The organism is Streptomyces sp. LUP30 (assembly GCF_001746365.1).
Classification (GTDB): domain Bacteria; phylum Actinomycetota; class Actinomycetes; order Streptomycetales; family Streptomycetaceae; genus Streptomyces.
The window spans coordinates 1-57,671 of sequence record NZ_MJAJ01000013.1; the positions used below are offsets into that span (position 1 = coordinate 1).

A 57,671-nucleotide genomic window follows, 5' to 3' on the forward strand; every position below is an offset into this window, starting at 1 on the left:
CCCCGGGGGGCGGCACCCCGCTGCCGCCCGAAGCCGCCGTCGGACAGCCGCGCGCCGCGCAGCCGTTGCCCGCCGAGGCCGCGGCCACGCCTGCCATGGACCCCAACTCCACTCAGGGGCGGGCGATCAGCGTGCGGACCCTGGGCCAGGGCGTGCCGTTCACCCGGCAGGCCGCGCAGGTGCAGCAGGCACACCAGTCTTTCCAGGCTCAGCAAGTACTTCAGGCGTCGTCCCCGTCGGCTTCGGCCACCCCCGCTCCGCACTCCCCCGGCGGATCCGGGCGGCGACGCAAGCTCGGAACGCCGCCCGATCCGGCGGCCCGCCCGGAGCAGGCGGCCCGCCCGGAGCAGGCGGCCCGGCCGGAGCAGGCGGCCCGGCCGCACCCGTCGGCCGAGCAGCCCCTTCCACCCCAGGCCGGGCAGACTCCTGCGGGCCCGGCGGCTCCGCAGGCTGCCGCGGCGGCCGGCCCCGCCCCCATGGCGTCGCCGCAGGCGCACCCCTCGCTCGCGGGGCAGGCGCGGCTCGCGCCCGGCGGCTCGGGCACCGAGGGCGCCGGACGGTCGTATGCCATAGGAGCACCGGACGAGAACGCCGCCGAGGGGCCCGAGCCGCTGGACGGTCCCGGTGGGGCCGTCGAGGTGGCGGATCCGCCGCGACCGCAGCCACTGGACGACGAGCTGCCGCCGGAGCCGCTGGACAACCCGCGTCGGCTGCTGGTGTGGCCCGCGCCGGACGTGCACACGCAGCAGGCGCTCAGCGACCGCGGCTACCGTCCGGTGATCGTGCACTCGCGCGAGGAGGTCGACGCCCAGATCGCCGCGTTCCCGGCCGCGCTGTTCGTGGACCCGCTGACCGGGCCGATCACCCGCACCGCGCTGCAGTCGCTGCGCGCGGCCGCCGTCGCCGCCGAGGTCCCGGTGCTGGTCACGGCCGGGCTCGGGCAGGCCACGCGCGAGGCGGCCTACGGCGCCGACCCCGCCGTCCTGCTGAAGGCGCTCGCACCGCGTGACAGCGAGCAGCATCCGCCGCGGGTGCTGCTCATCGAGGAGCACGCCGAGATCGCCCTCGCGCTGACCTCGACGCTGGAGCGGCGCGGGATGCAGGTGGCCCGGGCGGCCAGCGACGCGGACGCGGTCACCCTCGCCGGGCAGCTGCGGCCGAACCTGGTGGTGATGGACCTGATGCAGGTGCATCGGCGGCAGTCCGGGATCCTGGACTGGCTGCGGGCCAACGGGCAGCTCAACCGCACCCCGCTGGTCGTCTACACGGCGGCCGTGGACCAGGCGGACCTGCCGCGGCTCGCGTCGGGGGAGACGGTCCTCTTCCTCGCCGAGCGGTCGACGAGCCCCGAGGTGCAGGGCAGGATCGTGGACCTGCTGGCCCGGATCGGCACCAACTAGCCGCCCGGGGTCTCCGCGGGGCGAAGGCCGTCCGTGCCCGCCCGCCCCCGGAGTCGTCGCGGGGCGAAGGCCGTCCGTGCCCGCCCGCCCCCGGAGTCGTCGCGGGGCGAAGGCCGTCCGTGCCTTCCTTCCGCGCCGCGGGCCCCGGGCCGCCCGGAGTCTCCGGCGGGCGGGGGCCGTCCGCGGGCGTTCCCCTGCCCAGCCGCTCAGTTGGCGATGATCCTGCGGGCCGCCTCCTTGATGGAGGTGCGCAGGCGGTCGCGGTCGGTGTCCTCGCCGCCCGCCAGGATGCGGCTCATCTGGGGGACGACGGTGGTCCAGTTGGCGATCGCGATCAGCAGGAAGAGCAGGTCGCGTGCCGGGATCGCGTCGGTGATCACGCCCCGGTCCTGGCCGTCCTGCATCGCACCGACCTTGAGCGCGTAGTGCTGCCGGCGTTCCGCCTCGTCGGGCAGCTCGGCGGTGCCGTACTCGATGCCCTCCCAGTAGAGCAGGCGCAGCAGCTCGGGGTGGGCGGCGTGGTAGTCCATCAGCCGGTCGAGCCAGCCCTCGATGTCGTCCGGGTCGACGGGGACGGCCGCCGCGAGGCTGACCATGCTGTGGCCGAGGACCAGGGAGAACAGCTGGGACTTGTTGCCGAAGTAGGCGTAGATCAGCTGCTTGTTCGCCTTGGCCTCGGCGGCGATGCGGTCGATGCGCGCGCCCGCGATGCCGTGACGGGCGAACTCCGCGACGGCGGCGTCGAAGATCCGGGCTCGGGTGGCCTCGGGATCCCTGGTGGTTGCCATGGGGCCATCGTAGCGAGACACGTAACCAACTAGTTGGTTGACAGGGAATCGACGTCCGCCTCAGACTGTTGCCCTGTCGTTCCAACCAACTGGTTGGTTGCCTGAGCCGCCTCGAAGGAGCGTCTCCGTCATGTCGTCCGCAGACACCCGCACACCGGCCGCCGCCACGAACCGGCGGATGCCGGCTTCGAATTCGGCTCCGGTTCCGGCTCCGGCCACGGGCCGGGGCCGGGGCCGGGGCCGGGACCTCCTCCTGGTCCTCATCGCCCTGTGCACCGCTGCCACGGCCGCCAACATCTACGTCGCGGCCCCGTTGCTCCCGCTCATCGCCCACGACTTCGGTTCGACGCCCTCGGCGGTGGCCTGGATCGCCTCGGTCGCCCAGTTCGGCTACGCGGCCGGTCTGCTGTTCTTCGCCCCGCTCGGTGACCGTGTGAACCGGCGCCGACTGGTCGCCGTCCTCTCCCTGGTCACGGCCGTGGCGCTGATCGCCGGTGCGGCGGCCACCGGAGCCGCGACCCTCGCGGCGGCCGTGCTCGTCGCCTCCGCCGCCACGGTGGTCCCGCAGCTCCTCGTTCCGCTGGTCGCGGCACGGGCCCCGGCCGACCGGCGCGCCCGGCACGTGGCCGCCGTCATCGCCGGACTGTTCACCGGCATCGTCGCGGCCCGCGTGCTCGGCGGACTCGCCGGGCAGGCCTTCGGCTGGCGGACGGTGTTCGTCGGCGCGGCCGTCCTCACCACGGCCCTGGGGCTGCTGACCGCGGCCGCGCTCCCGGCCGAAGACAGGCCTACCCGGGAGGGTCACCTCTTCGCCGGTCTGACCGCGATGCCGGGTCTGGTGCGGCGCTCGCCCGACCTGTGGCGTGCCTGCGTGCGGCAGGCCGGCATGTACGGCGCCTGGAGCGCCCTGTGGACCTCGCTCGCGCTGCTGCTGACGGGCGGCGCGCACGGTCTGTCGACGGCGACCGCCGGTCTCTTCGGCCTCTTCGGGCTGTCCGCCAGCGTCGTCGCGCCGCTGGCCGGCGGTCTGGTCGACCGCTTCGGCGCGGCGAGGACGGTGCGTGGCGCGTATCTGCTCGCGGCCGTCTCGGTCCCGCTGTTCTGGCTGGGCGGGCACGTCATGGCGGCGCTGTTCGTGGCGGCGATCGTGATCCACGCGGCTCTCGTCGCGTCCCACGTCGCCAACCAGACCCTGGCCCTGACGACCACCTCCGCGCCGGCGACCGCCAACAGCGCTTATGTGGTCGCGGGTTTCGCGGGCGGCGCCACCGCCTCGGCCCTGGCCGCCCTCGCTTTCGCCCGTTTCGGCTGGGGCGGGGTCGTCGCGGTGGCGGGCGCGTGGCTGGTCCTGGGCTGGAGCACGACGGCCGGACGCTCCCGGCCCACCGAGCAGAGGGCGAGGTGAGAGCCGCCGAGCGGTCCACCGGACCGCAGCCGCCGCGCACCGGACCGCAGCCGCCGCGCACCGGACGGACGCCGTCGTACACCGGACGGCCCCCGCGCCCTGCTCCGCCCCTGACCTGATCAGGGCGGGGCGGTGGAGATCAAAGGCAGGGCGGGGCGGTGGAGGGCAGGGGCGGTCAGACGGTCCGGCGTGCCGACGAATGCGGTGCTCAGAGGCGGGTGATGTCCAGTTCGCCGTCGGCGTACCGCCTGCGCAGCACCTTCTTGTCGAACTTGCCGACGCTCGTCTTCGGGACGGCCTCGACGATCGTCCAGCGCTCGGGGAGCTGCCACCTGGCGATCCCGCCCTCGGCGGCGAGGAAAGCGCGCAGGGACGCGAAGTCGGCGGTGGAGCCCTCCTTGAGGACGACCGTGGCCAGCGGGCGCTCGCCCCACTTCTCGTCCGGGACGGCGACGACCGCTGCCTCCATGACGTCGGGGTGGGCCATCAGCGCGTTCTCCAGCTCGACCGACGAGATCCACTCGCCGCCGGACTTGATGACGTCCTTCGCGCGGTCGGTGAGCGTGAGGAAGCCGTCGGGGGAGATGGTGCCGACGTCGCCCGTCTTCAGCCACCCGTCCTCGCTGAACTTGTCGGCGGGGCGCAGGGGTTCGGCGTCGGGGCCGTTGTAGTAGGCGCCCGCGATCCACATGCCGCGCACCTCCAGCTCGCCGGCGGACTCCCCGTCCCAGGGCAGGCGTTCGCCGCCGCTGCCGGTGAGGCGGGCCTCGACGCCGGCCGGGAAGCGGCCCTGGGTGATGCGGTAGGCGAACTCCTCGTCGGTGCCGATCGCGTGGGCCGGCGGACGGGCGACCGTGCCGAGCGGGGAGGTCTCCGTCATGCCCCAGGCGTGGCACACGTGCATGCCCAGCGCGTCGAAGGCGGTCATCAGGGAGGGCGGACAGGCCGCGCCGCCGATGGTGACCTGGGTGAGGGTGGAGACGTCCCGCGGCTTGGCGGTGAGCTCGGCGAGCAGGCCCTGCCAGATGGTGGGGACGGCCGCCGCGTGAGTCGGCCGTTCGCTCTCGATCATCTCGGCGAGCGGCGCGGGCTGCAGGAACCGGTCCGGCATCAGCATGTTGACACCGGTCATGAAGGTGGCGTGCGGCAGGCCCCAGGCGTTGACGTGGAACTGCGGGACGACGACGAGCGAGGTGTCCTGGTCGGTGAGCCCCATCGACTGGGTCATGTTCACCTGCATCGAGTGCAGGTAGATCGACCGGTGGCTGTAGACCACGCCCTTGGGGTCGCCCGTGGTGCCCGAGGTGTAGCACATGGCGGCCGCCGAGCGTTCGTCCAGCTCGGGCCAGTCGTACGTCACGGGCCGCCCCGCGAGGAGGTCCTCGTACTCGTGCACGCGCGCGTGAGCGCCGTCGAGGAGGGAGCGGTCCCCGGGGCCGGCCACCACGACGTGCTCGACCGTCCGCAGGTGCGGGAGCAGCGGTGCGAGCAGGGGCAGCAGGGATCCGTTGACCACGACGACCTTGTCAGCGGCATGGTTGACGATCCACGTGAGCTGTTCCGCCGGCAGGCGCAGGTTGAGGGTGTGCAGCACGGCGCCCATGGAGGGGATCGCGAAGTAGGCCTCGACGTGCTCGGCGTTGTTCCACATGAGGGTGGCGACCCGGTCGTCGCCGCTCACTCCGAGTTCGTCGCGCAGGGCGTGCGCCAGCTGGGCCGCACGGTCGCCGATCTCGGCGAAGGAGCGGCGCTGCGGCTCGCCCTCGCCCGTCCAGGTGGTCACCTGCGACGTCCCGTGGATCTTCGCTCCGTGAGTCAGGATCCTGGAGATGAGCAGCGGTACGTCCTGCATGGTGCTCAGCACGGGGTCCTCCCAGAGCGGCGTCATCGCCTACGCGGTGGTGATTGTTGCGCTGATTCTGCGCACATACCACGCGGTATGTCACTAGCTGACGATGATCGATCACGTCACGACAAAACCCAGGTCAGCACACCAGGTCGGCGCGCTATCGAACAAGTCCCAGCTCAGGGTCCTCACGGAGCTTGCCCAGGGCCCGCGACACCGCCGACTTCACCGTGCCCACGGAGACGTCGAGCACTTCGGCCGTCTGCGCCTCGCTGAGATCCTCGTAGTACCTGAGGACGACCATCGCCCGCTGCCGCGCGGGCAGCTTCATGATCGCCCGCCACATGGCGTCGTGCAGCGCCTGGCGCTCGGCCGGATCGTCACTGCCGCCGACCGGATCCGGCTCCGGCAGCTCGTCGCACATGAACTCGTCGACCTTGCGCTTGCGCCACTGCGACGTGCGCGTGTTCAGCAGCGCCCGGCGGACGTAGCCGTCCAGCGCCCGGTGGTCCTCGATCCGCTCCCACGCGACGTACGTCTTCGCGAGCGCGGACTGCAACAGATCCTCCGCGTCGCACGGGTTCGCGGTCAGCGACCTGGCGGTGCGCAGCAGCACCGGCTGCCGGGCCCTGACGTACGACGCGAACGACGGGTACGGTGCAGGCCGCGTCATACCGTTCGAAGCGCTGGTGCACACGGGTGTGGTCATGGCTCCACGCTAGGTTCGGCCCCCGGCCGCGCGGATCGCCCGCAGGTCCCTAAGCCGAGTCCGTCTCAGGTTGTAGGGGTGGTGCAAGCTCCACCTCCTGAAGGTGGACGAGAAGCCCCCCACTCCTGCGGGATGACCCTGGTACCGCGGGATGATCCGTGGTGCTGCGGAGCGCCCCCTTGAAACCAGCTGAAGTCAGCAGGACGACCCCGGACGGACGCCAGAGCGGCAGGAAGGCGCCGCAGCCGGACAGAGGCACACCGTCGGGACGGTGACGAGGGCGCAGGAGGCAGGAGGCAGGACGCAGGAGGCAGGACGCAGCGGACGGGGATGCACGCCGTCGCGAAAGTGACGCCGGACGCAGTCGGACGGATGCCCTCGGACCCTCATCCGTCCGACGTGAGGACCAGGCCCGATGTGGGCACTCCGGTCCCCGCCGTCACCAGGACCCGGGCGGCCCCCGGCAGCTGGTTCACCGAGGTGCCGCGCAGCTGTCGTACCGCCTCTGCGATGCCGTTCATCCCGTGGAGGTACGCCTCTCCGAGCTGACCGCCGTGGGTGTTGAGTGGCAGCCTGCCCTCCGCCACGAAGGCCGCCCCCTCGCCCGGAGCACAGAAGCCGAACTCCTCCAGCTGCATCAGCACGAACGGCGTGAAGTGGTCGTACAGGATGCCCACGTCGATGTCGGCCGGCGCCAGCCCGGAACCGCGCCACAGCCGGCGGGCGACCACGGACGTCTCCGGCAGCCCCGTCAGGTCGTCCCGGTAGAAGCTGGTCATCTGCTCCTGGGCCCGTCCCGCGCCCTGCGCCGCCGCCGCGACCACGGCGGGCGGCCGCGGCAGGTCGCGGGCCCGCTCCAGCGAGGTGACGACCAGCGCCTGACCGCCGTCCGTCTCCTGACAGCAGTCCAGCAGCCTGAGCGGCTCGGCGATCCAGCGCGAGGCCGCGTGGTCGGCGAGGGTGATCGGGCGGCCGTGGAAGTACGCCGCCGGATTGGTCGCCGCATGCCGCCGGGCGGTGACGGCGACGGGCCCGAAGGCCTCCTCCGCACTGAGCCCGTAGGCATACAGGTACCGCTGCGCCGCCATAGCCACCCATGAAGCGGGCGTGAGCAGACCGAACGGCAGCGACCAGCCGAGCGCCGCGCCCTCCGCAGACGGCTCCCGGTGGCGCACCCCCGACCCGAAACGGCGCCCGGAGCGCTCGTTGAAGGCGCGGTAGCAGACGACGACCTCGGCCACGCCCGTCGCCACGGCGAGGGCCGCCTGCTGCACCGTCGCGCAGGCCGCCCCGCCGCCGTAGTGGACCCGGGAGAAGAAGGACAGCTCGCCCATGCCGCAGGCCTGGGCCACGGTGATCTCCGGGCTGGTGTCCATCGTGAAGGTCACCAGCCCGTCCACGTCGGCGGGCGTGAGGCCCGCGTCGGCCAGGGCGGCCCGCACCGCCTCCGCCGCCAGCCGCAGCTCGCTGCGCCCCGAGTCCTTGGAGAACTCCGTGGCCCCGATGCCGACGATCGCGGCCCGGCCGCCGAGGGAGTCCCGGCCGCCGAAGGAGCCCCGGTCGCCGACGGACTCCCGTGTGCGCCCGCTCACGCGCCGGCCTCCTCGGGGAGGGTGAGCGTGACCGTCCCCGTGACATGCCGGCCCACGCCGTTGTCCCCGGTGACCCGCACCACGGCGGTGTCGCCGTCGACCTCCTCGATCCGGCCTCTCAACACCATGCTGTCCCCCGGGTAGTTGGGCGCGCCCAGCCGGATGGCGACCTTGCGGAGGACCGCCGTGGGGCCGAAGCAGTCGGTGAGGTAGCGGCCGACCAGGCCGTTGGTGGTGAGGATGTTCATGAAGATGTCGGGGGACCCCTTGCGCCGGGCCAGCTCGGGATCGTGGTGCACGTCCTGGTAGTCGCGCGAGGCGAGGGCACCGGCGACGATCAGGGTCCGGGTGACGGCGATCTCCAGCGGCGGCAGCTCGTCGCCGGCCTTCACGCGGCCCCCTCCCGCGCGCGGAACACGGGCAGCGTCAGATCATCGTCGTAGACCCGGAAATCCAGCGTCACCGGCATCCCGATGCGCACCTTGTCGTAGGGCACGTCGACCACGTCGCTGATCACGCGGACGCCCTCCGCGAGTTCGATCAGCCCCACCGCGTAGGGCGGGGAGAACGCCGGGAAGGCCGGATGGTGCATCACGACGTACGAGAAGACCGTGCCGTCGCCGTCCGCGTCGACGGTGTCCCACTCCGCCGAACCGCAGGCGTTGCAGCCGGGCAGCCAGGGGAATCGCAGGGTGTCGCAGGCGGCGCAGCGCTGGATGAGGAAGCGGTGGTCGCGGACTCCCGCCCAGAAACCGGCGTTGTCGCGGTTGACGACAGGACGCGGCCGACGCTCCGGCCGCTTCACCTCCGTCGCCTCTGCCACCTCCATCGCCCCTGGCGCCTCTGTCGCCCCTGGCGCCTCCGACTTCTTCTCCGTCGCCTTCGCCGTCGCACCCGACTTCGTCGCCGTCGTTGCGGTCCCGGGTTCCGGCTGCCGTGCGGCGGGCGCGTACTTGAGGATGCGGAAGCGGTGGGTGCCGACGAGCGTCCCGCCCACACGGATCTCGGTTCGCGTCGTCACGAAGTGGCCGGCGCCCAGCTTGGTCGTCTTGCGCCGCGAGACCGACTCGATCACCGTGTCGAAGGCGACCTCGTCCCCGGGGTGCAGCGGGCGCACGTACTCCTGCTCGCAGTCGGTGGCGACGACCGCGGTGCAGCCCGCCCCGTCGAGGAGGGCCAGCAGTTCGTCGTAGGCCTGCGTCCGTCCCGCATGGCCGCTCAGACCCCCCATGATCCACGCCTGGAGCATGGTGGGCGGGGCGATCGCGCCGGGACCGGCGTACGCCGGGTTGGCGTCGCCCATCGCCTCGCACCAGTGCCGGATCATGGGCGCGTTGACGGGGTCCCGGCCCACGCCCGAGACCGCGGCGGGGCGCCCCTCGTAGGCCTTGAGCCGCAGGTGGAGATGGTCGTCGTCCACGGCCGCACTCCTTCCAGACGATTTCTGACTGTCCGTCAGATAGCTTCGCCTGTCAAGGTCGTCGTCACACGGGAAACGCCTGCGCGGCGACGCCGAAGCACCGCCGCGCAGACGCACCCCCCAGCCCCTCCCGACCCCCACCCCCACCCCCACCCGGACAGTTGACCGACCGCCCCGGCACTGCGACGAGGTCGAGAGACCAGAGTTGCCCACCGAATACCTGACGAACCATCCCCAAGGTCCTGATTCGCACTCAAGCGTGAGAGTCAGTCGATAAACCCTCATCTCGATCTTTACTGTCCCTGACATCGCAAAGTCCGGCAGATCGGTCATCGGCCTCCCGCGCCCCACAAGAGGCGAAGCGTTACGGCGCTTTTCCGCCAGGCCCGGCCGACCTCGGGCGCGTCGTCGCCACCCCTCTTCCCTTTATCGAACACACGTACGACACTGATTTCATGGCCACCACCGACCGGTACCCCCGGCAGGCCGCCACCCTGGCCCTCGCCCACGCGCTGTCGGCCGCCGAACGCGGCCTGGCCGTCATCCCCCTGTCCCGGACGAAGCTCCCGGCCCTGCGCTCACCCCACCGCGACTCCCCCGCACCGGCCGGGCCACCGTGCCACGGCGAGTGCGGCCGCTTCGGCCACGGCGTCTACGACGCCTCGACCGACCCGGTCCGCATCCGCGAGCTGTTCGCCGCCGCGCCCTGGGCCACCGGCTACGGCATCGCCTGCGGCCTGCCCCCGCACCACCTCATCGGCGTCGACCTGGACACCAAGTCGGACACGGACTCCGCGGCCGCCCTGCGCGCCCTCGCCCTGCACCACCGGTTCACCATCCCTCCGACGATCATCGTCCTCACCCCGTCCGGCGGGCGGCACCTGTGGCTCACCGGGCCGCCGGAGGCCGTCGTCCCCAACTCGGCCGGCCGCCTGGCCCCCGGCATCGACATCCGGGGTGCAGGCGGATACCTGGTCGGCCCCGGCTCCCGCACCGCCCACGGCGCCTACGCCACCGCCCCCGGCACCGCCCACCTCACCCCCGCGCCCTGCCCGCGGTCCCTGCTCCGCCTGCTGCTGCCGCCACCGCGCCCGCCTCGCCCCAGCGGCGCAGGCCCGACGGCGGGCGGGGCGACAGCGGGCGGCGCGCACGGCCGCGGCCTGGTCCAGTTCGTCCTGGCCGCCCATGAAGGCCAGCGCAACACGCGGCTGTTCTGGGCGGCCTGCCGAGCGTACGAGGACGGCATCGGCCCGGAGCTGACCGCGGACCTGATCACCGCCGCCGTACGAACGGGCCTGACGTCGAGGGAGGCTCGGGGCACGATCACATCGGCGGCACGCATGACCACGCACCGCCTGACCCGCGACACCCCTGGCACCCCGCGCACCCCGGGCACGCCGAGCACCCCAGGCATCCCTGGCACCCCGGGCTGATGTGCGGCGGGCTCCGATGCCGGCAGAGCCGGTGTCAGTGCGAGTGCGGCGCCCTTCGACGGCGCAGTGCGAGCACGGTGCCGCCGCCGACGAGCACCAGCGCTGCGGCGACGCCCGCGACCATCGGCGCACTGCCGTTCGCCCCGGTCTCGGCAAGGGCGGTGCCACCGCCCGCGGGTGACGGGGCGCTGCCGCTGCCGCTGCCGCCCTGCACCGCAGTCGCCGAGGCACCGGGCTCCGTGGAGGTCGACGGAGAGGAAGACGGCACGGAGGCCGAGGACGCCGACGAGGGAGAGGACGACGGCGACGGCCGGCCGGACGGCGCGGCGGACGCCGAGGGCGAAGGGGTGCCGGTCGCACAGGTCTCGTCCTGGACGACGACCAGGGGCTCGATGTCGTCGTCGACCTGGTCGCCTGCCTTGATGTGAACCTGGAACGTTTCGCCGGCGTACCAGTCCAGGGGAGTGAGATCGACGGTCACGCCCCGCGCCGTCGGGTGCTCGATCTTCTTGGTGTCGACGAGGCGCAGGTTGTTGATCGGCTGGTTCAGCTGGAGGAACAGGGAGACGGTGGCCGGCGTGCCGGAGGCGTCCTTGTCGGTGACGCGTATGACGCCCTTGCCGTGCGCGTCGCAGACGGCGGCGGCGGTGAAGTCGCCGATGCTGCACGCGAGTGCCGTGTGGGCGGCGCCGACGGCGAGGGCTGCCGAAGCCGCGAGGGTGCCTATGACGCGGGCCGCCGAGGCGGCGCGGGATGAACGAGACACACTTGTCCTTGAGTTCGGTCAGGAGGCGACGGGGCAGGTCCCGGGAAGGCCGGACGACGACACCGCCGCACGAACCCCCGGAGCCCCTTGAGGTTCTCCGTCAAAGACACATCGCCGCAGACCAAGGCGGGTTGAACAACCGGCAATGATCACGCGTGCCCCTCCCCAAGGAACGGTCATGCCCCCACCGCTCGCCACGGGCCGGGAAATCAGCCAACTGCTCTCGACGTCCGACGAGTTCGCCATCACCGTCGTCCGACGGCGTCTCTCGACCACGCGGAACGACCACGAGGATCCGCGCCCACCTCGATCCGCGCACCGCGGGCTACCTTCACCAGATGAACATCAAGGAGCCGGTGAGCTGCGCGTTCTGTATGGAGACCACCGATGTCGGCCCCTCCGGTGATGGCGTCACACTGCAGATCACGCGGGCCGGGGAACAGAGCACACAGTTCGTCCGGGCCCACCTGCGCTGCCTGGACGAGCGACTTCACGAACAAGTCACCCGAGGCCCATGGCTCGACGACTAGGCGCCGTCCGGCCGGTCATGTTCGAACCGGACAGCTGGTGCCACCACTATCCGTCGAAGCTGGGTGGTGCAGGCGGGCGGCCTGGCTGTCGGTCCTCTCCGGGATCGTGTGCCGAACCGCACCACATTGATGGCCCGGACAGGCCCTGGAAGCCTGCCCCGCTCGTGCCCCTCCCGTGGCCCGATCGAGCAGTGAACCTCGGAGAACATCGGGCGATCACGGTGAACGGGTACGGAAGCGGCCCCCGACCAGTTGCCTGGTCAGGGGCCGTTCACCTGCGGTGGGTGTGGGATTTGAACCCACGGTGACTCGCGCCACGACGGTTTTCAAGACCGTTCCCTTAGGCCGCTCGGGCAACCCACCCGCGCCCCGGCCCACCTGGGACGAAGCGGGTACAGACTACCGGGCGCGAGCTCGAAGCGGCGAGCATGGTCCACGCGGGGTCCACAGGCTCTCGTCTCGGGCGCCGGCCCTCCCCAAGAGCATGAGCAGCACCCCACTTCGGTATTGCGCCGGCAAGCAGCCAGTTGCTGGGGCACCCACACCCCTCCCCCTCTCGAACACGAGTTCCCGATCCGTGGGATTGGGCGGGCCGTTACGCGGGGCTCCGTCTTCCCGTCGGCTCATGCTCGGCGGCCGCGATCAATGACCTCTGTGCGCCGTCGCCGCCGTCAGGACCTTCTCGAGTCTCGGGCGGAGAGTTCTTCGGCCAGTTCCATACAACGCAGGCGGGCCGGGGAGAAGTCATAGGGCATCTTGCCGGTGGCTTCGAACACGCTCATGGAGTCGGCCTCCCGCCTGCCAGAGCTGAGGTCGGCCTCGCCCTCGCCGTCATCGGCAGTGGCAGTGGCAGTGGCAGGGTGCAAAGTGTCCCAGGCGTCGAAGAGGTCGTCGTCGCCCTCACCCAGGCCGGACTCCTCGATGACGGCCTGCAGGGCACTTTCGAAGGCGTGCCGCTCGACGGCCACTTGAGCCACCCGTGGATCGTCGACGGCGACACTGTCGTCGAGTGCCTCCTCGGCGTCATCGATGCGGTCGGAATCCTCCCGCAGAGTGGGATGCGTGGCCAGGACGACGAAGCGGGTGGCCTGGACGGCCGCGCCGAGCGCGCCGAAGATCCGCTCAGTCACCAGCAGACTGTCCAGATCCGTCTGACGCAGGGAGCCCTCGGGCAGGCTCTTGAGGCGTTCGGTGACGAAGTCGGAGAGCAGGCCCATCCGGCTGCCTTCGGTGCGCATCCGCTGCACGGCGGTCCGTTGCCGCCGCAATTCCGTCTCCTGTTCGGCGAGGGTTTCCTCCAACCGCTCCAGGATGCCCGCGATACCTTCTCCGCTGTCCGCACCGGAGGAAGCCGTGCCGGTGGTAAAGGCGTCACGGATGTCGTCCAGGGCGATCCCGGCATCGGTCATCTTGCGAATCCACAGCAGGCGGATCATGTCCTCGTACCCGTAGCGGCGGCGGTCATCGCCGCCCCGCTCAGGCTCGGGGAGCAGCCCGATCTCGTGGTAATGGCGAATCGCCCGTGGCGTAGTGCCGGCGAAGGCCGCCGCGTCACCGATCTTGACCTGGCGGGGCGGCATGAAAGACGAATGCATGAGCAGGGACCTTTCCTCAAGGCATCGGGACGTAGCCCACCGGACCACATGCCGCTACGGAAGGTGCAACCCCATACACACCGCTCCGCCCGATGCCAAGAAATGCGCCCTTCCACAGGAACGATCGCTTCCTGCTGTGGCATCCGCACGACGGCAGGCTGAGGGTTCACAGCCACTGATGAACCGCCGCGACCTGAGCCGTCGCCTGGAACCGAACCGCAAGTCTGTCGAACCGGGTCGCCACGGCCCGGTGCTGCTTGGGACGGTTGATCCCGCGCACGGTCTGAAGCCCTCGGAGCAACGACCTGGCGGCCCGGCCGGCACTTCGCCAGCATCCCGAACAGGTGATCGGCAACCCTCGATGCCCCCGGCGTTTGGCGGGGAGTATCAACCCCGCGTCAGTGAAGTTGAGTTGGCCATGTCACGGGACCGTTACAGCGTCGTCCTGGATCAAGGACCGACGCATCCGCTCGGATCCTGCGCCCCTGATAATGATCAAGAACGTGCCGAGGGACGCCCACACCTCAGCCCCAACCAGTCGATCACGCAGGGGAACTGACACTTGATCCGCAACCGCCGCAAGGCCTTCCTTGTCTCCGCCGCGCTCCTGGGCGGCACCCTGCTGATGACGGCGTGCAACCAGAGCGACGACGCCGGCAGTTCCTCCGGCAAGGCCGACGCCTCTGCGGCGGCGAGCAAGTCTGGTGCCACAGGCGTCAGCGGTGCCTCCGCGTCCCCCTCCGGTTCCGGGAACACGTCCGGCGGCAGCACGTCCGGTTCCGGGAACACGTCCGGCGGTGGCAGCGCGTCCGGTTCCGGGAAGACGTCCGGCGGTGGCAGCACGTCCGGTTCCGGCGAGACCGTCGTGGAGGGCCTCAACAAGGGCAAGGGCGTCAGCGGCACCTGGTACGGCAGCGTGCGGTACGTGGCGCCCGGCAAGTACCTGGTCGACGGTCCTGCGGCCCACGGCTCCGGCGGTGAGCAGCAGGAGTTCTTCCTCGCCGAGGACACCGTGATCCTGGGTGGCGGCCAGATCTGCGGCACCGCCGGCTCGAAGGTGGACGCCCCCTGCGAGGAGGCCGACCTGGAGAAGGCCGCCAAGAAGGGTGTGGAGGCCGAGGTCGTGGTCAAGAACGGCATGGCCACTCAGATCACCGACGGTGCGCTCCGCTGATCCGATAGCTCGCAACGAGCAGAGGCGGTCTCCCGGAAGCCACACTTCCGGCAGGCCGCCTCACTCATTGCCGCGTCTCGGCGCTTCCGGCCTCACGTACGCAGAGGCCGCCGACTCCCCTTCGCGCGGTCCTCGGCAACGGTCCGTGCCTCAGACCGCTTCGAGACCGTTCCCTTGGACCGCTCGGGCAACCCATCCCGTGCCGTCCGTGATCGACGGCGCGGGGGCGAGAGTGACGGGTGAGCACGCGCGCGTGGGGGCGGTGGTTGCTGCGCCCGGGGAGGTACGCGCGCGTGGGTTCAGCTGTCGCCCTTGCGGGAGCCGAGGGTGAGGTCCACCGTGTGGGTCTTGCCGCTGCGCTCGTAGGTGATCGTGACCTTGTCGCCGGGCTGGTGGGTCCAGATCTCGCCGATGAGGGTCGGGCCGCTGTCGATCACCATGTCGTCGAGCTTGGTGATGACGTCGCCGGGCTTGAGGCCCGCCCGGTCCGCCGGGCCGCCGGACTCGACGGCCGAGGCGCCGCCCTCCGCCGTGTCGGTGATCTTCGCGCCGCCCGAGCCCTCCTGCAGCGAGACCGACGCGCCGATCTTGGCGTAGACGGGCTCGCCGGTCTTGATCAGCTGCTGGGCGACGTACTTGGCCTGGTTGATCGGGATGGCGAAGCCGAGGCCGATGGAGCCGGACTGGGTGGTACCGCCCAGTCCGCCGCCGCCGGTGGACTGGATCGCGGAGTTGATGCCGATGACGTTGCCCGAGGCGTCCAGCAGCGGGCCGCCGGAGTTGCCCGGGTTGATCGAGGCGTCGGTCTGCAGGGCGCTCATGTACGAGGAGGAGCTGCCCGAGCCGTCGCTGGAGGCCACCGGGCGGTTCTTCGCGCTGATGATGCCCGTGGTGACGGTGTTGGACAGGCCGAAGGGGGCGCCGATCGCGATCGTCGAGTCGCCGACCGCCACCTTGTCGGAGTTGCCGAGGGCGAGCGGCTTCAGGTCCGAGGGGGCGTTCTTCAGCTTGATGACGGCGACGTCGTAACCCTTGGCGTGGCCGACGACCTCGGCGTTGTACTTCTTGCCGTCCGGGAAGGTCGCCGTCAGCTTGCCGCCGTCGACCGCCTCCGCCACCACGTGGTTGTTGGTGACGATGTGGCCCTGGGTGTCGAAGACGAAACCGGTGCCGGTGCCGCCCTCACCGCTGCTGGACTCGGCCTCGATGGTGACCGTGCTGGGCAGGGCCCTGGCGGCCACGCCCGCGACCGTGCCGGGATCGCGCTTGACGGCGCCGCCGTCGGTGGAGGCCGAGACGGTGGTGGAGCCGCTGTTGTCGTCGTTCCTGGCCAGGGTGTAGCCGAGGCCGCCACCCAGACCTCCTGCGACCAGCGCGGCGACCAGGACCGCGGCGACGAGCCCGCCGCGGCCGCGGCCCGACTTGGGCGCGGGCTCCTGGTAGGAGGCTCCCCAGACGGTCCCGCTGCCTCCGCCGGCGCCCGCTCCGTCGGCGCCGTACGCGTGCGTGCCGGCACCGGCGTCGGCGTACAGGGGGGTCGCCGGGGGCGGGTTCTGCCAGTCGTTGCCGGGAGCTGCCGGGGATCCCTGACCCTGGGGAGCCGCGGACTCATGCCCGGTGGAGGCGTGGGGGACGGCCGGCGGCGGCCAGTCGCCGTCGACCGGAGCGGACGGGGCGGGCGCCGTCCGGGGCGTGCCGGGCGGAGGCCAGCCGCTCTCGGGTGCGCCGGTCGCACCGGCCACTCCCGCCGGGACGGCGCCCGGCGCCTGCGGGGGCGCCGCCGGGAGCGGGGTGGTGGGCGCGCCGGACTCCGGCGCGGGCGCCTGCGAGGCGGCCGAGGGAGACTCCACCGGCACGGGGGGTGCGGACGGGGCCGGGGGTACCTGAGTGCCCTCGCTCTTGCCCTCGTTCTCGGTGCTCACAGCTCTTCTCCTCGATCCACGGCTGTTTTCGGCGGTCGCACTGGGTGGCACTGGGTCATGCTCGTCGGCGCTCGACGCGCTCCGTCGCACGCTTCGTCCACTACCCGGCGCGCTGAAGCTGTTGCATGTCCTTTTGTACGTCTCAGCTTTTCCCACGGGCCGTCAGAGCACCATAAGCGGTGCCTGTGGGTCCACGGTCTTTCTTTATAAGGGTCAATACGCACAATAAGCGCGCATCTTCGAAACATCTCAGAGGGTTCTCAGACGACGGGCCGTCGGTGGCACGATGACGCGGTGACCCACGCACGGCAGCACCACATTCAAGTCGTCGCCCACCGAGGCGCCTCCGAGGAAGCCCCCGAGCACACCCTGGCCGCGTACAAGAAGGCGATCGAGGACGGTGCGGACGCCCTCGAATGCGATGTGCGGCTGACCGCAGACGGTCATCTCGTCTGCGTGCACGACCGCCGCGTCAACCGTACGTCCAACGGACGCGGCGCGGTCTCCGCCCTGGAGCTCGCCGACCTCGCGGCACTGGACTTCGGCTCCTGGAAGACGAAGGAGGCGCACGAGGCCTGGCACGCGCGCGAGGAGGACCCAGACTGGGAGGTCCGGCCCGAGGACCGCGAGGAGACGTCGGTGCTGACCCTGGAGCGGCTGCTGGAGCTCGTCTCCGACGCGGGACGGCGGGTCGAGCTGGCCATCGAGACCAAGCATCCGACCCGCTGGGCCGGACAGGTGGAGGAGCGGCTGCTGACGCTGCTCAAGCGGTTCGGCCTGGACGCGCCGGGCTCGCCGGCCGAGTCACCGGTGCGGATCATGAGCTTCTCGGCGCGCTCGCTGCATCGCGTGCATGCCGCCGCACCCACGATCCCCGCTGTCTACCTGATGCAGTTCGTCTCGCCCCGGCTGCGCGACGGGCGGCTGCCCGCGGGGGTCGGGATCGCCGGCCCCTCGATCCGGATCGTGCGCAATCACCCGGCCTACATCGAGCGCCTGAAGCGGGCCGGCCACCAGGTGCACGTGTGGACCGTGAACGAACCTCAGGACGTCGATCTCTGCGTCGGGCTGGGCGTCGACGCCATCATCACCAACCGCCCGCGCGCGACGCTGCGACGCCTGGGCCGCTGAACCCGGCCCCCCGTCCCCGCTCGGGACGGGCTTCACCGAGCCGCCTGAAACGCCCCCGCAGAGCCCCCGTTGCCCCCTGGAGTTCACACAAGTCCCAGAAGCCCCATCCACACCTCTTGACCCACAGGTTCACCTACAGCATTCTCCGTTCTCAGCCATACCGTCCAGATTCAGCCACTCACTGACGAGCCCCTCACAGGGAGTGCTCCGGCGCGTTCGGTCCGTGTTCGGTCGTTCCGAATGCGTCCCCGGACCTGCATTGGCCGGTTTCCGGTACAGGCCAATGGGGCATCCACACCGTGGCGTGGGGCGAAGGAGGTCTCGGGGGTGGCGTTGGTGGTGGCACAGGAGGTGCCCGCGTCGTCGAGCATGGCCGTACCCCATGGTCCTGCGGGCGTGGGGAACGCGAGACACCGCATGCGTGATCAACTGCGCAGGGGCGGGGTGTCGGAATCGGTCATCGACGACGCCGTACTGATCCTTTCCGAACTTTTGAGCAACGCCTGCAAGCACGGCAGACCACTGGGCGACGCCCTGGCCGGGGACGGCGACGTCCGGGCCGCCTGGCGTGTCGATCCGGGAGGCCGGCTGGTGGTCGAGGTGACCGACGGCGGCGGTCCGACCCGCCCCGCCCCGGCGACCCCGTCCGTCACCGCGCACGGCGGCCGTGGGCTCAACATCATCACGGCGCTGGCCGACGACTGGGGCGTCCGCGACGACGCTCTCGGCGAGGTCACGGTGTGGGTCGTCGTGCACGCGGACGTGTACGACCCCGACGCGGGCTGCCGACGCGACGACTTCGCGTCCCGGGTCGCGGCGCCCACGGTCGCGTCGATGCCCGGTCTGGAGTTCGCGGACGCGTTCGACGACCTGGACTAGAGGCATGGACTAGCGGCATGGGCCGAAGACCCGGACCGGGGAACTGGATCAGGGGCCTGGACCAGGGGCCTGGACCAGGGGCCTGGACCACAACCGAGGATCGGGCGAGGTCGGCCGGGCACCGGTCGGGGGATGCCCGGACGCCGTGCCTCCCCCGGGCGGCACGTCGTCCCCGTCCCGTGCGCCGTCCGTGGTCCACACGCCGCGTCGTCCACGGGCCGTCCAGCGTCCACAAGCCATGCGTCGTCCACGGACCGTCCGCTGTCCACAAGCCGTGCGTTGTCCACAGGTTCCCGTGACGGAGCGTGCGAACGGCTAGGCTCCCGCCGTACCAGACGAGCCGTACCCGGGAGACACCCAGTGGCCAAGAAGCGACCCCAGACGAAGGCCAAGCGGCCGCAGCCCACCGACGCGGACATCCCGGTCGTCGGCGCGCGGGAGCCCTGCCCCTGCGGCAGTGGCCGCCGCTACAAGGCCTGCCACGGCCGGGCCGCCGCGCACGCCGCGACCGAGCTGGTGCAGCGCCCCTTCGAGGGGCTGCCGGGCGAGGGCGACTGGGTGGCACTGCGCGAGCTGGTGCCGGCCGCCACGGTGGAGCTGACGCTCAAGGACGGTCTGCCCGAGGGCGTCCCGTCGGTCACGCTCGCCACGGTGCTGCCGATGGCCTGGCCCGCCCTGCGCCGCGACGACGGCTCGGTGCTGCTCGGCCTGCAGAACGACACACCCTCCGGGGACATCAGCCGAGACCTGGCCGACACCCTGCGGCGCGCTCTGGACGCGGATCCGGGGACCCCGGTCCAGGCGCGCCGGGCCCCGGCCGACGGTCCGCGGATGCAGGACCTGCTCGACCCCGAAGGCACGTTCGCGCCAGTCGTGCACAGCGGCTTCGAGTTCTGGGTGCCGGACCCGGAGAACGCCGCGCCGGAGGTGGCCGCCTCCCTGGAGCGGGCGAACGCCGCGGCCATCCCGACGGTCAAGCTGGCGGGCGTGGACTGCGCGTACTGGTGCGAGACGCCGGAGAAGAACCATCTGCGCTGGGTCATGCCGTATCCGGAGGAGCAGCTTCTGGACGCTCTCGCGCGGCTGCACGCCGCGGGGCGCGCCGGCCTCGGGGAGGGCACACGCCTGGTGGGCTCCTTCCGGGCGCACGGTCTGACGGTGCCGGTGTGGGACCTGCCGAGCGCGGTCACCGCGGACGACGTGGAGAAGCCGGCCGCCGAGTTCGCCGAGCGGCTCGCCGCGGCCCTGGCCTCGGACGCACCGCTCACGGCGGACGAGCGTCGTGCGCGCGGCGGCCTCACCAACCGACAGGTGACGCTCAGCTGACGCACGGGGCCGCAACCGGGCCGTGCTGAACGCCCGTTCAGCGCGCCGGTGCGGACGGCCGGGGTGAGCCCGCTCACAACTGCCGTCCGCACAAGGCGAGTCGACGCCAGAAGAGGCCACTCGCGGGTGTCCGGAAAGCCGATGAAAACAAGAGATCGAATTTGCGTAGGGCCGATCTCTTGTTACCGTTCGAGTAGCCCGGTTGCTGGTGCATCCCCCGTCGCCAGCAACCGGGTTTTTCCGTACGCGAATCCGTTCACTCGGAGACAGCGACCTTCAACTGCCCGTGTCCGTCCGGGAGTTGCTGCCGGACCGCAGGAGCAGCGGACCGCCCTCGGATGCTCGGGCGAATTCCGCGACAGCCGTGTAGGCCGGCAGGTTTCCCCGGCTCCGCTCATGGGGCGTCTCGCAGGACTCCGGGTCGTCCTCGGCGCCCACCGCGCAGTTCGTCTGCACCGTGCGGCCCGCGGGCCCCATGAGGCTCAGAAAGGCGTCCAGGGCGCGTCCGGTGGCGTTGCGGTAGTAGGTGCGCGCCCAGGTGTCCTCCCCCTGGGACAGCACGCAGGTCTGCGCCTCCACGCCGTCGGGGGAGGTGAGCTCGGGACCGCACCGCGCGGCGGTGGCCAGGCCCAGCCCGAGCAGCAGCGGGGACCGGGAAGGCGCGACGAAGGGTGCTTTGGGGTCGGTGCGCTCCTCGGCGCGCCGACCGCGACGTTCCGCGGCCTGCGGGCCGGTCGCCTCGGCGGCGCGCGGGTCGCCGATGCCGAGCGCACGCGTGTCGGTCGTGTCGGCCGCGCGCCCCTCGTCGCCGACCGGCCCCGCGGACGCCATGGCCAAGGGCAGTGCGATCGCGCCTGCCACGGCGCCCCCGAGGGCGAGGAGACGAAGGTTCATGTAGCGGAAGATAGAGGGCGAACCCCGGCGTCCAGCCCGGTGCGCGCCCGACACCCCTACAACTCGGGGGCGCTCACACCCGTACGAGTGAGGGCGTCGACGACGGCGTCCACCACGGCCTCGACGTCGGGCACCCAGGGCGAGGCCGAGCCGGGCAGTGGCGCGCGCTCCCACCGGATGTCACCGCGGCCGGTCTCCGACGGCGGCAGCGCGATGTATCCGCCTTCGCCGTGGAAGCGCAGCGAGCCGGGGACGAAGTCCTTGGCGTAGAGCAGCTCGCCGAGCTGCTCCATCGAGTACGGCCGCACCAGGAAGAACCAGCGGGTGGGAGAGGCCACCACCGGGCCGAGGCGCATGCCCTGCTGGTCGAGCGCCACGAGCGCGCGCGAGGCGGCGAGGGCCGGGAGGCTGACCGCGCAGGGCGCCGTGCCCCCGGTGGCCAGGATGATCGGTGACGTCGGCCGGTTGCCCCACCACCAGCGCACCATGCGGGCGTCGGTGGTGGCCGCGAGGAGGCCGGGATCGAAGGGGTGGGCGCCGGGGACCGTGCACTCCGGGTCGGGGCACGTGCAGCGGGACGTGCTCCGCTGGTCCGCCGTCGCCCCCGGGAGGACGGGCCACTGCCACCGCGTCGCGAACGTCAGGGCCGCGTCGAGCAACTCGGGGCCTCCGTCGTTGCGCCGGGACAGGAGCCTGCGTCGCTTTCCGAGGATCTCGCGCATGAGCGCTCGTTCCTTTCCGTTGCACCGCTGGCAACACCGTGGGTCTCATCACACCATGTGTCGATCACTTCACTGTGCGTACCTTGTGGCGCATCACACCCCTGTCCTGGACAAGGGGGACCCCTCAGGGTCGAGGTGGCGGCTGCTTCCGCGGCCACTCCGTCCGACTTGCGTCCCTCTCATGCCTGGGCGTGGCGTGGGGTGGCGAAGTCTGGCGTTTAGCGTCGCGCGTATTTCTCTCCGCCTCCGCCACGGGAGGATGGGGCACGGTCGTCGATGACTATGACGCCCGGTCCGGTCACCAGGTTCCGGGAGACTCCCTACGAGCTCCCGCCGACCCCGGCCCTTACCGAGTACGTACCCATCGCGACCGCTGTGACGCTCCGTCGAGCAAACCCAGTCGACCGCAATCACCCGTTACCCGAGGCAGTTTTAAGCCAACTTTGCATTTTCGCAAGGGAGCCGGAAGAACCGTGCGTGATTCTCCCAAAGACCCCGCGGACACCAGTAATCCCAGCAGGACAATGCTGGACATCCCCTCACGAGTGCGTGTACATGTGGAGACACCGCTAGCGGCGCAGAATGACATGGGGGTTTGCGATGCTTTTGAGCAATACGCTCCGGTCCGAGAGCCGGACGCCATGAACGCCCCTCACCCTCCGAAAGTGGCTGGAATCGATTCAACGGTTCCCTCGCCCGCACACACTGTCCCGCCCGCGCCCGCCGCCACGGGCCCCACGACGGTCCCGGCGCCCCCTTCCACCCCCTCGATCCCCGCCGGTCCCGGGGCCGTCCTGACGGACCGGCTCGCCGGCTGGGTCTCGGACCTCACCACTCTCCACGAACTCACCGAACGCCTGGCCCGCACCGACGTGCTGGCGGACGCCATGACGGAGTTTCTGCACGCCGGAGCCGCCCTCGTGGGCGCCCGCCGCGGTCTCGTGGTCCTGGAGCCCGCCGACCGGCTCGGCCCCGACACCACGATCGGCCTGGGCCTCGGCCGCGCCGACCTCGGCCACATCGAGACCGTGCCGCGCAGCGTCCTGTCCTACGGCCGGATCCTCGACGGACTGCCCGGCGGCGAGGGGGAGATCGCCGAGCCCGACCTGCTCGCCGGGGACGGCCTGGACCCCCGCCACCGCGAGGTGGCCGCCCGCCTCGGCTACGCCGCCAGCTACGCGCTGCCGTTGAGGGCGGACGGCGCGCCGGGCCGCCTCGGCGCGGCCGTGTGGCTCTACGACGAGCCCGCCGAGCCCGGCGAACGCCAGCGCCATCTGGCCGGCCTGTACGTCCGGTACGCGGCCGAGCATCTGGCCCGGCTGGTGGAGCTCGAACGCACACGCGTGTGCATGAGGACGATGGCCGAGGAACTGCTGCCGTCCCGGCTGCCGAGGGTGCCCGGCGTCCAGCTCGCCGCCCGGCACCGCACCGGCCCGCGCGCGGGCGGCGACTGGTACGACGCGCTGCCGCTGCCGGACGCCGCGCTGGGGCTGGCCGTCGGCTCCGTCACCGGGTCCGGGCCGAGCGCCGTCGCCGCGATGGGCCGGCTGCGCGCGTCCCTGCGGGCGTACGCCGTGATGGAGGGCGAGGACCCCGTCGCCGTCCTGTCCGACCTGGAACTGCTGCTGCGGCTGACCGAACCCGCACGGTCCGCCACCGCCCTGTTCGCCTACTGCGAGCCCGCCCTGCGCAAGATCACCCTGGCCGGCGCGGGACACTGCCCGCCGCTGCTGGTCGGAGAACGGCGCACGGAGTTCGTGGAGACCTCCGTCTCCGCGCCGCTGGGCATGCTGGCCTGCTGGGAGGCGCCCAGCGTGGAGCTGGAGGCGGAGCCGGGCGAGACGGTCCTGCTCTACACCGACGGTCTGCTGCACCGCACCGGCGAGCCCGTCGACCGCGCCTTCGCCCGGCTGCACGCGGCCGCCGCCGGGGTGCCGAGACAGCTGCGCCACGACCCGGGCGCGATCGCCGACCACGTGCTGCGCACGGTCCTGCCGGAGGGGCTGGCCGAACAGGACAGCGACGAGGACGTGGTGCTGCTGGCGGCCCGCTTCGAGTAGCCCGGCGACGACAGCGGGTGACCGCCCCGGCAACAGGTCCTTCGCCCCTGGGCCCCCTTACGTACGACCGTACGATGGAGGGGGTCCAGTGCCGTATCTAGGAGGATGACCGTGGCCGACGAGCTCACCCCGGAGACCCCGGAAGAGTCGGAAGAGCCCATCAAGCAGCGGAAGAACGGCCTGTACCCGGGCGTGTCCGACGAGCTGGCCGAGAGCATGAGGTCGGGTTGGGCCGACACGGAGCTGCGCGACCTCGAGCCGATCGCCCAGGCCGCCGAGACCGCCGCCCGCCGTGCCGCGCTCTCCGCGCGGTTCCCGGGCGAGCGTCTGGTGATCCCCGCGGGCAACCTGAAGACGCGCTCCAACGACACGGAGTACGCCTTCCGCGCCTCCGTCGAGTACGCGTACCTGACCGGCAACCAGACCGAGGACGGCGTGCTCGTGCTGGAGCCCGTCGCCGACGGCCACCAGGCCACGATCTACCTCCTGCCCCGCTCCGACCGCGAGAACGGCGAGTTCTGGCTGTCCGGCCAGGGCGAGCTGTGGGTGGGCCGTCGGCATTCGCTCGACGAGGCGGAGCAGCTGTACGGCATCCCGGCCTCCGACGTGCGCGAACTGGCGGACCGGCTGCGCGAGGCCACCGGGCCCGTACGGGTCGTGCGCGGCCACGACGCGGGCATCGAGGCGGCCCTGACCGACAAGGTCACCGCCGAGCGCGACGCGGAGCTGCGCGTCTTCCTCTCCGAGGCCCGTCTGGTCAAGGACGGGTTCGAGATCGGTGAGCTGCAGAAGGCCGTGGACTCGACCGTGCGCGGCTTCGAGGACGTCGTGAAGGTCCTCGACCGGGCCGAGGCGACGAGCGAGCGCTACATCGAGGGCACGTTCTTCCTCCGCGCGCGGGTGGAGGGCAACGACGTCGGCTACGGCACCATCGCCGCCGCGGGCCCGCACGCCTGCACGCTGCACTGGGTGCGCAACGACGGGCCGGTGCGCTCGGGCGACCTGCTCCTGCTGGACGCGGGCGTCGAGACCCACACGTACTACACGGCCGACGTCACGCGCACGCTGCCGATCGACGGCCGCTTCACCGAGATCCAGAAGAAGATCTACGACGCCGTGTACGAGGCCCAGGACGCCGGGATCGCCGCGGTGCAGCCGGGCGCCAAGTACCGCGACTTCCACGACGCGGCACAGCGCGTGCTGGCCGAGCGGCTCGTCGGGTGGGGCCTGGTCGAGGGTCCGGTGGAGCGGGTCCTGGAGCTCGGGCTCCAGCGCCGCTGGACGCTGCACGGCACCGGGCACATGCTCGGCATGGACGTCCACGACTGCGCCGCCGCGCGCGTGGAGTCGTACGTCGACGGCACGCTGGAGCCGGGCATGGTGCTGACGGTCGAGCCCGGACTGTACTTCCAGGCCGACGACCTCACCGTGCCCGAGGAGTACCGGGGCATCGGCGTCCGGATCGAGGACGACATCCTCGTCACCGAGGACGGCAACCGGAACCTCAGCGCCGCGCTGCCCCGGCAGTCGGACGAGGTCGAGAGCTGGATGGCTTCGCTCAAGGGCTGACGGGTCGGCGGGTCGACGGGCTGACGTCGGCGACGGCCGGCCGCGCGAGGAGCGGCCGGCCGTCGGACGACCTGCGGTCGTGGGGCCCGCGGTCGTGGGGGCCTGCCCGCCGTGCGGGCTGTGTGGCGTGCGGGCTGCGGGTTGTGCGGGCTGCTCGCGCGGTGGCCCGCCGGGGGGGGGTGGTTGTGGACCTGTATGTGGAAGCGGACTCCGCCGAAGGGCGGCGTGCCGGGCTCGAACGCGCCCTGCGGGACGCCGTGCGCGACGGGCGGCTCCCGCCCGGGACACGGCTGCCCGCCACGCGACGGCTCGCGGGCGAGCTCGGGATGTCGCGGACCACGGTCAAGGCCGCCTACGACCAGCTCGTCGCCGAGGGCTACCTCACCGCCCGGCAGGGGTCCGGCACACAGGTCGCGCCGCTGCCCCCCGTCGCCGCCGAACCGCCGGAGGCCGCCGCACGCGCGCGTGCGCCGCGCCACGACCTGCGGCCCGGCAGCCCCGACGTCGGGACGTTCCCGGCCGCGGCATGGCTGCGCGCGCTGCGCCGCGCCCTCGCGACGGCGCCCTCACCGGCGTACGACTACGGCGACCCGCGCGGCCGCATCGAGCTGCGCACCGCGCTGTCGGGGTATCTGGGACGGGCGCGGGGCGTCGTCGCGCCGCCGGAGCGGATCGTCGTCACCTCCGGGTACGTGCAGGGCCTCGCGCTCCTCACGCGCGTGCTGGGCGACGCCCCGATCGCCATGGAGGACCCCGGTCTGCCCTTCCACCGCGAGGTCGTACGGCACAACGGCGGAACCGTGACGGCCGCGCCGGTCGACGAACGCGGGGTGCGGGTCGGGGAGCTGGGCGACGCGGGGACGGTCGTCGTCACGCCGGCCCACCAGTACCCGACGGGCGTGACCTTGCACCCGGCCCGGCGGCGGGCGCTGACGGAGTGGGCACGCGCGCGTGACGGGATCATCGTCGAGGACGACTACGACGGGGAGTTCCGCTACGACCGGCAGCCGGTCGGCTCGCTGCAGGGCATGGCGCCGGGGCAGGTCGTCTATCTGGGCACCGCCTCCAAGACGCTCGGGCCGGCGCTGCGGCTCGGCTGGATGGTGCTGCCTGCGCACCTGGTCGACGCGGTGGCCGACGCCAAGCTGCACAGCGACCACCACACCGAGTCCATCGGGCAGTTGGCGCTCACCGAACTGATCGTCGCTCACACCTACGACCGTCATGTGCGCGCGTGCCGGCTGCGCTACCGGCGCCGCCGTGACCTGCTGCTCGACCGGCTGGGCGCGCGCCGGGGTGTGCGCGGGATCGCAGCCGGGCTGCACGCGCTGGTGGACGTGGGCGACGAGGAGGAGGTGCTGGCGCGGGCCGCCGCGGAGGGGCTCGCGGTGGGCCGCCTCGGCGACCACTGGCACGACCGCGGCCGGGAGGGCGCGGGGGAACGGCCGCAGGGGCTGGTCGTCGGCTACGGCACGCCCAGAGAGCGGGCGTACCCCGAGGCGCTGGAAGTGCTGGCGAAGGTGCTCGAAGGGAACTGAGCCGGAGCACCGGGAACGCGATCGACCGGGGGCGGCCGGGAACCGTCGTCGGGCCGAACGTCCATGCGTCGTGGGTGCGTGCGCCGTGGGTCCGGGGGTCCGGGGGTCCGAGGGTCCGTGGGTCCGAGGGTCCGTGGGTCCGTGGGTCCGTGATTGGGCCACTGAACAGTCCTCGAAGTGGTTCTGCCCACCGGTCCAACACGCCTCTAGCGTCGTTCCCATGACGACGAAGACTCCCCCGCAGCGGGCCGCGACGCGGCGGACGGCCCCCCAGCGGCTGCTCGCGCTCGCGCAGTTGAGCAACTCGGTGGGGGACGGCGCCTACTACACGACGTCGGCCCTGTACTTCACCCAGGTGATCGGTCTCGCTCCCGCGCGCGTGGGGCTCGGGCTGACCCTCGGGTGGGCGGTGGGCTCGCTGGCGGGAGTGCCGCTGGGACGGCTGGCCGACCGGCGCGGGGCGCGCGGGACGGCGGTGCTGCTGGCGCTGGCGACCGCGCTCACGGTGGCGTCCTTCACCCTGGTGCGCGACTTCGTGCCGTTCGTCCTCGTCGCGTGCGCGTACGCGGCCGCGCAGTCGGGGCTCGCGGCGGCCCGCCAGGCGCTGCTGGCCGGCCTGGCGCCCGCCGGGGAGCGGACGGGACTGCTGGCGCGGCTCCAGGCGACCCTGAACGCCGGTCTGGCGGTCGGCGCGGGACTCGGCGGGCTCGCGCTGCACGCCGGGACGCGGGAGGCGTACCTCGCGGTGTTCGTGGTCGACGCGGTGAGCTTCGTGGTGTGTGCGCTGCTGCTCGCCGGACTGCCCCGGGTCGCTCCCGGTACGGCGCGCCCGGGCGGGAGCGCCCTGGGCGTGCTGCGCGACCGGCCCTACGCGCTCGTGGCGCTCCTCAACACGGTGCTGCTGCTGAGGATGGCGCTGCTCAGTCTCGTGCTGCCGCTGTGGATCACCGAGCGCACCGGTGCGCCCGCCTGGCTGGTGTCCGCGCTGTTCGTGCTCAACACCGCCGCGGTGACGGTGTTCCAGGTACGGATGGCGCGGGGTGTGAGCGGGCTGGAGAGCGCCACGCGCGCGGTGCGGCGCGCGGGGTGGGTGATGTGCGCCGCGTGCGCGGTGTTCGCCCTGTCCGCCGGGGCCTCGCCGTGGGTGGCGGCCGGCGTGCTGGTGCTGGGGTCGGTACTGCAGGCAGCGGCCGAGATGGGGCAGTCGGCGGGTTCGTGGCAGCTTTCCTTCGACCTCGCTCCTGCCGACCGCGTCGGCGAGTACCAGGGGCTGTTCGGCACGGGCGTCACGGTGGCCCGCACCCTCGGCCCCCTGGTCCTGACCTGGCTCCTGGTCGAGTGGGGCACTCCGGGCTGGCTGCTGCTGGGCGCGGCGATGGTGGCGGCGTCGTACGCGATGGGACCCGCGGCGCGCCGGGCGGCCGCCGGGCGGACGACGCCGGAACCGCAGCAGCCGGCCCCGCAGCAGCCGGCCCCGACGACGGCCTGACACGCCGGGCTATGGCATCGCGGTGATTTCCTTGCCGTGCAGGTGACCTGACGGCCGGTCACACAGCGATCAGCGGGGCGTCCTTGCGCCACTTGAGGATCTTGTCGAAGCTCACCACGGCTCCGACGCGACCCGGTTTGTTGCCGATGTGGACGTGGTCGGCGAGCTCCTGGATGAGGAAGAGGCCCCGGCCGTGCTCGGCTTCGGCGCTCATGCGCACCGGTGCGGGCGCGGGACGTTCGGCCGTGAACCCGGGGCCCGAGTCGGCGACCTCGATCCGGCACTTCTCGCCGTCGAGGTAGGCGGTGACGCGGTACGCCTCCGAACAGCCGCCGTGCGCGGTGTCGCCGCCGTGCTCGACGGCGTTGGCGCAGGCCTCGCTCAGGGCCACGGAGAGGTCGTAACTGACGTCGGGATCGACGCCCGCCGTCTCCATGGTGCCGAGCAGCAGGCGTCGGGCGAGCGGAACGCTCGCAGCCTCGCGCCGCAGATGGAGTGACCACCAGATGCTCATGCTCCAGCCTCCTGGCTGCGGCTCGACATACCGATACGTATTGCCGCACCGAGCCGTATGTAAGCGCGATTTCCCCGTGATGCCGCCCATATGGGGGATGCACGCAAGCCAGGAATCGGTGTATGCGGGACTCGCCAGCATCAGTAGTACCAGTCATACCAGAAGGTGATCTTCCGCATCGTGGGGACCTTATGGACCTGCCGTGTGGCCGCGGTAAGGCCAGTGCGATGATGAGCCCGCCATGACTGCCCCCCACAGCGAACGCTCCGGTCGCGATCTACGGCTGCTGCGAGCCGCGGTGTTCGCCGCGGTCTGCGTCGTGCTGGCCGCGGCCGGGCACTCGACGGCCTCCTGCGTCGTCGTCCCGCTGTGGACGCTGGGCGCCGGGTTCCTGGGCGTCCTCGTGGTCGTGGCGCCGCTCGCCGGGCGCGAGCGCTCGCTGCCCGGCATCGCGGCCCTGCTCGCGGTCGGGCAGAGCGCGCTGCACACCCTCTTCGGACTCGGCCAGCACACCGTCACCGCGTCCGCCACGCTCTCCGCCGACGCCTCCGCCCGGCTGTCCGGGGCGGACGCCACGCTCGTCGCCCGGGCGGCCCGGCTGGTGTGCGGGGCCACGGCGGCCGCACTCAGCCCGGCCGAGGCCCAGAAGATCCTGGTGAACGCCCGGCTCTACCCCGTCGGAACCGGCGGCGGCGGTGACAGCACGACGGCCATGGGCGGCATGTCCGGGATGGGCTCGATGCGCAATCCGGCGGACGCCCTGTCCGCGGCCGGCTCGCCGTTCCCCCTGCTGCCCTCCCTGCCGATGCTGCTGGGCCACGTTCTGGCGGCCGTCGCCGCGGGCTGGGTGCTGCGACGCGGCGACACGGCCCTGCTGCGGCTGCTCGCCCTGTCGGCCCACGGAGTCGCCGAGGGCGCGCTCGTACGGTCCCTGCGCGGGGCGCTCGCGCTGGTGCGCGCCCTGCTCGCGGGGCTGCCGGCCGCGCCCGGAACGGGCCCGCGCGTCCCGTGCGCCCCGCTGCTCACTCCGGCCGCTCCGCGCATCACCACACTCCAGCACTCGGTGATCAGGCGAGGACCGCCGCACGTCTGCGCTCTCGTCCTCGCTGCCTGACGCGACACGACCAGCACTCCACCACGACCGGGGAGAGCGGCCGCCGTCGTGCGGCACGCGCGCGTGCGCACAACCGTGCACACGCTCCTCAGCCACAGACTCACTCAGAGTGGAGCGCTCTCTGTCATGAAGGCCTCTCGTATCGCCGCTCGTGTCGCCGCCGCCGCTGCCGTCTCCGGAGCCGGCGTCCTGGCGCTGTCCTCGCCCGCCCTCGCCCACGTCAGCGTCGCCGCCGAGGGCGCCGCGGCCAAGGGCGGCTACGCGGTCGTCGACTTCAAGGTCCCCAACGAGCGGGACAACGCCTCGACCGCCAAGCTCGAGGTCGCCTTCCCGACCGACCACCCGCTGGCCTCCGCGATGCCGGAGCCGATCCAGGGCTGGAAGATCGACGTCACCAAGGCGAAGCTCGCCAAGCCCATCGAGGTGCACGGCAAGCAGATCTCCGAGGCGGTTTCCAAGATCACCTGGACCGCCACCGGCGGGGGCGTCAAGCCCGGCTTCTTCCAGAAGTTCCCGGTGTCCGTCGGCGCGCTGCCCGAGGACGCCGACGAACTGGTCTTCAAGGCGATCCAGACGTACTCCGACAAGGAGGTCGTCCGCTGGATCGAGGTCCAGGAGGACGGCGCCGAGGAGCCCGAGAACCCGGCCCCCGTGCTCGCCCTGACCGCCGCCTCCAAGGACGGCCACCACGGCGCCGGCGCCGAGGACGCCTCCGACAAGTCCGACGACGCCAAGGCGACCGCGACCGAGGCGGCCTCCGACTCCGACGGCACCGACACCACCGCCCGGGTCCTCGGCGTGGTCGGCATCGTCGTCGGCGCCGCGGGCGTCGCGTACGGCGTGCTCGCCGGCCGCCGCCGTACCACCACCACCGCCACCGCCACCGAGGCCTGACCCACGCCCGCGTCGGACGGCCGCCGCCGCCCGACATCGGCTCCCGACGGTGCGCACCGGGGTGCACGGCCTTCCGTACACCCCGTCCGTACAGCTGCTCCGGGCCCCCGGTGCGCACCGGATTTCACACATCTGGGACGTTTCTCTATGCGCAAGAAGACGTACGCCGTGGCCGCGCTGTTCGCGGCCGCCACCCTCACCCTCTCCGCCTGCGGCAGCAGCGACAGCGGCAGCCCCGTGGCCTCCGTCTCCCAGGAAGCCGGGCAGCGGCCCGTCACCGTGCTCGACCAGCCCTTCACCAAGCCCGCCCTGGTGCTCACCGACACCCAGGGCAAGCCGTACGACCTCCGCAAGGAGACGGCCGGCCGACCGACGCTGATCTACTTCGGCTACACCAACTGCCCGGATGTCTGCCCGCTGACGATGAACAACATCGCCGTCGCCAAGAAGCAGCTGCCCAAGGCCGAGCAGGACGCGCTGCGCGTCGTGTTCGTCACCACCGACCCGGACCGCGACACCCCGGCGGCGCTCGGCGCATGGCTCAAGGGCATCGACCCCGAGGTCGTCGGCCTGACCGGGAAGTTCGCCACCGTCCAGGCCGCCGCCTACCGCCTCGGCATCACCGTGGAGGCACCGCACAAGGACAAGAACGGCAAGATCGTCTCCACCCACGGCACCCAGGTCGTCGCCTTCTCCCCGAAGACGAACGCGGGCTACCTGCTGTACGGCGAGGACGCCACGGTCGACGACTACACCAAGGACCTTCCCAAGATCGTCAAGGGGGAGAACCCGTGAGGTCGACACGGACCGCGCGACTTCTCGCCGCACCGACGGCCGTGGTCACGAGCGCCCTGCTGCTGGCGGGCTGCGGGTCGGACGCGGACGGCACCGCGGAACTGTCCGTTCAGGCCGCCTACATCCCGCAACCCGTCTCCGACACCATGGCCGCCGGCTTCCTCACCGTCGTCAACAAGGGCGACGCGAAGGACGAGCTGACCTCCGTCACCAGCTCGACCGCGGGCCATGTGACCCTGCACAGGACCGTCGGGTCGTCGATGGAGCAGGTCAGCTCCCTCGACGTGCCCGCACACGGTCAACTCGTGTTCAAGAGCGGCGGGAACCACCTGATGTTCGAGATGCTGAAGAGCAAGCCGGTACAGGGCGAGACCGTGACCGTCCAACTGCACTTCGCCGCCTCCGACCCCCTCAAGGTCGAGATGCCGGTGAAGTCCGCCACGTACAGCCCCAAGACCGGCCACTGAGGGAGGGACCACCTTGACGCAGACCATCGCCCCCCGCGTCCGGATGCTCGTGCTGCTGTTCCTGGCGGTCGCCGGAGCGCTCCTGGCCGGCGCCGCACCCGCGTCCGCGCACGCCGCACTGACCGGCAGCGACCCCGCGCAGGGGGTGGTGGTCGACAAGGCGCCCACACAGGTGTCGCTGACCTTCTCCGAGACCGTCTCGATGAACGACGACTCCGTTCGCGTCCTGGATCCCCAGGGGGCCCGGGTCGACAGCGGCAAACCGTCCGAGGTCAGCGGCTCCACCTACGCCGTCCAGCTGCACTCCGGGCTGCCCGACGGCACGTACACCGTGACCTACCAGGTCGTCTCCGCCGACAGCCACCCCGTCGCCGGCGCCTACACCTTCTCCATCGGCTCCCCCTCCAAGACCACCGTGTCCGTGTCCGACCAGGTGGCCGGCGGCGGAGTCGTCGGCTGGCTGTACGGCTTCGGCCGCTACATGTCGTACGCCGGGTTCATCGTGATGGTCGGCGGGGCCGTCTTCGTGCTGGCCTGCTGGCCGCGCGGCACCGGGGTACGCGCCATGCAGCGGCTCGTCCTCTCCGGCTGGCTCGCGATGACCGCCGCCACCCTGTTCCTGCTGCTGCTGCGCGGCTCCTACGCCGGCTCGGGCAAGCTCGGAGACGTCTTCGACCTCGACCTCCTCGGGCAGGTCCTGCAGACCAAGACCGGCGCGGCCCTCGTCTCCCGGCTGCTGCTGCTCGCCGCCGCCGCGCTGTTCATCGCCGTGCTCTTCGGCGCCTACGACAAGCGGGAGGACGAGGAGAAGCGGGACCTGACCTTCGGGCTCGCGATCGGCGGAACCGTCGTGTCCGCCGGGCTCGCGGCGAGCTGGGCCATGGCCGAGCACGCCTCGACCGGGTTGCAGCCGGGCATCGCGATGCCCGTCGACGTGCTGCACCTGCTGGCCGTCGCCACCTGGCTCGGCGGACTCGCCGCGCTCCTCGTCGCGCTGTACCGGGCGCCCGCCGACCGCCCCGTCGAGGGCGCCGCCGTCCGCCGGTTCTCCCAGGTCGCCTTCGGCAGCGTCCTCGCCCTGGTCGCCACCGGCGTCTACCAGTCGTGGCGTCAGCTCGGCTCCTGGTCCGCCTTCACCGACACCCGCTACGGACAGCTGCTCCTCGTCAAGATCGGGCTCGTCTCGCTGCTCGTGGGCATCGCCTGGATCTCCCGGCGGTGGACCTCGCGCCTGGCGGACACGACGACCAAGACGGCGGCCGGGACGACGGCCGCACCCGCGGTCTCGACGGCTGCCTCGACGGCTGCCGCTGCCGCCGCACGGACGTCCACGGCCGAGAAGTCCGTGGTCACGGCAGGCAAGCGGTCGGTTGACGCCAGTACCGCTCTCGCCGACGCCGGCGGGAGCGGTACCGGCGACGGCGACGGCGACGGCGACGGCGACGGCGACGGCAACGGCAACGGCAACGGCGACTCCAAAGACTCCAAGGCCGTCTCCGGAAGCGACAAGCGGGCCGCCCAGCTCGCCCGGCAGCGGGCCGCCGTCGACGCCACGCGCGAGAAGAGGCTGCGGGACTCCGACGCCGACCGCTTCGGTCTGCGGCGTTCGGTGCTCGCGGAGGCCGGTGTCGCCGTGGTGCTGCTCGCCGTGACCACCGTCCTGACGTCGACCGAGCCCGGCCGCACGGAGCAGGAGGCCGCCAGGGCCACCGCTTCCTCGTCGTCCGCCTCGTCCTCGTCGGACTCCGCCTCCGGCGCTCTGACGCTGGACATGTCCTTCGACACCGGCGGCACGGACGGCAAGGGTGTGGTCAGCGTCGACCTCGACCCCGCACGCGCCGGCGCCAACGAGATGCACGTCTACGTGACCCGACCCAACGGCCGCGCCTTCGACGTGCCCGAGGTCAAGGTCGCGTTCACCCTCGAGTCCAAGGACATCGGGCCGCTGCCCGTCGCTCCCGACCACATCACCACCGGCCACTGGGCGGCGAGCTCGGTGCAGATCCCCATGGCCGGCGAATGGAAGGTCGCCGTGACCGTGCGCACCTCCGACATCGACCAGGTGACCGTGTCCAAGAACGCTCAGATCGGCTGACCGCACCATGCCCGACCAGTCCCTCCCCGACGCCCGTACACCCGAGGCCCCCCAGCCCGGCGCGCGCACCGGCAAGGCCGGCACGCCCAAGGCCGGTGCCGCCGAGGCCCGCACGAACAAGGCCGGCACGAACAAGGCCCGCACGAACAAGGCCGGCACGAGCAGGGCCGGCGCAGCCAAGGCCGCCCATGCGTCCGTCGACGCGGGCGTCCAGTCGGACTCCGTCTCCGCCTCCCCGCCTCCTCCCGTCTCCGGGTCCCCCTCCGTCTCCGGCGAGGGGCTGACTCGGCGCAAGCTGCTCGGCACCGCCGGAGCGACCGGGCTCGTCCTCGGCGCCGCGGGCGCGGCAGCCGGATACGCCGCCGCCCCCGCGCAGGCCACCCCGCTCTCCTCGATCGGGTCCGGGCAGGCGATGTTCCACGTGAAACATCAGCCGGGGATCACCCAGGGCCTCCAGGCCCGTGGTCATCTCGTCGCCTTCGATCTCACCGCGGGAGCGGGCCGCAAGGAGGCCGCCGCGCTGCTGCGCCGCTGGTCGGACACGGCCCGGCGGCTGATGGCGGGCGAGGCCGCCGCGCACGACGACACCGATGTGGCCCGGGACGCCGGCCCCTCCTCCCTGACGATCACCTTCGGCTTCGGCAACAGCTTCTTCGCCCGCACCGGTCTGGAGAAGCAGCGTCCGGTCGCCCTCGACCCGCTCCCGGACTTCTCCTCCGACCACCTCGACAAGGCCCGGAGCAACGGTGACCTGTGGGTGCAGATCGGTGCGGACGACGCCCTGGTCGCCTTCCACGCCCTGCGCGCGATCCAGAAGGACGCGGGCAGCGCCGCGAAGGTCCGCTGGCAGATGAACGGCTTCAACCGAACGCCGGGGGCCACCGCCCACCCCATGACGGCCCGCAACCTGATGGGGCAGATGGACGGCACCCGGAATCCCAGAACGACCGACTCCGACTTCGACGAGCGCATCTTCGTCCCGGCCTCCGGCACCAAGGACCCGGCGTGGATGGCCAACGGCTCCTACGCCGTCGTACGCCGTATCCGCATGCTCCTCGACGACTGGGAAAAACTGTCCCTCAAGGCGCAGGAGCAGGTCATCGGACGTCGCAAGGCGGACGGCGCGGCCCTGTCCGGAGGGACCGAGACGACCGAGATGGACCTGGAGAAGACCGACGCGAACGGCGATCTGGTCGTCCCGATCAACGCGCACGCCCGCATCACGCGCCCCGACCAGAACGGCGGCGCGGCCATCCTTCGGCGGCCCTTCTCCTACCACGACGGCATCGACCCGGACGGCACTCCCGATGCTGGCCTGCTGTTCGTCTGCTGGCAGGCGGACCCCCTGCGCGGCTTCGTCACGGTGCAACGCAAGCTGGACCGGGGCGACGCGCTGTCCCAGTACATCCGCCACGAGTCGAGCGGCCTGTTCGCGGTACCCGGCGGGGCCGCGGAGGGGGAGTACGTGGGGCAGCGGCTGCTGGAGGCGTGAGGCGGCGGCTGACGGCCGCTGCTACCGCGGCTGCTGCTACTGCTGGTGCTGTTCCTGGTGCTCGTGCTGCTCCCGGTGCTGGCGACGGGCGAGCGGGGCTGCGGGGCTGCGGGACAGACGAAGTTACGGTCCGCGGCGCGGATTCATTCCTGCGAGGGGCACCTCGTGAGACGCGTGGGCCCGGATACGCAAGGGCCATTAGGGTGAGGTCATGCCAGCGAGCTATGCGTATCTCGGCCCCGAGGGCACCTTCACGGAGGTTGCCCTGCGCACGCTTCCGGAGGCGGCCACCCGGCAGCTGATGCCGTACGTGTCGGTGCAGTCCGCGCTCGACGCGGTCCGCTCCGGCGAGGCCGAGGCGGCGTTCGTGCCCATCGAGAACTCGGTCGAGGGCGGGATCACCACGACGCTGGACGAGCTGGTCGCCGGCGCGCCTCTGATGATCTACCGCGAGGTCCTGCTGTCGATCACGTTCGCGCTGCTGGTCCGGCCCGGCACCGAGCTGGCGGACATCAAGACGGTCTCCGCCCACCCGGCCGCGCAGCCCCAGGTGCGCAACTGGCTGAAGGGGAACCTTCCGGACGCCCTCTGGGAGTCGGCCGCCTCCAACGCGGACGCCGCCCGGCTGGTCCAGGAAGGCCGCTACGACGCCGCCTTCGCCGGTGAGTTCGCCGCCGCCCGCTACGGGCTGACCGCCCTGGAGACCGGGATCCACGACGCCGAGAACGCGCAGACCCGGTTCGTGCTGGTGGGCCGGCCGGCCCGGCCCGCCGCACCGACCGGCGCGGACAAGACGTCCGTCGTGCTGTGGCAGCGCGACGACCATCCCGGCGGCCTGCGTGACCTGCTGGGCGAGTTCGCCACCCGGGGCGTCAACCTCATGCTGCTGCAGTCCCGTCCGACGGGCGCCGGCATCGGCAACTACTGCTTCTGCATCGACGCCGAGGGGCACATCTCCGACCGCCGGATGGCCGAAGCCCTCATGGGACTAAAACGGATCTGCCGTGAGGTGCGTTTCCTCGGCTCGTACCCGCGTGCGGAGGTCGACGCGGCGGACGTCGAAGCGCCGTTGCCCGGGACGTCGGACGGGGAGTTCATGGCGGCTGCGGACTGGGTGGCGCGCTGCCAGGACGGCCGTTTCTAGCCTGCCCTACCCGTCCGCCATCGGTCCTACCTGCATATCTTCGTTATCCACAGAAGTTATCCACAGGGCAGCTTCTCGACCTGGGGACAAGTCGACAACGAAGCACCATTCAGTCGACAAATCGGTCCTCGTGCCCTCGGGGCGGCTCGCCACCCGCCCGTCACCCCTCGTCCACCTGTTTCCTTCGATCAACCCTTGAGGGCGACCCATTTCCACCCGAAAGTGGACTCGCACCGGGTTTGGGCAGGGAATTCTCCAGCGCGCGAAGAGGCATTGGAATGATCCATTCCGATGTCCACAGACCTTTCGCACACCCTGTGGATAACTCACACAGGGTGTGGATTCCTGTGGACAACTCCGCCCCCAAATCCCGTGCGGTGCAAGGAAGTCGAGTCAACGCGACGCCTGCCACATGCTCCGTCCCAGGGAGTGAGACACTCTTTATTGACACACTCGGCAATTACCCCATAACGCACCGTAAGTAGCGATTCGGAACGAACAGCGGAGGACGTCGGAACACTCGACGTGCGACGCGGGAATCTGAGTCGTGAGCCGCAACCCCGCACGGGTAGCCTTGGCCGCGTGATTGACCTTCGCCTGCTCCGTGAGGACCCCGACCGTGCGCGCGCCTCCCAGCGCGCCCGTGGAGAGGACGTCGCGCTCGTCGACTCCCTCCTCTCCGCCGACGAGCGGCGCAGGTCGTCCGGCGTCCGCTTCGACGAGCTGCGCGCCGAACAGCGGTCGCTCGGCAAGCTCATCCCCAAGGCCTCCGCCGATGAGAAGGCCGAACTGCTGAAGAAGGCGAGCCAGCTCGCCGCCGACGTCAAGGCCGCCGACGCCGAGCGCGACGCGGCTGTCACCGAGACGCAGGATCTGCTCCAGCGGCTCGGGAACCTCGTGCACCCCGACGTGCCCGTGGGCGGCGAGGAGGACTTCGTCACCCTCGAGACGCACGGCACGATCCGCGACTTCGGCGCCGAGGGCTTCGAGCCCAAGGACCACCTGGAGCTCGGCCAGATCCTCGGCGCCATCGACGTCGAGCGCGGCGCGAAGGTCTCCGGCTCCCGCTTCTACTTCCTCACCGGCGTCGGCGCGCTGCTGGAGCTGGCCCTGGTCAACGCGGCGATCGCGCAGGCCACGGCTGCCGGCTTCACCCCGATGCTGACCCCGGCGCTGGTGCGTCCGCAGTCCATGGCGGGCACCGGCTTCCTCGGCCAGGCGGCCCAGGACGTCTACCACCTCGACAAGGACGACCTGTACCTGGTCGGCACCTCCGAGGTCCCGCTCGCCGCGTACCACATGGACGAGATCATCGACGCGGACAAGCTGCCGCTGCGTTACGCGGGCTTCTCGCCCTGCTTCCGCCGCGAGGCCGGCTCGCACGGCAAGGACACCAAGGGCATCTTCCGCGTCCACCAGTTCGACAAGGTCGAGATGTTCTCGTACGTCCTGCCCGAGGACTCGCAGGCCGAGCACCAGCGCCTGCTGGCGTGGGAGAAGCAGTGGCTGTCCGCGCTGGAGCTGCCGTTCCGCGTCATCGACGTCGCCTCCGGTGACCTCGGCTCCTCGGCCGCCCGCAAGTTCGACTGCGAGGCCTGGATCCCCACCCAGGGCAAGTACCGCGAGCTGACGTCGACCTCGGACTGCACCGAGTTCCAGTCCCGCCGGCTGTCGATCCGCGTCCGCGAGGGCAAGCAGGTCCGCCCGCTGGCCACGCTGAACGGCACGCTGTGCGCCGTCCCGCGCACGATCGTCGCCATCCTGGAGAACCACCAGCAGGCCGACGGTTCCGTGTACGTACCCGAGGTGCTGCGCCCGTACCTCGGCGGCCGGGAGGTCCTGGAGCCGGTCGCCAGGTGAGCACCGTGTCTGCCGCCGGGGAGTTCCCCTACCGCCTGATCGCGACCGACCTCGACGGAACGCTGCTGCGCTCCGACGAGTCGGTCTCCCGCCGCACCCGTGACGCCCTCGCCGCGGCCACCGCGGCGGGCGCCGCGCACATCGTCGTGACGGGACGTGGGGTCCCGTGGACCCGGCACATCCTGGACGACCTCGGCTACGACGGCCTCGCGGTCTGCGGGCAGGGCGCCCAGGTCTACGACGCCGGTTCGCACCGCCTGCTGACCTCGGTCACCCTCGACCGCCAGCTCGCCGGCGTGGCACTGGCCAAGATCGAGTCGGAGGTCGGCCCGCTGCACCTGGCGGCCAGCCGTGACGGGCTCGACGGGGACGTGCTGGTGGGGCCCGGCTACGCGGTCACCGGGACGCTCCCGGCGACGCCGTTCACGGACGCGTCCGACCTCTGGTCGGCGCCGCTGAACAAGATCTACATACAGCACCCCGAGCTGTCGGACGATGCGCTGGCCGAGGCCGCACGGCAGGCCGCGGGCGGCTTCGTCACGGTCGCGATGGCCGGCGCGGGAATCGTGGAACTGCTTCCCCTGGGCCTGTCCAAGGCCACCGGCCTCTCCCTGGCCGCCCGCCGCCTGGGCCTGAAGGCCGCGGAGACCATCGCCTTCGGCGACATGCCCAACGACATCCCCATGTTCGCCTGGGCCGCCCACGGCGTGGCCATGGCCAACGCCCACCAGGAACTGCGGGCGGTCGCCGACGAGGTGACGTCCTCCAACGAGGACGACGGGATCGCCGAGGTCCTGGAACGCTTCCTGAGCTAGGGCGCGCGGGCCGGCCCGCGCGCCGGCCCGGGCCGGACATCCGGCTCACGGCGTCCGACTCACGGTGTCCGACTCATGGCGTCCGGTCATCGAACCGCGCGAACCACGGCCGTCGGTGTGGCTCGGGTCGCCTCGAGGCGACCCGAGCCACCCGCACCTCCGGCCGAGTCCCCGTGACAGCGTCTCGCTCGGCGAGTCGATGTCCGGCCACTCGGCCGATTCTCCGGGTGGGCGGCCCACGCGAGAGCGACATCGCGTGCTCGAAGCGGCCGCCCCGGGCAGCTCCCCTGTGAGGAGCGGGTTCGACGGAGGCGTAACTACTCCGGAACCCGCCACAGGCCGCCCTGAAGGGAGTTCGACGGACTGCCGTGCATGGGCATCGCCGAACTCCTCACCCAGTCTGTGTCGCCGGACGACTTCCGGCCGACCCGCGCCGTGCGGGTACGACCACTGTGCCCGGGAGGGCGAGTGGGACGCCACCGAATAAAACGCCCGTGCGACGGCCGGGGCCGAACCCGGAGACTACCGGCGGCGCCACCTGCGTCGACGCGCCTTGCTGAAGAACCAGCCCGCCGGCGGCTCGTCGGAGCGCCAGGGCTGTGGCTCGGGCGCCTCCGCACGCCACCGCGCGGCCAGCATCCGAGCACGGGCGGACGGCTCGGACGCCTCGGCGGCCCGTATGAAGTCCTCGTCCAGGACGAGGTCGTCCCAGAGGCCGTCCTCGGAACGCTCCCGGCCGCCGTTCATCGTGTCGTCGTCCGCCATCCCCGTCCTCCCCGCCGTACCCGTCCTCCGGACGCCGCGTGCTGCGTGCTGCGTGCTGCGTGCTGCGTGCTGCGTGCTGCGTGCTGCGTGCTGCGCCCAGTCTGCCGAGGAGCGGGTGAAGCCGCCGTCAAGAGCGGCCGCCCCGCGCCCCGGCAGGGCCGCTCACTCCTCGCCGGCGAGCGTCAGCGACCGCAGCTTCTGTCCCGCGTACCAGGTGGCCAGGACGGTCACCACGACCAGCAGCACCGTCGCCGTGGTCAGTCCGACGTCCGAGGTGACGAGGTCCCCGCCCGCCACCTTGTGCGCGACCGCCAGCGACCACTGCTGGACGCTGAGCGTGCGCGCGCCCGGCACCAGGGAGCCGAACAGGGCTTCCCAGACGAGCGCGTAGACGAGCCCGAACACCACCGCGTGCCGCGAGACGGTGCCGAGGAGCAGGAAGACGGCGGCGTACGCGATGGACGAGACCAGCGCGGCCACGGTGTAGGCGACGGCGATCTGCTGGCCGTTGCCGTTGAGGATGAACCCGGCGATCAGCGTCGGGAGAGCCGAGAAGACCATCGTCACCGCCACCGCCACGATCAGCTTGGTGAAGATGATCGTCGGCCGCTTCAACGGCTTGGACAGCAGATACACCACGGAGCCGTCGTCGATCTCGGGTCCGATCGCGCCGGTGCCCGCGATCACGCCGACGATCGGGACCATGGTGGCCAGCGCGAGGCCACCGAGCAGGTCGGACGCCGTCTGGTCGTCGGCCCCGGTGAGGCCGCGCACGACCACGGAGATCGCGATCAGCAGCAGGGGCAGAGCGCCGAGGATGAGAGCCCGGCGACGGCCGAGCAGGGCCCGGTAGGTGAGTCGGGCGACTGTGGGGTCGTACATCTTGGGCCTCCTACGCCGCGACGAGATACGAGAAGACGGACTCGAGGGACTCGTCGGACGGCGAGACCGTGAGCAGCCGGATGCCGTGGTCCCTGGCGACCCTCGGCAACAGGGCCGTGAAACGGCCGAAGTCGACGGCCTGGACGCGCAGTGCGCCCTCGGCGAGGTCGACCTCGATGCCGGCGGTCGACGGGTCGGCGATCAGCGCGGCCGCGAGGGCGCGGTCGTCACTGGAGCGCACCAGATAGCGGTGCGGACGGTCGGTCATCAGTCGGCGGATCTTGCGGAAGTCGCCGCTGGCCGCGTGCCGGCCGGCGACGACGACCTCGATGTGCCAGGCGAGCTGCTCGACCTCTTCGAGGATGTGCGACGAGAACAGCACCGTGCGGCCCTCGTCGCCCATGCGCCGCAGCAGGTCCATGAGCTGCATGCGCTGGCGCGGGTCCATGCCGTTGAAGGGCTCGTCGAGCAACAGCAGCGACGGGTCGTGGACGAGGGCGCTGGCCATCTTGACGCGCTGGCGCATGCCCTTGGAGTACGTCTGGATCTTGCGGTCCTGTGCGTACTCCATCTCGACGGTGGCCAGCGCCTTCTGGGCGGCCTTCGCCCCCAGTCCGTGCAACTCGGCGTTGGCGACGACGAATTCGCGGCCGGTGAGGAAGTCGTACATGGCCTCGCGCTCGGGAACGATGCCGATGTGCTTGTAGATCGCCTCGTTGCGCCAGACCGGCTGTCCGTCGAGGGTGACCGCGCCGGTGGAGGGGGCCAGGAAGCCGCCCATCATGTTGATGAGGGTGGACTTCCCGGCGCCGTTGGGGCCGAGCAGGCCGGTGACGCCGGGACCGATGGTCATGGTGATGTCGTTGACGGCGACCACGTTGCCGAACCAGCGGGAGACGTGGTCGATGCTGAGCGTGGTCACAGGCCCACCTTCCGGTAGCGGCGGATCAGGAGGCCGTAGCCTGCGGCGATCAGGCCGAGGAGGACGAGGACGTAGACGACGCCCTGTCCGTCGGAGGGGCCGACTCCGCCCGGGAAGGCGGAGGAGGCGCCCAGGAACGCCGACTGCACGCCGTCGATCAGCGTGACGGGGGAGAACAGGCCGATCCAGGGGATGGAGCCGGTGCTGTTCTGCGCCTCGGCGATGGCCTGGAGCGTGGAGACCGCGCCGTAGGAGATCGTCAGCACGGCGATGACGGCGGCGATGCCGAATCCCCGGCGCGGGGTCACCGAGGCGATGACCAGGCCGATCCCGGCGAAGAGCAGTGAGAGGAGTGCCACGGAGACGAGCCCCTGACCGAATCCCTTGGTCTGGTCGGCGAAGTCGAGCTTGGCCAGCAGGGCGCCCACGTAGAGCACCAGCAGCGGGGCCGCGGTGAGCACGAAGAGCGCGGAGGCCAGGGCGGCGAACTTGGCGCGTACGTAGTCCGCTGTCTCGATGGGCCGCGAGAAGTACAGCGGCACGGTCTTGAAGCGCAGGTCGCGCGAGACGGACTGGGGCGCCTGCGAGGCGACGTACAGGCTGATCACGGCCTGCATGATGATCGCGTAACGCGTGTAGTCGACGGGCAGTTCCTTGGCCTTCGTGGCGACCGCGACGGCGACCATGATGGCGGCGGGCACGCACATCACCACGAAGAGCAGCATGGGCAGCACCTTGGACTTCACCGAACGGCCGAGGCCGTAGGCGCCGCGCAGGGACTGCGAGTAGAGGGAGCGGCGGGCGTAGGCGCGGCCCAGCCGGGGGCCGTCGTAGCTGCGGTAGCCGATGTTGTGGATGCGGGTCTGGTCTCCCGCGGCGGCGGTGACCGGGTGCTCAACTGCCATGGCCGACGGCCTCCTTCCGCTGCTGGTCGTTTTCGGCGTCGCTGTCGGTGAAGACCTCGGAGATGTGGTGTCTGCGCTGTTCCATGCGGACCAGGCCGAGGCCCAGGTCGGCGACCGCGTCCCGGACGACGTCGTACGTCTCCTCGCCCTGCGCGGTGAGCAGCAGGACGTGGCCGGCGCCGGGCAGGGCGCTGTTCGCGTCGAGGACCTCGACCCCCCGCGCGCGGAGCGCCTCGCGCACCGCGTGGGTGCCGTCGGGATGCGCGTCGGTGTCGGTGACCTCGATCGCGAGGGTGGTGGTGGTCTGCGTGAAGTCGGTGGTGGAGCTGGAGCGCAGGAGCTTGCCGCCGTCGACGATCACGACGTGGTCGCAGGTGCGCTCCAGTTCGCCCAGCAGGTGGGAGGTGACCAGGACCGAGATGCCGAAGTCGGTGTGGATGCGGCGGATCAGGCCGAGCATCTCGTCGCGGCCGACCGGGTCGAGGCCGTTGGTCGGCTCGTCCAGGAAGACCAGCTGAGGGTCGTGGACGAGGGCCTGGGCGAGCTTCACCCGCTGCTTCATGCCGGTCGAGTAGCCGCCGATGGGCCGGTAGCGCTCCTCGTACAGGCCGACGTGGCGCAGGGTGTCCGCGGTGCGCTCGCGCGCGGCGGTGGGCGGCAGGCCGGACATCCGGGCCATGTGCACGACGAACTCGGTGGCCGAGACGTCGGGCGGCAGGCAGTCGTGCTCCGGCATGTAGCCAACGCGTTCGCGAATTTCGGCGCCCTTGCTCGCGACGTCGAGGCCGAGCACCTCGGCTCGGCCCTCGGTCGCGGGCGACAGACCCAGCAGGATCTTGATCAATGTGGACTTGCCGGCCCCGTTGGCTCCGACGAGCCCGGTCACACCGGGTCCGACGTCCACGGAGAGCCGGTCAAGAGCGGTCACCCGGGGGAACCGCTTGCTCAGGCTTTCGGTCGCGATCACAGTCACGTCCTCAAAAGTAGTGACGCACACCACGAAAATCATCAGACCTCAGAGCCGTCTTCGCCTCAGCCCTCAGATGTACGGGCACGTAGGGGATGCCATGCCTGAGAGCTACGGGGCCGAGGATGCCGCGGACGTGGCGTCCAGCGGCCCGACACCGCCTATTGACGCAGCCTCTAACAACTGTCACATTCGGTGATGTCAAGTTACGGGCGCGTAGCGCAGTCGACGTGACCGCAAGGCGTTCGGGACCGGCGGGACGGGGTGGCATGACGACGACAGCGGGGACATCCGGCGCATCGGCGGCCGCGACAGTGACGGCTACGGCTACGGCTACGGCTCGCGAGCTCTCCGCCGAGCTGCGGGGATTCCGGCAGGTGCAGCAGCTCGCGTATGCGGCCGCACAGGCCGTCGCCGCCGCACTGCGACCGGGAGTGACGGAGCGCGAGGCGGCGCGGATGCTGCGGGAGTGGTGCGGCGAGCAGGGTGTGCGCGACTGGTTCCACCTGCCGTTCGCCTGGTTCGGGGACCGCACGGCGTTCACCGGTTTCCGGATCCCCCTGCAGTTCTTCCCGACGGACCGCCGGCTGGAGCCGGGGATGCCGTTCATCCTCGACCTGGCGCCGGTGTACGAGGGATACACGGCGGACGTCGGCTACTCGGGAGCGCTCGGTGGGCACCCGGTGCAGGAGAGGCTGCTGGCCGATCTGGAAGCACACCGGGAGCTGATCCTGCGCGAGGTGCGCGAACGGCGGTCACTGCGCGAGATCTACGCCGACGTCGACCGCCTCATGGTCCGCCAGGGATACGCGAACCGGCACCGCGCCTACCCGTTCGGCGTGATCGCGCACAAGGTGGACCGCGTGCGGGAGCGCCGGTTCTCGCCCCGGGTGTTCGGGTTCGGCGCGCAGTCGCTCAAGGGGCTGGTCTCCGACGCGCTGCACGGCCACCGCGAGGGCTGGTCCCCTCTCTGGTCGCCGTACCGGTTCTCCGACCATCCGCCGCAGCCGGGGCTGTGGGCGGTCGAACCGCATCTCGGGTTCCGGGGTACGGGCGCGAAGTTCGAGGAGATCCTCGTGGTCACCGACTCGGACGACCCACGCGAGAGCGCCTTCTGACTGGACGACGATCTGCCGCACGTACGGCGTTGGGCGGAAGGAAAAACGGAGCGGATGCCGAAGCACGAGGTGGAGGGCAAGTGACGTTGCCGCAGGGCGCGCGTGAGCGCCGGGTGCGAACCGGTGGGATCGATCTGTGCGTGGTCGAGCTGGGCGATCCGGGTCGGCCGACGGTCGTCCTGGTGCACGGCTACCCGGACAGCAAGGAAGTGTGGTGCGAGGTCGCGACGCGACTGGCCGACCGCCACCAGCTGCACGTGGTGCTGTACGACGTCCGCGGCCACGGCCGTTCCGGCACGCCGAAGCCGCTGCGGGGCGGGTTCACCCTGGAGAAGCTGACGGACGACTTCCTGGCGGTGGCGGACGCGGTCAGCCCGGACCGCCCGGTGCACCTGGTGGGGCACGACTGGGGCTCGGTGCAGGCGTGGGAGTTCGTCACCGTGCGGCGCACCGAGGGCCGGATCGCGTCCTTCACGTCCATGTCCGGCCCGTCCCTCGACCATTTCGGCCACTGGATCGACAAGCGACTGAAGCGGCCGACTCCGCGCCGGGTCGGCCAGCTCCTCGGGCAGGGCGCGAAATCCTGGTACGTGTACCTGCTGCACACCCCCGCCCTGCCCGAACTCGCCTGGCGGGGCCCGCTCGGCAAGCGCTGGCCTGGCATTCTGCGACGGCTCGAGAAGGTCCCCGCGGGCGCGTACCCGACGCCGTCGCTGCCGTCGGACGCGGCCCACGGGGCGTGGCTGTACCGGGACAACGTGCGCAGCCGGCTGCGCAGCCCCCGGCCCGACGCGTACGCGCACGCGCCCGTGCAGCTCATCACGCCCCTGGAGGACAGATTCCTCTCCGAGCGGCTGTACGACGAGCTGGAGGAGTGGGTCCCGAGGCTGACCCGGCGCACCCTCGCGGCCGGGCACTGGGTCCCGCGCACCCGACCCGACCAGGTCGCCTCCTGGATCGACGACTTCGTCACCTCGGTCGAGCAGGAGCGGGCGGGCGAGGCGACGGGCCAGGGCCGGGGTCAGGACCGGGAGCAGGACCGCGGGTCGGTGCGCACGGCTGCCGCCGGCCGGTACGCCGAGCGCTTCGGCGGCCGGCTGGTGCTCGTCACCGGCGCGGGCAGCGGCATCGGGCGGGCCACGGCGTTCGCGTTCGCCGAGGCCGGCGCGCGGGTGATCGCCGTCGACCGGGACGCGGAGGCCGCGGCGCGGACGGCCGAGCTGTCCCGGCTGATCGGCGCGCCCGGGGCCTGGGCTGAGACGGTGGACGTCTCCGACGAGCAGGCGATGGAGAAACTCGCGGCCAAGGTCCAGACCGAACACGGCGTGCTGGACGTGCTGGTGAACAACGCGGGCATCGGGTTGTCGGGCTCCTTCTTCGACACGACGTCCGACGACTGGCGCAGAGTCCTGGACGTCAACCTGTGGGGCGTCATCCACGGGTGCCGACTGTTCGGCCGGCAGATGGCCGAGCGCGGCCAGGGCGGCCACATCGTCAACACGGCGTCGGCGGCCGCCTATCAGCCCTCCAAGGCGCTGCCCGCCTACAGCACCTCCAAGGCGGCGGTCCTGATGCTGAGCGAGTGCCTGCGCGCGGAACTGGCGGGCCGGGGAATCGGCGTCTCGGCGATATGTCCCGGCCTGGTGAAGACGAACATCACCGACACGGCGACCTTCGTGGGGGTGGACGCCGAGGAGGAACGGCGTCGCCAGAAGCGCTCCACGCACGCGTACGGGCTGCGCAACTACCCGCCGGAGAAGGTCGCGGACGCGATCCTGCGGGCGGTCCTGCTCGACGAGGCGGTGGTCCGGGTCACTCCTGAGGCGAAGGTCTCCTACGCCCTGTCACGGTTCCTGCCAAGGGCGTTGAGGGCGCTGGCGCGGGTGGGACCGCCGCTGTGAGCCGTAGGACCGGCCGGCAGCCCCTGCGCCCGCCTGACGCAGGCGCAGGCCGGGGTGCCCGCTCGTGTTCAGGCGCGGGTACGGGTGCGGGTGCCGGGGCGGGTACGGGGGCCGGGGCGGGTACGGGTGCGGTCGGTTCGACGAGGGTTCGGTGACGGCGAGTTGACCGCCATCGCGTCGCCCCGGCCGCCGTACCGCATCGAGACCCTCGCGCACCTCTCCGGCGCGACCGTCCGCACCATCCGCGCCTACCAGGACCGCGGTCTCCTGCCCCGTCCGGAACGCAAGGGGCGGGCCAACCACTACTCGGACGCCCACCTCGCCCGTCTCCACCAGATCGCCGCCCTCCTCGACCGCGGCTACACCCTCGCCTCCATCAAGGAGCTCCTCGACGCCCATGACACCGGCCGCGGCCTGGGCGGTGTCCTCGGCCTGGTCGCGGAGGTGGACGGGCCGTGGACGGACGAGGAGCCCGCGCGGGTCTCGCGCGCCGAACTGACCGCCCGCTTCGGCGGCGTCCCCGACGACACCGCGATCGCCGACGCGGTGGCCCTCGGCGTGCTGGAGCCCGCGCCCGGCGACGACGGCGCCTTCCTCGTGCCGAGCCCCCAAGAGCTGGCGGTGGCCGTCGAGTTGCATGCGGCCGGGGTTCCTCTCGGCGCGATCACCGCGCATCTGCGGGAGTTGAGGTCCCAGGTCGAGCACATCGCTTCCCGTTTCCTGGAGTTCACCGCCGAGCACGTCTTCGACCGCTACCTCGACGGCGCGCACCGTCCGACCGACGCCGACGCGGCCGAGGCGGCTTCGCTCGTACGACGGCTCCGTCCACTCGCCCGGCAGACCGTGGACGCCGAACTGGCGCGGGCCATGCGGCTGTTCGCGACCCTCCACCTGCGTCGGCACCTCGGCTCCGACGATCCCACGCCCGCCACCACGGGGACGCGTTCGGTGGCGATTCCCGCCGAGACAATGCAGGCCGTGGAAAGGCTGGTCGGTGTGGAGCACGCCGCCATGTTCCTCACGCTGGCCGCTGAACGCGAGGTGCGGGCAAGGATGTTGGACGGACTGTCCTCAAGCCACGGGAGCGCGGCCGACCTTGACGAACGCCGTTGAAACACCGGTTGGTTGTCCACAGAAACGCCAATTGGCCTGTGGATAACAGTAGTTGCCTGTGGATCAAACCTCAGCTGCAAAACAATGTGCGTGATCCGCGTCTCTCCCGCCATGCTGAGCGGATGAACGAGAAGGACCATGCCGAGAGACGCACCGTGAAGGTGTCGAAGTACCTCTCGAAGCACCTGCGGCACCAGCCCGAACGCATCGGCCTCACGCTCGACGCGGCCGGCTGGGTCGAGATCGACGAACTGATCGCGGCGTGCGCCGCGCACGGCTTCCGCTTCACCCGCGACGAACTGGACCACGTCGTCGCCGCCAACGACAAGAAGCGCTTCGCGATCGAGGGCACACGGATCCGCGCCAGCCAGGGCCACAGCGTGGACATCGACCTGGGACTGCCCCCGGCCTCCCCTCCGCCGTACCTCTACCACGGAACCGTGGGCCGCCACCTGGACGCGATCCGGGCCGAGGGGCTGCGCTCCATGAACCGGCACGACGTGCACCTTTCCGCCGACCGGGAGACCGCGACCCGGGTCGGCGCACGCCGAGGCCGCCCCGTGGTGCTCTCCGTGGACGCCGGGGCCATGCACCGGGACGGCCATGTCTTCCAGGTCAGCGCCAACGGGGTGTGGTTGACGAAGGCCGTGCCGCCGCAGTACCTGCGGTTTCCCGAACGCCACTGAGGTACCGGCCCGAATCGACGGATGGAGGTCTGTTCGGGATGATCACACCATGACTCACCTGCCCTCCACCGAGGCGGCCGTCACCGCCCTTCGCGCCATCGCCGCCGAGTACGCGCGCGAGATCGAGGTGACTCACGACATCGGGGCCGACCAGACCTCCCGGCGCACCTCCGCCGGCGTGGGCGTCGCCGCCGACCCGGACGGGTCACTGCCGCACGAGGCCTATGCCGAACTCGGTGGGCGCCCCAGCGTGAGCGTGCGGCTGTACCCCGACGACGACGCCCTGATCACCGTCGACGGCGTCGAGTGTCCGGACGTCGACCGCGACGACGTGCCCGCCTTCCTGCGCTCCCTCTACGACGGCCACGCGTGGGTGAAGGTGCGCCGCTTTCCTCCCGGCTACTTCCTGATGGTGCCGCTGCCGCGTGACCGCGTGCACAAGGAGTACATCCTGGGCAGGCTCAGCCCGTGGCTGAGCCGCAACGCCCGGTGACTGTTTCACGTGAAACCGGGCGTCCGCATACGCTCGACGACATGAGTCTGCGCCTGAGCACCGTGATCCTCCCTTACCGCCGCTGGCACGAGGGGGGCCGTTCCGCATGGACGCGGGCCGAGGAGCTCGGCTTCCACACCGCGTACACCTACGACCACCTGTCCTGGCGAAGCTTCCGGGACGGCCCCTGGTTCGGTGCGATCCCCACCCTGACCGCCGCGGCGGGCGCCACCGAGCGACTGCGCCTGGGCACGCTGGTGACCTCGCCGAACTTCCGGCACCCCGTGACCCTCGCCAAGGAGCTGATCTCCCTGGACGACATCTCGGGCGGCCGGGTGACTCTGGGCATCGGCGCCGGCGGCACCGGCTTCGACGCCACGGCCCTCGGCCAGGAACCGTGGACACCGCGCGAGCGGGCCGACCGGCTCGGCGAGTTCGTGCCGCTGCTCGACCGGCTGCTCACCGAGGACTCGGTGTCCTACGAGGGCGACCACTATTCGGCGCACGAGGCCCGCAACATTCCCGGCTGCCTCCAGCGCCCCCGGCTGCCGTTCGCGATCGCCGCGACCGGACCGCGCGGGCTCCGGCTCGCCGCCCGGTACGGACAGGCCTGGGTGACCACGGGCGACCCCAAGCTGTACGAGAACGGCACGCCCGAGCAGTCGGTCAGGGCCCTCCGCGACCAGGCCGAGAAGCTCGCCGACGCCTGCGCCGCACGCGGGCGGGAGGCGGCGGAGATGGACAAGGTCCTGCTCACCGGCTTCACCCCGGACCGAGGCCGGCCGCTGGAGTCCCTGGACGCCTTCGTCGACTTCGCGGGCCGGCACCAGGAGCTCGGCTTCACCGAGATCGTGGTCCACTGGCCCATCCCGGACTCCGACTTCGCGGCCGACGAGAAGGTCTTCGAGCGGATCGCCATGGAGGCCTCGGCGCAGCTGCGCTGACCCCGGCGTCCGGACCCGGCCGCGCCCCGCCCCGGCCTCCCGTGGGCGGGCTCTCGCACGGCCGTGCGGGCCGATGCGCGAGAATGACCCGGTGACCTCAGCGACTCGACAGCCCGTGACCCCGGCCGCAGCCCTCCCGCCGCGGCTGATCGCCACCGATCTCGACGGCACTCTGCTGCGCGACGACAAGTCGGTGTCCGACCGCACGGTCGCCGCGCTCGCCGCCGCCGAGGAGGCGGGCATCGAGGTCTTCTTCGTCACCGGCCGCCCCGCCCGCTGGATGGACGTCGTCAGCGACCACGTGCACGGGCACGGTCTCGCGATCTGCGGCAACGGCGCCGCCGTGGTCGACCTGCACGGCGGCCCGGGCGCTCACCGGTTCGTGAAGGTGCGCGAGCTGGCGCGGGAGAACGCGCTGGACGCCGTACGGCTGCTGCGGGAGGCGGCGCCGGGGACCATGTACGCCATCGAGCAGACCTACGGCTTCTACCAGGAGCCGGAGTACCCGAAGATGCACATGGAGATTCCCGATCACCTCGCGCCGGCCGAGCGGCTGCTGGCGCCGGACGCCCCCGGGGCCGACGAGCCGGTGCTGAAGATCCTCGCGTTCCACCCCACGATCGACCCCGACGCCTTCCTCACCCTGGCCCGGCTGGCCATCGGCGACCGCGCCAACGTCACCCGCTCCAGCCCCAGCGCCCTGCTGGAGATCAGCGGCCCCGACGTCTCCAAGGCCAGCACGCTCGCCCTGTGCTGTGCGGAGCGCGGCATCTCCCACGAGGAGGTCGTCGCGTTCGGTGACATGCCGAACGACGTCGAGATGCTCACCTGGGCCGGCCGGTCGTACGCGATGGGCAACGCCCACCCGGACGTGCTCGCCGCCGCCTCCGGCCGGACGGCCGCCAACAACGAGGACGGGGTCGCCGTCGTCATCGAACAGCTGCTCACCGAGCGGGCGTAGCGCTCACGACGCGTCGGACGCGCCGCGAGGCGTCGTGATCCTCGCGCCGCTGATCCTGCTCCGCGGAGCTGGTCAGCACCGTGCGCCGCTGATCAGCTCCGCGGCCTCCTCCCGTTCGGCCATCCTCCGCAACGGGCCCTCCACGAGGGCCAGCTCCGCGAACGGCCCCCGCTGCACCACCCGTCCCTCGTCCAGCACGATCACCTCGTCGACCGCGTCGAGTCCGGCCAGCCGGTGGGTGATGAGCAGCGTCGTCCGGCCCTCGGTCGCGGCCAGCAGGTCCCGGGTCAGCGCGTCGGCGGTCGGCAGGTCCAGATGTTCGGCCGGCTCGTCGAGGACCAGGACGGGGAAGTCGGCGAGCAGTGCCCGGGCGAGGGCGAGCCGCTGGCGCTGCCCGCCGGAGAGCCTGGCCCCGTGCTCGCCGACGAGCGTGTCCAGACCGTGGGGCAGACCGTCGGCCCACTCCAGCAGGCGGGCTCGTGCCAGCGCGTCCCGCAGGTCCTCCTCGCTCGCCGTCTTCCTGGCGAGCAGCAGGTTCTCGCGCACCGAGCTGTCGAAGAGATGCGCGTCCTGTGCGCACAGCCCGACGAGCGCGCGTACGTCGTCGCCGTCCAGGGACCGGGCGTCCACCCCGGCCAGCGTGTAGGAGCCCGCGTCCTCGTCCAGGAACCGCAGCAGCACCTGCGCGAGCGTGGTCTTCCCTGATCCGGAAGGCCCCACGACCGCGATCCGGCGGCCTCGGGTCAAGGTCAGGCCGACTCCGGTGAGCGCGTCACGCTCCTGCCCGGCGTACCGGGCGGACAGGCCCTCGACGACGAGGGGGAAAGGCGTCGCGGGGGCCTGACCGGGCCGCTCCGGCTCCCTTACCGGCTCGGGGGAGTCCAGCACCTCGAAGACCCGCTCCGCGCTCCTACGAACCCGCTGGCGGTACTGCACGGCCAGGGGCAGCCCCAGGACGGCCTCGAAGGCGGCCAGCGGGGTCAGGACGACCACCGCCATGGTCACGCCTCCCAGCCGCCCGGCGGCCACCGCCTGTGCGCCCACGAGGGCCGCCGCCGCGACGGTCAGGCCGGAGACGAGGGCGGTCAGCCCGTCACCGAGCGCGGTGGCAGTCGCCGCACGCGAGGCGATCCGGGTGAGCACGCCGTCGGCCGCGCGCACCTCGGCCGTGCGGGCAGGGAGGGCGCCCGCGACGGTCAGTTCGGCGGTGCCGGTGAGCAGATCCGCCGTGCGGGTGGCGAGCACTCCCCGGGCGGGGGCGAGCCGGTGCTCCGCCCGGCGCGCCACGGCGCCGGTGATCAGCGGGACGCCCGCTCCGGCTGTCAGCAGCCCCGCGGCGAGCACCGCCCCGGCCTCGGGCAACAGCCACGCCGTGAAGGCGACCGAACCGGCCGATACGACGACGGCCGCGCCGGCGGGCAGCAGCCAGCGCAGCCAGTAGTCCTGCAGGGCGTCCACGTCGGCGACCAGCCGGGTCAGCAGATCGCCCCGGCGGGTCGTGCGCAGCCCGGCGGGCGCCAGCCGCTCCAGCCGCCGGTAGACGGCGACCCTGGTGTCGGCCAGCATCCGCAGCACGGCGTCATGGGAGACGAGCCGCTCCGCGTAGCGGAAAACGGCCCGCCCGATGCCGAAGGCGCGGGTCGCCGTCACGGCCACCATCAGGTAAAGGACCGGCGGCTGCTGCGCGGCCCGCGAGATGAGCCACCCGGAGGTGGCCATGAGGCCCACGGCGCTGCCGAGCGCCAGGCTGCCCAGCAGCAGCGCAAGGCCGAGTCGGCCACGGCGGGCGCCTGCCACGGCGCGGACCCGGGCCAGGACACCGCCTCCGGGTGCTGGGGCGTCCATCCCGGCGTCACGCCCGGCCGCCGACGACGACGCCGCCGTCGTCGCTTCCTGCCGGGCGGGGGCGTCCTTGGGGGCGGCCGTCACGGGCCCGCCCGTCTCGGTCCCGGCGAGCCGTACCACCCGATCCGCCACCGCCAGCAGCGCCGGCCGGTGCACGACGAGCAGCACCGTCCGTCCGGCCGCGAGCCGGCTCACGGCCGTCACGACCTCCGCCTCGGTCTCCCCGTCGAGTGCGGCCGTCGGTTCGTCCAGCAGCAGGACGGGACGGTCCGCGAGGAATGCGCGGGCAAGGGCGAGCCGCTGCCGCTGCCCGGCGGACAGCCCGCTCCCGTCCTCACCGAGCACGGTGGCGGTCCCGGCGGGCAGCGCGTCGACGAACTCCAGCGCGCCCGCGTCCGCCAGCGCCCTGCGCAGGGCCGTGTCGTCGGCCCCGGGACGTGCCAGCCGTACGTTCTCGGCGATCGTCCCCGCGAACAGGTGCGGGCGCTGCGGCACCCACGCGATCTGCGAACGCCACTGCTCCAGGTCGGCCGCCGCGAGGTCGACTCCCCCGGCCAGCACCCGCCCCTCGGTCGGCCGCACGAACCCCAGCAGGGTGTGCACCAGCGTCGACTTGCCCGCGCCGCTCGGCCCGACCAGCGCCACCGTCTCACCGGGCTCGACGGTGAAGCTCACGTCCGAGACGGCGTCGCCGGAGCGTCCCGGATAACGGACGGTCACCCCCTCGAAAGCCACCCCACCCCCGGCCACCGCGACCGTTCCGGGCGTCGGAAGCGGGGTCTCCAACACCTCGAAGATCTGCTCCGCGGCCGCCAGTCCCTCGGCGGCCGCGTGGTACTGCGCGCCGACCTGCCGAAGTGGGAGATACGCCTCCGGCGCCAGCACGAGGATCACCAGACCGATGTAGAGATCCATCTCACCGTGGACGAGTCGCATGCCGATCGTCACGGCGACGAGGGCCACCGAGAGCGTCGACAGCAACTCCAGCGCGAACGACGAGATGAACGCGATGCGCAGCGTCCGCATGGTCGCCTGGCGGTACTCCCCGGTGATGCGCCGGATCGAGTCGGCCTGTGCCTTGGCCCGCCCGAACACCTTCAGCGTGGGCAGCCCCGCGACGACGTCCAGGAAGTGCCCGGACAGCCTGGACAGCAACCGCCACTGACGGTCCATCCGTGACTGGGTCGCCCAGCCGATCAGCATCATGAAGACCGGGATCAACGGCAGGGTCCCGACGATGATCGCGGCGGACACCCAGTCCTCCGTCACGATCCGGGCGAGCACCGCCACCGGCACGACCACAGCCAGGCCCAGCTGGGGCAGATAGCGCGAGAAGTAGTCGTCGAGGGCGTCCACGCCCCGGGTGACGAGGGCCACCAGCGAACCAGTGCGCTGTCCGCTGAGCCAGCCGGGCCCCAGGGCGGCAGTCCGCTCCAGAAGTCGCCCCCGCAGCTCCGACTTCACGGCTGCGCTCGCGCGATGTGCGGCGAGTTCAGTGAGCCAGGCGACCAGCGCACGACCGACCGCAACGGCCGCCAAGAGCAGCAGGGGGGTGCCCAGTTCGGCGACAGACATGCCGTGCTGGAACGCGCCGACCACCGCCTCGGCGATGAGCATGGCCTGCGCGATGACCAGCGCCGCCCCGACGGCGCCAAGACCGACGACCGCCACCAGGAAGACGCGTGTGGCGCCGGCGTACCGCAGCAGACGCGGGTCGATCGGTTTCACGTGAAACACCCTCTTCTCAAGAGCATGTTTCCTGTGAAACACGCTCTCTCCTCATGGGGTGTGTTTCACGTGAAACACACCCCAACAGGGACTCAGTGAGCGGACTCGGCGATGTGCTGCGTACCGATCCGCTTACGGAACACCCAGTACGTCCAGCCCTGGTAGAGCATCACCAACGGTGTGGCGACCCCCGCGCACCAGGTCATGATCTTCAAGGTGTAGGGGCTCGACGAGGCGTTGGTCACCGTCAGGCTCCAGTCCGCGTTCAGCGTGGACGGCATGACGTTCGGGAAGAGCGTCAGGAAGAGCATCGCCACGGCGGATACGATGGTGACTCCGGAGAAGGCGAACGACCAGCCCTCGCGCCCCGCCTGGTTCGCCACGAGGGCCGCGACCAGCGCGGTCACCGCGACGACCAGCGCGACCATGCTCTTGGCGTCACCGCTGTCGATCTGCGTCCAGAGCAGGAAGACCAGCGCGACCACGGCCGTCACGATGCCCACCTTCAGCGCCAGCTTCCGTGCCCGCTCGCGGATGTCGCCGACGGTCTTGAGCGCCGTGAACACCGCGCCGTGGAAGGTGAACAGGGTCAGCGTCACCAGGCCGCCGAGCAGCGCGTACGGGTTGAGCAGGTCCCAGACGTCGCCCACGTACTCGAAGTTCCGGTCGATCTTCACGCCCCCCACGATGTTGCCGAAGGCGACGCCCCACAGGAACGCGGGCAGCAGCGAGGTCCAGAAGATCGCGGTCTCCCAGTTGCGCTGCCAGTCCTCCTCGGGCCGCTTCGCCCGGTACTCGAAGGCGACGCCACGCACGATCAGACAGACAAGGATGAGCAGCAGGGGCAGGTAGAAGCCGGAGAAGAGCGTGGCGTACCACTCGGGGAAGGCCGCGAAGGTCGCGCCGCCCGCGGTGAGCAGCCATACCTCGTTGCCGTCCCAGACCGGCCCGATGGTGTTGATGAGCACCCGCCGCTCGGGCCGGTCGCGGGCCAGGAGCTTGGTGAGGATGCCGACCCCGAAGTCGAAGCCCTCCAGAAAGAAGTAGCCGGTCCACAGGACGGCGATGAGGACGAACCAGACGTCGTGAAGTTCCATGACTGTGCAGCTCCCTCGGCCTAGTAGGAGAAGGCCATCGGCTTGTCGGCGTCACGGGAGTCGCCGCCGATCTTCGTGGGCGGAGTGAGGTCGGCCTCGGTGAGCTCGGGCGGGCCGGCCTTCACGTACTTGACCAGCAGCTTGACCTCCACGACGGCGAGGACGGCGTACAGCGCCGTGAAGACGATCATCGAGGTGAGCACCTCGCCCTGGGAGACCCCGGGGGAGACCGCGTGACGGGTCTGCAGGACGCCGTAGACGACCCAGGGCTGGCGGCCCATCTCCGTGAAGATCCAGCCCCAGGAGTTGGCGATCAGCGGGAAGCCCAGGGTCCAGATCGCCGCGAGCCAATAGAGCCTGGTGAGCTTCGGTCCCAGCGCCTTCTTCCGGAAGAGCACCACATGCGGCACCTCGTCCTCGCCGACCCTCAGGTGCTGCGGCAGCAGGAACTTCTTCCGGGTGAGCCAGAGCCCGGCCAGGCCGAGCGCGAAGGACGTCATGCCGAAGCCGATCATCCAGCGGAAGCCCCAGTAGGCGACCGGGATGTTGGGCCGGTAGTCGCCGGGCCCGAACTTCTCCTGTTCGGCCTTGTTCACGTCGTTGATGCCGGGGACGTACGAGCTGAAGTCGTCGTTCGCGAGGAAGGACAGCAGTCCCGGGATCTCGATGGCGACCTTGTTGTGCCCCTCCTCGACGTCGCCGTAGGCGAAGACCGAGAAGGGCGCGGGCGCCTCGCCGTCCCACAGGGCTTCGGCCGCGGCCATCTTCATCGGCTGCTGCTTGAACATGACCTTGCCGAGCACGTCACCGCTGACAGCGGTGAGCAGGCCGGCGATGACCACGGTGACCAGCCCCAGCCGCAGCGAGGTCTTCATCACGGGGATGTGCTTCTTGCGGTACAGGTGGAAGGCGGCGATGCCGACCATGAAGGCTCCGCCGGTCAGGAAGGCCGCGGACATGGTGTGGAAGACCTGGCTGAGCGCGGTGTTCTGGGTCAGCACGGCCCAGAAGTCGGTGAGCTCGGCCCGGCCCTTCTCCTTGTTGATCCGGTAGCCGACCGGGTGCTGCATCCACGAGTTGGCCGCGAGGATGAAGTAGGCCGACAGGATCGTCCCGATCGAGACCATCCAGATGCAGGCCAGGTGGATCTTCTTCGGCAACTTGTCCCAGCCGAAGATCCACAGACCGATGAAGGTGGACTCGAAGAAGAAGGCGATCAGGGCCTCGAAGGCCAGCGGCGCGCCGAACACGTCGCCGACGAAGCGCGAGTAGTCGGACCAGTTCATGCCGAACTGGAACTCCTGCACGATGCCGGTGACGACGCCCATCGCGATGTTGATCAGGAAGAGCTTGCCCCAGAACTTCGTCGCCCTCAGGTACTTCTCGTTCTCCGTCCGCACCCAGGCGGTCTGCAACCCGGCGGTGAGGGCCGCGAGGGAGATCGTCAGGGGAACGAAGAGGAAGTGGTAGACGGTGGTGATGCCGAACTGCCAGCGCGCCAGTGTCTCCGGCGCCAGAGCCAGGTCCACGTCGTCACTCCTAACCTCACGCTCGTGGATCACGCTTGTGAAAGCGTTCACATTCACAAGCTAGTATGCCGCAAGGATTTTCGACATGCCAAAGGGGGTCCCCTTACCGGCGGGAACCCCCTTGAGGACAGGCCCTGACCAGCAGAAACCCAGAGGTCAGCGCATCACAGGTCCTTGCGGAACCCCTCCGCAGCCTTCAGGAAGATGTCGTTGGCCTCGTTCTCCCCGATCGTCACCCGCACGCCCTCGCCCGGGAACGGCCGCACCACGACGCCGGCCTGCTCGCATGCCCCCGCGAAGGGGACCGTGTGCTCGCCCAGCCGCAGCCACACGAAGTTCGCCTGCGTCTCGGGCACCGTCCAGCCCTGTGCGCGCAGCCCCTCGACCACGCGCAGCCGCTCGCACACCAGGGAGCCGACGCGGCCGAGCAGCGCGTC

49 protein-coding genes and 1 tRNA gene (1 of these 50 running past the window's edge) are annotated in these 57,671 nt (G+C 71.6%); 28 read left to right on the top strand and 22 right to left on the bottom strand.

The window, feature by feature from the left end; all coding sequences use genetic code 11:
* Positions 1-1,400, top strand: a 1,400-nt coding sequence (locus BG482_RS13365) for a response regulator (RefSeq protein ID WP_141746570.1), incomplete at its 5' end; no start/stop codon positions are given.
* A gap of 206 nt (positions 1,401-1,606) precedes the next feature.
* Here BG482_RS13365 and BG482_RS13370 read toward each other — a convergent pair.
* Positions 1,607-2,188 carry a TetR family transcriptional regulator gene (locus tag BG482_RS13370; RefSeq protein ID WP_069769221.1) on the bottom strand — a complete coding sequence of 194 codons (582 nt, stop codon included), beginning with the start codon at positions 2,186-2,188 and terminating at the stop codon, positions 1,607-1,609.
* Positions 2,189-2,318: 130 nt separating this feature from the next.
* Between BG482_RS13370 and BG482_RS13375 the strand changes: the two genes are divergently transcribed.
* Complete coding sequence (locus BG482_RS13375; protein WP_256096348.1) at positions 2,319-3,593, top strand: MFS transporter; 1,275 nt, start codon at positions 2,319-2,321, stop codon at positions 3,591-3,593.
* A 208-nt stretch (positions 3,594-3,801) separates the two neighbouring features.
* Here the strand turns inward: BG482_RS13375 and BG482_RS13380 are convergent, their stop codons facing one another.
* From BG482_RS13380 to BG482_RS13400, 5 genes are all read right to left on the bottom strand, one after another.
* Positions 3,802-5,481, bottom strand: coding sequence for a long-chain fatty acid--CoA ligase (locus BG482_RS13380; RefSeq protein ID WP_107450533.1), 1,680 nt, complete (start codon positions 5,479-5,481; stop codon positions 3,802-3,804).
* A gap of 118 nt (positions 5,482-5,599) precedes the next feature.
* Positions 5,600-6,148: a SigE family RNA polymerase sigma factor gene (locus tag BG482_RS13385; RefSeq protein WP_069769223.1), complete on the bottom strand. Its 549-nt coding sequence runs from the start codon at positions 6,146-6,148 to the stop codon at positions 5,600-5,602.
* A gap of 386 nt (positions 6,149-6,534) precedes the next feature.
* Positions 6,535-7,740, bottom strand: a complete 1,206-nt coding sequence (locus tag BG482_RS13390; protein WP_069769224.1) for a lipid-transfer protein — start codon at positions 7,738-7,740, stop codon at positions 6,535-6,537.
* Positions 7,737-8,132: a MaoC family dehydratase gene (locus tag BG482_RS13395; protein ID WP_069769225.1), complete on the bottom strand. Its 396-nt coding sequence runs from the start codon at positions 8,130-8,132 to the stop codon at positions 7,737-7,739. Before BG482_RS13395 ends, BG482_RS13390 begins: the two co-directional genes overlap by 4 nt.
* The gene (locus BG482_RS13400) at positions 8,129-9,160 is read right to left on the bottom strand and encodes a bifunctional MaoC family dehydratase N-terminal/OB-fold nucleic acid binding domain-containing protein (protein ID WP_069769226.1); all 1,032 of its coding nucleotides are present in this window, start codon (positions 9,158-9,160) and stop codon (positions 8,129-8,131) included. The genes BG482_RS13395 and BG482_RS13400 overlap by 4 nt, the downstream gene beginning before the upstream one ends.
* Positions 9,161-9,615: 455 nt before the next feature.
* Between BG482_RS13400 and BG482_RS13405 the strand changes: the two genes are divergently transcribed.
* Positions 9,616-10,593: a bifunctional DNA primase/polymerase gene (locus BG482_RS13405; RefSeq protein WP_256096349.1), complete on the top strand. Its 978-nt coding sequence runs from the start codon at positions 9,616-9,618 to the stop codon at positions 10,591-10,593.
* 34 nt (positions 10,594-10,627) lie between these two features.
* Here the strand turns inward: BG482_RS13405 and BG482_RS13410 are convergent, their stop codons facing one another.
* The gene (locus tag BG482_RS13410) at positions 10,628-11,359 is read right to left on the bottom strand and encodes an LAETG motif-containing sortase-dependent surface protein (protein ID WP_069769227.1); all 732 of its coding nucleotides are present in this window, start codon (positions 11,357-11,359) and stop codon (positions 10,628-10,630) included.
* A gap of 338 nt (positions 11,360-11,697) precedes the next feature.
* Here BG482_RS13410 and BG482_RS43430 point away from each other — a divergent pair, with 338 nt between their 5' ends.
* Positions 11,698-11,889: a hypothetical protein gene (locus BG482_RS43430; RefSeq protein ID WP_141746571.1), complete on the top strand. Its 192-nt coding sequence runs from the start codon at positions 11,698-11,700 to the stop codon at positions 11,887-11,889.
* 278 nt (positions 11,890-12,167) lie between these two features.
* Here BG482_RS43430 and BG482_RS13415 read toward each other — a convergent pair.
* A tRNA-Ser gene (locus BG482_RS13415) sits at positions 12,168-12,252 on the bottom strand.
* Between the two features lie 308 nt (positions 12,253-12,560).
* Positions 12,561-13,484 (bottom strand): MerR family transcriptional regulator, encoded by a 924-nt coding sequence (locus tag BG482_RS13420; RefSeq protein ID WP_069769228.1) that lies wholly within the window; start codon positions 13,482-13,484, stop codon positions 12,561-12,563.
* A 562-nt stretch (positions 13,485-14,046) separates the two neighbouring features.
* Between BG482_RS13420 and BG482_RS13425 the strand changes: the two genes are divergently transcribed.
* Positions 14,047-14,658 carry a hypothetical protein gene (locus BG482_RS13425; RefSeq protein ID WP_069769229.1) on the top strand — a complete coding sequence of 204 codons (612 nt, stop codon included), beginning with the start codon at positions 14,047-14,049 and terminating at the stop codon, positions 14,656-14,658.
* A gap of 299 nt (positions 14,659-14,957) precedes the next feature.
* On the opposite strand, the gene BG482_RS13430 is transcribed toward BG482_RS13425, so the two are convergent.
* Positions 14,958-16,580, bottom strand: coding sequence for a S1C family serine protease (locus BG482_RS13430; protein ID WP_069769230.1), 1,623 nt, complete (start codon positions 16,578-16,580; stop codon positions 14,958-14,960).
* 294 nt (positions 16,581-16,874) lie between these two features.
* Here BG482_RS13430 and BG482_RS13435 point away from each other — a divergent pair, with 294 nt between their 5' ends.
* The 3 genes from BG482_RS13435 to BG482_RS13445 all read left to right on the top strand — a co-directional run bounded on the left by BG482_RS13435 (position 16,875) and on the right by BG482_RS13445 (position 19,916).
* Positions 16,875-17,711: a glycerophosphodiester phosphodiesterase gene (locus BG482_RS13435; protein ID WP_069769231.1), complete on the top strand. Its 837-nt coding sequence runs from the start codon at positions 16,875-16,877 to the stop codon at positions 17,709-17,711.
* Between the two features lie 240 nt (positions 17,712-17,951).
* Entirely contained in the window at positions 17,952-18,590 is a 639-nt protein-coding gene (locus BG482_RS13440; protein ID WP_069769232.1) for an ATP-binding protein, read from the top strand.
* 360 nt (positions 18,591-18,950) lie between these two features.
* Positions 18,951-19,916, top strand: coding sequence for a DUF5926 family protein (locus tag BG482_RS13445; protein ID WP_069769233.1), 966 nt, complete (start codon positions 18,951-18,953; stop codon positions 19,914-19,916).
* 276 nt (positions 19,917-20,192) lie between these two features.
* On the opposite strand, the gene BG482_RS13450 is transcribed toward BG482_RS13445, so the two are convergent.
* Both BG482_RS13450 and BG482_RS13455 read right to left on the bottom strand, forming a co-directional pair.
* On the bottom strand, positions 20,193-20,810 hold the full coding sequence (locus tag BG482_RS13450) for a hypothetical protein (RefSeq protein ID WP_069769234.1): 618 nt from the start codon (positions 20,808-20,810) through the stop codon (positions 20,193-20,195).
* 56 nt (positions 20,811-20,866) lie between these two features.
* Entirely contained in the window at positions 20,867-21,532 is a 666-nt protein-coding gene (locus BG482_RS13455) for a bifunctional DNA primase/polymerase (protein ID WP_069769235.1), read from the bottom strand.
* Between the two features lie 524 nt (positions 21,533-22,056).
* Between BG482_RS13455 and BG482_RS13460 the strand changes: the two genes are divergently transcribed.
* The 4 genes from BG482_RS13460 to BG482_RS13475 all read left to right on the top strand — a co-directional run bounded on the left by BG482_RS13460 (position 22,057) and on the right by BG482_RS13475 (position 28,188).
* Positions 22,057-23,592: a PP2C family protein-serine/threonine phosphatase gene (locus BG482_RS13460; protein WP_079141784.1), complete on the top strand. Its 1,536-nt coding sequence runs from the start codon at positions 22,057-22,059 to the stop codon at positions 23,590-23,592.
* 111 nt (positions 23,593-23,703) lie between these two features.
* Positions 23,704-25,161, top strand: a complete 1,458-nt coding sequence (locus tag BG482_RS13465) for an aminopeptidase P family protein (RefSeq protein WP_069769335.1) — start codon at positions 23,704-23,706, stop codon at positions 25,159-25,161.
* Positions 25,162-25,358: 197 nt separating this feature from the next.
* Positions 25,359-26,699: a PLP-dependent aminotransferase family protein gene (locus BG482_RS13470; protein WP_370745782.1), complete on the top strand. Its 1,341-nt coding sequence runs from the start codon at positions 25,359-25,361 to the stop codon at positions 26,697-26,699.
* A gap of 220 nt (positions 26,700-26,919) precedes the next feature.
* On the top strand, positions 26,920-28,188 hold the full coding sequence (locus tag BG482_RS13475) for an MFS transporter (protein ID WP_069769238.1): 1,269 nt from the start codon (positions 26,920-26,922) through the stop codon (positions 28,186-28,188).
* Between the two features lie 58 nt (positions 28,189-28,246).
* Here the strand turns inward: BG482_RS13475 and BG482_RS13480 are convergent, their stop codons facing one another.
* A complete protein-coding gene (locus BG482_RS13480; protein WP_069769239.1) occupies positions 28,247-28,702 on the bottom strand; it encodes an ATP-binding protein in 456 nt (151 codons plus the stop codon).
* A 241-nt stretch (positions 28,703-28,943) separates the two neighbouring features.
* Between BG482_RS13480 and BG482_RS13485 the strand changes: the two genes are divergently transcribed.
* The 9 genes from BG482_RS13485 (at position 28,944) to BG482_RS13525 (ending at position 39,378) form a co-directional block, all read left to right on the top strand.
* Positions 28,944-29,816: a hypothetical protein gene (locus BG482_RS13485; RefSeq protein WP_069769240.1), complete on the top strand. Its 873-nt coding sequence runs from the start codon at positions 28,944-28,946 to the stop codon at positions 29,814-29,816.
* A 126-nt stretch (positions 29,817-29,942) separates the two neighbouring features.
* Positions 29,943-30,710 (top strand): YcnI family protein, encoded by a 768-nt coding sequence (locus BG482_RS13490; RefSeq protein WP_069769241.1) that lies wholly within the window; start codon positions 29,943-29,945, stop codon positions 30,708-30,710.
* 147 nt (positions 30,711-30,857) lie between these two features.
* Positions 30,858-31,505, top strand: a complete 648-nt coding sequence (locus BG482_RS13495) for an SCO family protein (RefSeq protein WP_069769242.1) — start codon at positions 30,858-30,860, stop codon at positions 31,503-31,505.
* Positions 31,502-31,972, top strand: a complete 471-nt coding sequence (locus tag BG482_RS13500) for a copper chaperone PCu(A)C (protein WP_069769243.1) — start codon at positions 31,502-31,504, stop codon at positions 31,970-31,972. Before BG482_RS13495 ends, BG482_RS13500 begins: the two co-directional genes overlap by 4 nt.
* A 13-nt stretch (positions 31,973-31,985) precedes the next feature.
* On the top strand, positions 31,986-34,067 hold the full coding sequence (locus BG482_RS13505) for a copper resistance CopC/CopD family protein (RefSeq protein WP_069769244.1): 2,082 nt from the start codon (positions 31,986-31,988) through the stop codon (positions 34,065-34,067).
* Between the two features lie 7 nt (positions 34,068-34,074).
* Positions 34,075-35,559 carry an iron uptake transporter deferrochelatase/peroxidase subunit gene (gene efeB / locus BG482_RS13510; RefSeq protein WP_256096350.1) on the top strand — a complete coding sequence of 495 codons (1,485 nt, stop codon included), beginning with the start codon at positions 34,075-34,077 and terminating at the stop codon, positions 35,557-35,559.
* A 211-nt stretch (positions 35,560-35,770) separates the two neighbouring features.
* Positions 35,771-36,703 carry a prephenate dehydratase gene (gene pheA / locus BG482_RS13515; protein WP_069769245.1) on the top strand — a complete coding sequence of 311 codons (933 nt, stop codon included), beginning with the start codon at positions 35,771-35,773 and terminating at the stop codon, positions 36,701-36,703.
* A 582-nt stretch (positions 36,704-37,285) separates the two neighbouring features.
* Positions 37,286-38,563 (top strand): serine--tRNA ligase, encoded by a 1,278-nt coding sequence (serS, locus tag BG482_RS13520; protein ID WP_069769246.1) that lies wholly within the window; start codon positions 37,286-37,288, stop codon positions 38,561-38,563.
* A complete protein-coding gene (locus tag BG482_RS13525; protein ID WP_107450534.1) occupies positions 38,560-39,378 on the top strand; it encodes an HAD family hydrolase in 819 nt (272 codons plus the stop codon). Before serS ends, BG482_RS13525 begins: the two co-directional genes overlap by 4 nt.
* A 522-nt stretch (positions 39,379-39,900) precedes the next feature.
* On the opposite strand, the gene BG482_RS13530 is transcribed toward BG482_RS13525, so the two are convergent.
* The 5 genes from BG482_RS13530 to BG482_RS13550 all read right to left on the bottom strand — a co-directional run bounded on the left by BG482_RS13530 (position 39,901) and on the right by BG482_RS13550 (position 43,819).
* Positions 39,901-40,143, bottom strand: a complete 243-nt coding sequence (locus BG482_RS13530) for a hypothetical protein (protein ID WP_069769247.1) — start codon at positions 40,141-40,143, stop codon at positions 39,901-39,903.
* A gap of 162 nt (positions 40,144-40,305) precedes the next feature.
* On the bottom strand, positions 40,306-41,025 hold the full coding sequence (locus BG482_RS13535; RefSeq protein ID WP_069769248.1) for an ABC transporter permease: 720 nt from the start codon (positions 41,023-41,025) through the stop codon (positions 40,306-40,308).
* 10 nt (positions 41,026-41,035) lie between these two features.
* Positions 41,036-41,947 carry an ABC transporter ATP-binding protein gene (locus BG482_RS13540; RefSeq protein ID WP_069769249.1) on the bottom strand — a complete coding sequence of 304 codons (912 nt, stop codon included), beginning with the start codon at positions 41,945-41,947 and terminating at the stop codon, positions 41,036-41,038.
* Positions 41,944-42,852: an ABC transporter permease subunit gene (locus tag BG482_RS13545; protein ID WP_069769250.1), complete on the bottom strand. Its 909-nt coding sequence runs from the start codon at positions 42,850-42,852 to the stop codon at positions 41,944-41,946. The genes BG482_RS13540 and BG482_RS13545 overlap by 4 nt, the downstream gene beginning before the upstream one ends.
* Positions 42,842-43,819: an ABC transporter ATP-binding protein gene (locus BG482_RS13550; protein ID WP_069769251.1), complete on the bottom strand. Its 978-nt coding sequence runs from the start codon at positions 43,817-43,819 to the stop codon at positions 42,842-42,844. The genes BG482_RS13545 and BG482_RS13550 overlap by 11 nt, the downstream gene beginning before the upstream one ends.
* A gap of 269 nt (positions 43,820-44,088) precedes the next feature.
* Between BG482_RS13550 and BG482_RS13555 the strand changes: the two genes are divergently transcribed.
* From BG482_RS13555 to BG482_RS13585, 7 genes are all read left to right on the top strand, one after another.
* Positions 44,089-44,937, top strand: coding sequence for a M24 family metallopeptidase (locus tag BG482_RS13555; protein ID WP_079141785.1), 849 nt, complete (start codon positions 44,089-44,091; stop codon positions 44,935-44,937).
* Between the two features lie 80 nt (positions 44,938-45,017).
* Positions 45,018-46,838 (top strand): SDR family oxidoreductase, encoded by a 1,821-nt coding sequence (locus BG482_RS13560; protein WP_069769252.1) that lies wholly within the window; start codon positions 45,018-45,020, stop codon positions 46,836-46,838.
* A gap of 162 nt (positions 46,839-47,000) precedes the next feature.
* Positions 47,001-47,951, top strand: a complete 951-nt coding sequence (locus tag BG482_RS13565; protein WP_079141786.1) for a MerR family transcriptional regulator — start codon at positions 47,001-47,003, stop codon at positions 47,949-47,951.
* A 122-nt stretch (positions 47,952-48,073) separates the two neighbouring features.
* Positions 48,074-48,637 carry an RNA 2'-phosphotransferase gene (locus BG482_RS13570; protein WP_069769253.1) on the top strand — a complete coding sequence of 188 codons (564 nt, stop codon included), beginning with the start codon at positions 48,074-48,076 and terminating at the stop codon, positions 48,635-48,637.
* 49 nt (positions 48,638-48,686) lie between these two features.
* On the top strand, positions 48,687-49,130 hold the full coding sequence (locus tag BG482_RS13575) for a hypothetical protein (protein ID WP_069769254.1): 444 nt from the start codon (positions 48,687-48,689) through the stop codon (positions 49,128-49,130).
* A 41-nt stretch (positions 49,131-49,171) separates the two neighbouring features.
* Complete coding sequence (locus BG482_RS13580) at positions 49,172-50,074, top strand: LLM class flavin-dependent oxidoreductase (protein ID WP_069769255.1); 903 nt, start codon at positions 49,172-49,174, stop codon at positions 50,072-50,074.
* A 73-nt stretch (positions 50,075-50,147) separates the two neighbouring features.
* Complete coding sequence (locus BG482_RS13585) at positions 50,148-51,035, top strand: Cof-type HAD-IIB family hydrolase (protein ID WP_176741368.1); 888 nt, start codon at positions 50,148-50,150, stop codon at positions 51,033-51,035.
* A gap of 72 nt (positions 51,036-51,107) precedes the next feature.
* On the opposite strand, the gene cydD is transcribed toward BG482_RS13585, so the two are convergent.
* The 4 genes from cydD to hisC all read right to left on the bottom strand — a co-directional run.
* Complete coding sequence (gene cydD, locus BG482_RS13590) at positions 51,108-54,608, bottom strand: thiol reductant ABC exporter subunit CydD (protein WP_069769257.1); 3,501 nt, start codon at positions 54,606-54,608, stop codon at positions 51,108-51,110.
* Positions 54,609-54,700: 92 nt separating this feature from the next.
* The gene (cydB, locus tag BG482_RS13595) at positions 54,701-55,705 is read right to left on the bottom strand and encodes a cytochrome d ubiquinol oxidase subunit II (RefSeq protein ID WP_069769258.1); all 1,005 of its coding nucleotides are present in this window, start codon (positions 55,703-55,705) and stop codon (positions 54,701-54,703) included.
* A 20-nt stretch (positions 55,706-55,725) separates the two neighbouring features.
* The gene (locus tag BG482_RS13600; RefSeq protein WP_069769259.1) at positions 55,726-57,234 is read right to left on the bottom strand and encodes a cytochrome ubiquinol oxidase subunit I; all 1,509 of its coding nucleotides are present in this window, start codon (positions 57,232-57,234) and stop codon (positions 55,726-55,728) included.
* Positions 57,235-57,398: 164 nt separating this feature from the next.
* On the bottom strand, positions 57,399-57,671 hold the end of the coding sequence (gene hisC, locus BG482_RS13605; protein ID WP_069769260.1) for a histidinol-phosphate transaminase. 807 nt of this gene lie beyond the right edge of the window; only the last 273 of its 1,080 coding nucleotides appear in the window; its start codon lies beyond the right edge, outside the window; its stop codon occupies positions 57,399-57,401.

Coding starts and splice junctions, on each gene's coding strand:
- BG482_RS13575 (WP_069769254.1), top strand. CDS start 48,687: ATGACTCACCTGCCCTCCACCGAGGCGGCCGTCACCGCCCTTCGCGCC.
- pheA (WP_069769245.1), top strand. CDS start 35,771: ATGCCAGCGAGCTATGCGTATCTCGGCCCCGAGGGCACCTTCACGGAG.
- BG482_RS13555 (WP_079141785.1), top strand. CDS start 44,089: ATGACGACGACAGCGGGGACATCCGGCGCATCGGCGGCCGCGACAGTG.
- BG482_RS13530 (WP_069769247.1), bottom strand. CDS start 40,143: ATGGCGGACGACGACACGATGAACGGCGGCCGGGAGCGTTCCGAGGAC.
- BG482_RS13475 (WP_069769238.1), top strand. CDS start 26,920: ATGACGACGAAGACTCCCCCGCAGCGGGCCGCGACGCGGCGGACGGCC.
- BG482_RS13455 (WP_069769235.1), bottom strand. CDS start 21,532: ATGCGCGAGATCCTCGGAAAGCGACGCAGGCTCCTGTCCCGGCGCAAC.
- BG482_RS13585 (WP_176741368.1), top strand. CDS start 50,148: ATGCGCGAGAATGACCCGGTGACCTCAGCGACTCGACAGCCCGTGACC.
- BG482_RS13450 (WP_069769234.1), bottom strand. CDS start 20,810: ATGAACCTTCGTCTCCTCGCCCTCGGGGGCGCCGTGGCAGGCGCGATC.
- BG482_RS13570 (WP_069769253.1), top strand. CDS start 48,074: ATGAACGAGAAGGACCATGCCGAGAGACGCACCGTGAAGGTGTCGAAG.
- BG482_RS13370 (WP_069769221.1), bottom strand. CDS start 2,188: ATGGCAACCACCAGGGATCCCGAGGCCACCCGAGCCCGGATCTTCGAC.
- efeB (WP_256096350.1), top strand. CDS start 34,075: ATGCCCGACCAGTCCCTCCCCGACGCCCGTACACCCGAGGCCCCCCAG.
- BG482_RS13485 (WP_069769240.1), top strand. CDS start 28,944: ATGACTGCCCCCCACAGCGAACGCTCCGGTCGCGATCTACGGCTGCTG.
- BG482_RS13420 (WP_069769228.1), bottom strand. CDS start 13,484: ATGCATTCGTCTTTCATGCCGCCCCGCCAGGTCAAGATCGGTGACGCG.
- BG482_RS43430 (WP_141746571.1), top strand. CDS start 11,698: ATGAACATCAAGGAGCCGGTGAGCTGCGCGTTCTGTATGGAGACCACC.
- BG482_RS13385 (WP_069769223.1), bottom strand. CDS start 6,148: ATGACCACACCCGTGTGCACCAGCGCTTCGAACGGTATGACGCGGCCT.
- BG482_RS13405 (WP_256096349.1), top strand. CDS start 9,616: ATGGCCACCACCGACCGGTACCCCCGGCAGGCCGCCACCCTGGCCCTC.
- BG482_RS13490 (WP_069769241.1), top strand. CDS start 29,943: ATGAAGGCCTCTCGTATCGCCGCTCGTGTCGCCGCCGCCGCTGCCGTC.
- BG482_RS13380 (WP_107450533.1), bottom strand. CDS start 5,481: ATGACGCCGCTCTGGGAGGACCCCGTGCTGAGCACCATGCAGGACGTA.
- BG482_RS13545 (WP_069769250.1), bottom strand. CDS start 42,852: ATGGCAGTTGAGCACCCGGTCACCGCCGCCGCGGGAGACCAGACCCGC.
- cydB (WP_069769258.1), bottom strand. CDS start 55,705: ATGGAACTTCACGACGTCTGGTTCGTCCTCATCGCCGTCCTGTGGACC.
- BG482_RS13375 (WP_256096348.1), top strand. CDS start 2,319: ATGTCGTCCGCAGACACCCGCACACCGGCCGCCGCCACGAACCGGCGG.
- BG482_RS13460 (WP_079141784.1), top strand. CDS start 22,057: ATGCTGGACATCCCCTCACGAGTGCGTGTACATGTGGAGACACCGCTA.
- BG482_RS13535 (WP_069769248.1), bottom strand. CDS start 41,025: ATGTACGACCCCACAGTCGCCCGACTCACCTACCGGGCCCTGCTCGGC.
- BG482_RS13495 (WP_069769242.1), top strand. CDS start 30,858: ATGCGCAAGAAGACGTACGCCGTGGCCGCGCTGTTCGCGGCCGCCACC.
- BG482_RS13580 (WP_069769255.1), top strand. CDS start 49,172: ATGAGTCTGCGCCTGAGCACCGTGATCCTCCCTTACCGCCGCTGGCAC.
- BG482_RS13480 (WP_069769239.1), bottom strand. CDS start 28,702: ATGAGCATCTGGTGGTCACTCCATCTGCGGCGCGAGGCTGCGAGCGTT.
- BG482_RS13440 (WP_069769232.1), top strand. CDS start 17,952: ATGCGTCCCCGGACCTGCATTGGCCGGTTTCCGGTACAGGCCAATGGG.